This is a genomic window from Nocardiopsis sp. NPDC006938 (assembly GCF_042869555.1).
Lineage (GTDB): Bacteria > Actinomycetota > Actinomycetes > Streptosporangiales > Streptosporangiaceae > Nocardiopsis.
Genome location: NZ_JBIAGA010000016.1, coordinates 1 through 57,671, shown reverse-complemented (window position 1 = coordinate 57,671; position 57,671 = coordinate 1). Strand labels below are relative to the sequence as shown.

The window sequence follows — 57,671 nt, the reverse complement described above, 5'->3', positions numbered from 1 at the left end:
TTCGGCCAGGTTGCCGGTGCGCAGCCGGTCACGGCTGATGTCGTCCAGCCATACGGACTGTCCGGCCTCGGACAGGTCCTTCAGAGCGGTGCTCATGCGGGTCTCACGCCTTCCTGAATTCACACACGGAGTGCGGGCCGCCGGGGGTCGTCCCGGCGGCCCGCGTCGTCAGCTTCCGACCTTGGCCAGGCTGTCGCGGACCGCCGCGACGACGGCCTCGGAGGTGATGCCGAACTTCTCGTAGAGCGTCTCGTAGGGGGCGGAGGCGCCGAAGTGCTCCAGGCTCACCGAGACACCGGCGTCGCCCACGTAGGAGCGCCACCCCATGGCGATACCGGCCTCCACGGAGACGCGGGCACGCACCGAGGACGGCAGGACCGTCTCGCGGTACTCCTCGGGCTGGGCCTCGAACCACTCCACGCACGGCATGGAGACCACGCGGGTCGGCGTGCCGGCCGCCTCCAGCTCGGTGCGGGCGGCCAGCGCCAGCTGCACCTCGCTGCCGGTGGCGATGATGATCGCCTCGGGGCTGTCGCCGGTGGCCTCGGCCAGGACGTAGCCGCCCTGGGCCGCGCCTTCGGCGGAGGCGTACTCGTCGCGGTCCAGGGTGGGCACGTTCTGGCGGGTCAGCGCCAGGGCGGAGGGCCGGTCGGCGTTGGCCACGACCTCGCGCCAGACCACGACGGTCTCGTTGGCGTCGGCGGGGCGGATCACGTCCAGGCCCGGGATGGCGCGCAGTGCCCACAGGTGCTCGATCGGCTGGTGCGTGGGGCCGTCCTCGCCCAGGCCGATGGAGTCGTGCGTCCACACGTAGGTGACCGGCAGCTTCATGAGCGCGGCCAGGCGCACGGCCGGGCGCATGTAGTCGCTGAAGACCAGGAAGGTGCCGCCGTAGGGGCGGGTGGGGCCGTGCAGGGCGATGCCGTTGAGGATCGAGCCCATGCCGTGCTCGCGGATGCCGAAGTGCAGCACGCGCCCGTACGGGTTGCCCGGGAACATGGAGCTGGCCCGGTCGAAGGGCAGGAAGGACGGCTCGCCCTTGGGGGTGGTGTTGTTGGACCCGGCGAGGTCGGCCGAACCGCCCCACAGCTCCGGCAGGACCGGGGCGATGGCGCTGAGCACCTCGCCGCTGGCCTTGCGGGTGGCCACGCCCTTGGCGCTGGCCTCGAAGGACGGCAGGGCGTCCTCCCAGCCCTCGGGCAGCTTGCCCGCCTGGAGCCGGTCGAAGAGCTCGGCGTGCTCGCCGGCGCCCCGGTGCCAGGCGTCCAGGGCCTCGTCCCACGCGGCGTGCGCCTCGCGGCCGCGGTCCAGGGCCCCGCGGGTGTGCTCGATCACGGCGTCCTCGACCGCGAACGGGGCGTCGGGCAGGCCGAGGATCTCCTTGGTGGCGGAGATCTCGTCGGCGCCGATCGCCGCGCCGTGGATGGCGCCGGTGTTCTGCTTGTTGGGCGCGGGCCAGCCGATGACGGTGCGCAGGCGGATGAAGGTGGGCCGCTCGGTCTCGGCCTTGCCGCGCAGGATCGCCTGGTAGAGGGCGTCGACGTCCTCGACGTACTCGCCGGTGGCGGTCCAGTCGACCTCCTCCACGTGCCAGCCGTAGGCGGCGTAGCGGGCCACGACGTCCTCGCTGTGGGCGATGCGGGTGTCGTCCTCGATGGAGATCTGGTTGTCGTCCCAGATCATGATGAGGTTGCCCAGGTTCTGGGTTCCGGCCAGGGCGCTGGCCTCGTGGCTCACGCCCTCCTGGACGTCGCCGTCGGAGCAGAACGCGTACACGTGGTGGTCGAAGGGGCTGACGCCCGGACCGGCCTCGGGGTTGAACAGGCCGCGCTCGCGGCGGGCCGCCATGGCCATGCCGACCGCGTTGCCCACGCCCTGCCCGAGGGGGCCGGTGGTGGTCTCGACGCCGGCGGTGTGTCCGACCTCGGGGTGGCCGGGGGTGAGGCTGTCCCACTGGCGGAGTGAGCGCAGGTCGTCGAGGGTGAGGCCGTACCCGGCGAGGTACAGCTGGATGTACAGCGTGAGGCTGGAGTGACCGATCGACAACACGAAACGGTCCCGGCCCACCCACTCGGGCGCGGCCGGGTCGTGCCGCATCACCTTCTGGAAGAGGAGGTAGGCGGCGGGCGCGAGGCTCATCGCGGTGCCGGGGTGACCGTTACCCGACTTCTCTACCGCGTCCATGGCCAGTGCCCGAACCGTGTCGACGGCGCGGCGGTCGAGGTCCGACCACTCCAGGTTCTTCGGGGTGTGGGCGTTCACGGACTTGTCTGCTCCTTCTCGGCACCCGTGCACCCGGTTCCGGGGCGGGTGTGGGTTGTGTGTGCGTGCTGTACGCCGGGCACCCCTGCTGCGCGCCGCCGGGGTCGACGGGTCGCGGGGGAGGGCGGGATCGGCGTCGACGGCGGACGCGGCGCGGCCCCGTGGCGCGGGGCTCGGGCCGCGGTGCCGGTGCGACAACGTCTGGGTCGCGGTGTCCGGAGCTCGGCCCCCGCTGTGGCGGAGCCGAGAACGGGCCCACCGCCGAGCCTATCGTCCGTGGCCGGGGATGTCGTTGCCCGACACCTCCTGCTAACGGACGGTAGGGGCGGTTGTGCCGCTTCGTGTCTGGTGGGGGCCCGGTCGAGCCCCGGGGGTGCGTGGCACGTTGGAAGCTCGCACGGGCCTGTGCGACCCTTCTGTACACCCGAGCGGCGGTCCGGAGCCCGGGCGGTCGGCCGCCAGGGCCGGAGGTCACCCGAACGGAGGGGGCTGGTCACCGATCCGGACAGGTAAGTACTACACTTTGTCGTTGACGGGGTTTTCGCTGATCCTGCCGCTTTGTCGGTCCGATCGACCCCGCGTGGCGAGCAGTGTCGAATCCCTAAGAGTTGTCGAGGTATCCGCGTGTCTGAAACCGAGCCGGCCCCCCAGGGGACACGAGTGCCCGCGGGCGTGAGGACGCCGATCTGATGGCCCTCACCAACCACGCACCCCACACCGGTGAGTCCGACACCCCGGCATCCGTCCCCGAGGCCCCCCGCAAGGCCTCCTTCGGCGACCATGCCCGTGCCTACGTCGCCCTCTCCAAGCCCCGAGTCATCGAGCTCCTGCTCATCACCACCATCCCGGTGATGTTCGTCGCCGCCGGCGGAGTCCCCCCGCTGTGGACCGCCGTCGCCACCCTGGTGTTCGGCACCATGTCCGCCGCCAGCGCGAACGCGATGAACTGCTACATCGACCGCGACATCGACCGTGAGATGCGTCGCACCCGGCAGCGCCCCGGAGCGATGGACCTGGTCACCCCGCGCGGAGCACTCACCTACGGGCTGATCCTGGCGGTCGGCTCCACGGTCGGCTTCCTCGTGCTCGTGAACGTGCTGTCGGCCGTGCTGTCCGTCTTCGCGATCGCGTTCTACATCTTCGTCTACACGATGCTGCTCAAGCGGCGCACCGCGCAGAACGTCGTGTGGGGCGGTATCGCCGGCTGTATGCCGGTGCTGATCGGCTGGGCCGCCGTCACCAACAGCCTCGACTGGGCGCCGTTCGTCCTCTTCCTGGTGGTGTTCTTCTGGACGCCGCCGCACACCTGGACCCTGGCCATGCGCTACCGCGAGGACTACGCGGCCGCCCAGGTCCCCATGCTGCCCGTGGTCGCCAGCGACCGCCGTGTGCTGCTGGAGTCGGTGCTCTACACGTGGGCGACCGTGATCGTCTCCCTGATCTTCTGGCCGGTGGCCGGGACCACCTGGTTCTACGGCGTGGTCGCCCTGGTGCTGGGCGCCCTGCTGGTCGTCCAGGCCCACCGCCTGCTCGCCCGCTCGCGGGCGGGCGTGACGGGCGCGCAGCTCAAGACGATGAACTTCTTCCACCTCACCAACGCCTACCTGGCGCTGCTGTTCGTGGCGGTCACCGTCGACCCGCTGATCGCCCGCTTCCTCTCGTAGAGGCCCCCGACAACGTAAGGCGCCCACCCGGGCCGCTCCGGGGCGGGCGCCTTCGCGCGGGGGGCGCTCGAGGGGGACGGCGGACTCGCCCTGCCCCCGGTGCCGTGGGCCGCGAGCCGCTTCCCGCCCGCCGCTCCGCCCGCTCCCGGCGGTACTCCCGCCGCTCGTCGCCGCGGTGGTCCGTCCGCCCCCTCCGCTGCTCTGGCGATGGCCGAGACCCGTGCCCGCGCCGCCGTGGAAAGCCTCCTGCCCCACGCCCTCCACTCGCACAACAACCTCACCATCCTGATCACCGAACACCCGCGCACTCCCCGCCTCAGCCGACACCCCCGCCCGTCCGGGGTTCCCGACTCCTCCAGTCTCCCCGGGCGGACCCGGGCCGGGCGGGTTGTCCACAGGGCCGATTTCCTGGGCGACCGCTCTCAAGGCGGAGGGGAAGTGCTCCCGGTTCCGGGGAGGACCACTCCAGGCCGCCGGACCCGCGATCGGGTCACCTCGGGTCGGGGCGGCGCCACACGAGGACCACGGCCCACACGACCACGGCCACCAGCAGCAGCGCCATCGGTACGTGGGCCTGGAGCGGCCCGTTGCTGCCCAGGGCGGCCTGCGGGAACGCCAGCACGAACGCCAGCAGACTCACCAGTGCCACCCTCCGGTCGTGCGCGGGCCCCGAGGGCGACCCGGCTCCCGGCAGCCGCCACACCAGCAGCGCCGTGGCCAGCTGTGCTCCGGTGGCCACGTGTACCGCCACGGCCCCCCAGTAGTGCAGGGGCAGGGCGGCCGCGTTGAAGGTGATGAGCTGCCCCGCCGTGAGGAACTCCCACAGGAGCGCGGCCAGGCTGGCTCCCGTGGCGACGCGTAGCAGCGGGAGCCACAGCGGTCTCGCGCCGGGCTCGGTGGTCGTGTTCGGCTCCATGCCGTGGCCTCGTCTCCGTGTCGTGCGGACGCTCCGATCCTCTCCCATCCCGACGCCGCGCGGCACGTCGGCGCCCACTCCCGGCCGTGTCGCGGCCCGCCCCCGCGAGGGGGCCCGGAGCGGTACTCCGCCGACCCCGCCGAACGCCCGCTGACCCGCTACGATCTGTGCCCATGCCCCGACTCGACAGCAGGGCGATCCTGCAAGGACGCCGCTCCCGGTACTCGATGACCCTCATCCTGGGCACCACCGTCAGCGTGGTGTGCATGATCGGCATGCTCTCGTACCTGTGGTCGCTGGCGATCGCGGGAGGAGCGGCGGCGGGCATCGACGGCGCCACCGGTTTCGTCGTCAGCCTGGTCGCCGCGATCATCCCGGTGACCATCCTCGTGCCGCTCATCCTCATGCTCGACCGGCTCGAACCCGAGCCCGGCTGGGTGCTGTTCTTCGCGTTCGCGTGGGGCGCGGGGGTGGCGGTCGTGGCGTCGTTCCTGCTCAACAGCTGGGGGCTGACCTACCTCACCAAGCCGGTGTTCGGCGACGGTGTGGCCGAGTTCCTCAGCACGTCTCTGGTGGCGCCGGTCGTGGAGGAGAGCGCCAAGGGCATGGTCCTGCTCATCCTGCTGTGGCGGCGGCGCCACGAGATCGACACCTTCACCGACGGCGTGGTCTACGCGGGGATGGTGGCGACCGGGTTCGCCTTCACCGAGAACATCCTCTACTTCCTCAGCGCGTTCTTTGACGACACCCTCGTCGCGACCTTCGCCATCAGGGGCCTGATCGCGCCGTTCGGCCATCCCGTCTACACCGCGATGATCGGGCTGGGGGTGGCGTACGCGGCGATGCGCACCGGCTCGTGGCGCTTCCTGGCCCCGATCGGCGGTTGGGTGACGGCGGTGCTGTTGCACGGCATGTGGAACGGGTCGACGTACTTCGGGTGGACCGGTCTGGGCGTGGCCTACCTGGTGCTGTTCGTGTTCCTGCTCGGCATCCTCGTGATCGCCGCCCACGACCGGCGCGGCCAGGTCGCCGCGATCGACCGGTACCTGCCGCCCTACATCTCCACGGGCCTGGTCACCCCGGCCGATATCACGATGCTCAGTTCGATGACGGGGCGGCGCCGGGCCCGGGAGTGGGCCGCGCTCAACGCGGGGGCCAAGGGCCGCGCCGCGATGAAGGACTACCAGTTGGCCGCCACCGAGCTCGCGCTCCTGCACCAGAAGCTCGACGCGGGGCTGGGCCGGGACGACTGGAAGGTCAACCGGGACTCGTTCCTCGCGCTGATGCACGTGGCCCGGGACACCTTCCTCGGGAGGCTGCCCCAGCCGGTGACTCCCGGCTGGGCGGAGAACCCCACGGACTCCGGGTTCCTGCGCAGGGCCGACTTCGCGCACGTCATCGCACAGGCGCGGTCCCAGCAGCCGCCTACTCCGAGCGCACCGCGGCAGAACTACGTTCCCCGGCACGGGCAGCCTCCGCGGTGACGTCCCCGCCCGGCGGGACCAGGCGCGTGGTGGCGAAGTACAGGCGGGAGATCGCCACCCAGGTGAGCGCGGAGCCCAGCACGTGCAGGACCACGAGGCCCTCGGGCAGCTCCAGGGCGTACTGGGTGTAGCCCAGGACTCCCTGGAGCACGACGATCACCAGCAGGGCCACACTGCTCACCCGGGCGATGCGGGGGGCGCCTCCACGGAAGGCGACCACGGTGGCCAGGAGGCTCCCCGCCAGGGTCAGCCAGCCCAGCACCGAGTGCACCCGGGTCACGGCGGCCAGGTCGAGGTTCCAGCGCGGGGCGAGGGCGTCGCCGCCGTGCGGGCCGGTGCCGGTCACCACGGTCCCGGCGATCAGCAGCAGGAACCCGATCACGACCAGTCCGATGCTCACCGTGTGCAGCATCGGCCCCACGGACACCTGGGGCCTGCCCTCGGGCTCCTGGCAGCGTACGTAGAGCGCCACCGTGACGAAGACCATCACCATGGACAGCAGGAAGTGGGTGGCCACCGAGGCCGGGTGCAGGTCGGTCCAGACGGTGATGCCGCCGACCACGCCCTGGCCCAGGACGCCGAACGGGATGATCGCGGCCAGCCGGACCAGGTCGCGGCGCCGGGGGGACATGCGCAGCACGGCAACGAGGGTGATCACGGCGACCGCCAGCACCACGAAGGTCAGGGTGCGGTTGCCGAACTCGATGGCGGCGTTGAGGGCGGCGTGGCCGGTGTCGATCGGCACGAAGCTGTCGGGGGTGCACTTGGGCCACTCTGAGCATCCCAGGCCCGAGGAGGTGACCCGCACGGTCGCGCCGGTCACGGCGATCCCGGCGTTGACGGCGATGTTGCCGAGTGCCCAGGCGCGCAGGGACCCCGGGGTGGGGTTCCAGATGGTCCGGGCCAGCAGGACCAGGGCCAGGACGCCCGCGGCGGCCACGGCGATCTGCCATCCCCAGAGGGGGACTCCGAGGAGGACGATGTCCTCCAGTTCGTCCGCCGCGAGCGGGGTGATCGTGGTGAGGGCCGTCGTCGCGGAGGCCGGGGATGCGTACATACGACAGACTGTAGTACATCATCCGTGGGGCGGTGATGCGCCCTCCGCGACGGTGTTGGCCTGCGCGAACCCGGTGCTTCGGTGCCGCTCGGGCGCCTGCGCGCGGGGTGGTGCGCACGTGTGCGCTCGATCACTGGGCGGTGTGTTCCACGCCGGTGCGCGGCCGACGCGCGGCCGACGCGCGCCCGGCCCGCTCCCGGCGCGGTCGCGGCCGCCAGGGGCGGACACGACGAACGGGGGTCCGGAACACGCTCCGGACCCCCGTCGTCGGGATTCTGGGTCAGGCCTGGCGAACCACTACTTGTTGTGGCTGTTCTGCGCGATGCACTGGTTCAGCAGGTTCAGGTCGAGGTTCAGCAGACCGAGCTGCTGCTGCTCCTGGACACACTGGTGGTAGACCGAGGAAGACTCCGCGGAAGCGGCCCCGGCGCCCAGCCCGAGGAGGCTGGCGGAGAAGAACGCGGTCAGGGCGAGCTTGGCGGCGATACGCATGGGTGTCCCCTTTTGAGTGCGAGTGCTCAGGAATGGGTCGGCCGTCCCAGAGGCAAGGGTTACCGGTGGCGACCGGGCGGAAACACCGCCGGATCGAGGTTTGCCTGATCCGTGGCGGTGATCTCCCGTCCCATGGACGCGGGCGCGCGGCCTTGGTCTCTAGTTGTCCCCGCTCGTATTCGTGTTGGCCTGGTCACTCCGCGTGTGCTCGCGTTCCTCGCGTGCCGCGGCGCTGCGGGTCGCGCCGACACTCGCTGCGATCACGCAGCCCATGGCGAGCCACTGCCACACGGTCAGCAGTTCGCCCAGCAGGGCCAGGCCCACGAGGGCGGCGGCCGCGGGCTGGAGGCTCATCAACACTCCGAAGACCCGGGGTGGCATCCGGCGGAGCGCGTTCAGTTCCAACGTGTACGGCACCACGGAGGAGAGCACGCCCACGGCCAGGCCGAACAGCAGCAGACGCCAGTCCAGCAGCGCCGCACCGCCCTCGGCGATCCCGGCCGGCGCCATCACCACCACGCCCACCACGCTGGCGATGGCCAGTCCCGAAGCCCCGCTGAACCGCTGCCCCGTGGCGGCGCTCAACAGGATGTAGCCCGCCCAGGCGGTGGCGGCCAGCACGGCGAACAGCACGCCCACCGGGTCGAGCTCACGGAACTCGACGCCCAGCGCGACCACGCCCAGCCCGGCCAGGCCCGCCCACAACAGGTCCACGCGGCGGCGTGAACCCAGGATCGCGATGGCGAGCGGCCCCAGGTACTCGATGGTCACCGCGATACCCAGCGGGATGCGGGCGAAGGCCTGGTAGATGAAGTAGTTCATGGAGGCCAGGGCCACGCCGTATCCGACCACCACCATCCAGTCGGTGCGGCTGCGCGCCCTCAGCACCGGGCGCACCAACAGGGCCAGCAGCACCGCCGAGGTGAGCAGGCGCAGCCACACCACGGCCGCCGGGGGCAGGGACTCGAACAGGGACTTGGCCACTCCCGCGCCGGTCTGCACCGAGACGATGCTGACCATCACCAGCCACACCGGGGGCAGGGACCCCAGGACCGCGCTGGGGGAAAGGGGGCTCGTCGAGCCGCTCCGGGAACTCATGTTGAGTCATCCTACGTTTTCCGGTGCCCTCTCCATCGCACCGGACCCCGCGTTCGCCGTCGTCACAGCGGTGGACCCGGCCCGGGGCCGGGCCACCAGGGCCAGCAGGAGCAGCAGCCAGGCCACCACCACCGTGCCCGGTTGCAGCAGCGTCATGACGAGCCCGATCACCGTGAGGTCGCCCTGCCCGGTGAGGAGCTGAACCCCGATCCACAGGAACGGAAGCGCCGCGGCCAGGAGGTTCACCGCCAGCGCCGCCCAGACCAGACCGGCCCGCTCCGGGCGGCGCCACACCAGGAGCGCTCCGCCCACCACGAGCAGGAAGAGGGGCGGACCCAGGTAGCGGACCACGATGAACCAGGGGACTCCGATGGCTTCCATGGTCGGTCACCCTATCGAGCACCCGGGCGGACACCGCGATCCGGGACGACCGGTGATCAGTGGTGCGGAGCCGACCCGACGACCCGAACGTGCGCCGGTTCGACACGTGGTGTGGAATGGTCCGAGCCCGCGGAGACCGCGGGCGGCCCCGTCCCCGCAGGAGAGTCCCGCCATGTCGTCCCGACGCAGAGCGCCGAGAGCCGCTTCCCAGGAGCCTTACCCGCCCTGGTGGCCGATCGTGGCCGGTGCGCTGGCCCTGCTCCTGGTGGTCGGACTCGGCGGCTACGTCTCGGGGATGTTCGTCGCCGAGGGCGCGGCCGAGCCCGAGGAGATGTCCGTGGTCTCGGGCATCCTCGTCGAGCCGCCCGGCGGACCGGACGAGGAGCCCGAGCCAGAGGAGGAGCCCGAGGAGGAAGAGGTGACCCACCCGGCGGGCCTGGACCCCGAACAGGCCTACGTCCTCCAGAGTGTGCACGGGGACCGCGTCATGGACGTGGCGGGCGGCTCCGCCGAGAACGGCGCCCCCGTCCACCTGTGGGACCGCCACGACCAGCCCCATCAGCAGTGGCGGTTCACCCACGTGGAGGACGACTTCTACGAGATCGTCGGCGTGGGCAGCGGCAAGTTGCTGGAGATCCCCACCGACGAGGCGGCGCAGCCGGGCTCGGCCCTGCTCACGCGGACCGGCGACCCCCACCAGCAGTGGCGTGTGGTCGAGGTGGGCGACGGCGTGGTCCGGCTGCTCAACCGGGCCTCCGGCCAGGCCCTGGAGGGGCAGGGGGGCAGTCCCGACAACGGCACCGCTGTCGCCCAGGGCGAGGACGGCGGCCACCCCCACCAGCAGTGGCGCCTGCTCCCGATCGAGGGGTGACGGGGCCGGACACCGGGGGTTGACGACCGCCCCCGTTTGCTAGCCTCGAGGGCATGTTCTTCCCCTGTGCGTAGACCGGCGCCCCCGACCACGGCCGAGCCCCGTGGTCCCTCGGCGTCCACGCACCCTCGCGGCGCCCACGCGCGCCGCCCGTCGCTGACGGAGAACTTCCATGACCCCGCCCCACGCCGGTTCCTCCGTGGGCGCGGCGAGCATGGGCCTGTTCCTCACCGTGGCGCCGCCCGGAGCGGGCTATCCGCTGGTCGGCGCGGTGCTGGTCGTGGTGGCCGCCGCCGTGCTGCTCACCGCCGGGAGCGTCCTCGGCCCCGGTTCAGGGCGCCAGCAGCAGTGACCGGACCGTCCCCCACGACGCGGGGTCGGCGGCGTCGAGCAGGAGGCGCCCCGGCTCGTCGGGGCGGTACGGGGTGCCCTCGGGGCGTCGGCTGACCGCTCCGGCCTCGTCGAGCAGGAGCCCACCGGGCGTGTGGTCCCAGGGCATGGGATCGGCGAACAGCATGAAGTCCAGCTCCCCCGCGAGCAGACGCGGGTAGTCCACCCCCGCGCACCCGGAGCCCCGGTTCACGTCGGCGAACCTGGAAGCCCCCGCGTTCACGTGCTCGTGTTCCTCCGGGGACAGCCGTCTGCGCTGGACCATGCCCCGCAGCTCGGCCGGGTCGGTCGGCGCGGGCGCGCGGCGCAGCCGTACGCCGTCCCGCCAGGTGCCGGAACCGAGCTCGGCCACGTGTGCGGTGCCCTCGGTGGGGCGCAGAATCCAGGAGGCCACCGCCCGCCCCTCGCGGACCAGGGCCGCCATCACGGCGAACCTCGTGTCGCCGTTGGCGAAGTTGCGGGTGCCGTCCACGGGGTCGACGACCCAGGCGACCGGCTCCTTGCCCAGGAGCCCCACCAGGGCGGGGTCGGCGGCGGTGGCCTCCTCGCCCACGACCGGCGCGTCGACCAGCTCCCGGAGGCGGCGGCCGATCACCGCCTCCGCCTCGCGGTCGGCGACGGTGACGATCTCGCCGGGTGACTTCTCCGACACCTCGTGCTCGGACAGGGCACCGAAACGCGGCAGGATCGTCGATTCGGCGGTCTCGCGGAGCACGGTGGTCACCGCGTCGATGTCGATGGTCATGACCGACACCCTAGGGCGCGGACCCTCAGTGACGGAGACCGGACCGGAACGCCGTCGCTACTCCCAGCGGAACAGCCGGGAGGCCAGGAAACCGGCGACGACCGTCCACACGGTGAGCACCGCGAAGGCGCCCAGGCCGGGCAGGGACCCGTCGGTGAGCACGGCGCGGAGCCCCGAGCCGAGGGCGGTGATCGGCAGGACTGACACGGCCTGCTCCATCGGCCCCGGGAAACTGCTGGTGGGGAACAGGACCCCGCCCAGACCCAGCATGAGCACGTACACGAGGTTGGCCCCGGCCAGGGTGGCCTCCGCGCGCAGCGTTCCCGCCATCAGCAGGGCCAGGGAGCTGAACGCGGCCGTGGCCAGCAGTACCAGCGCGAGCAGGGCCAGCACTCCCGCGAGGTCGAGGGACGGCGCCCAGCCCAGGAACAGCGCCACCACGCAGAGCACGGTGATCTGGATGGCCTGCACGCCGAGCACGGCGATGGTCTTGGCGGCCAACAGCCCGAACCGGGAGAGCGGGGTGGCGCCGAGGCGTTTGAGCACCCCGTAGCGGCGCTCGAACCCGGTCCCGATGGCCAGACCGGTGAAGGAGGTGGACATGATCGCCAGCGCCAGCACTCCGGGGGTCAGCGCGTCCACGCGCGCCCCCTCGCCGACGTCGAGGACGTCGACCAGGCTGAACCCCACCAGCAGCAGGACGGGGATGACCATGGTCAGCAGGAACTGCTCGCCGTGGCGCAGCATGACCCGCAGTTCCATCCCGGCCTGGGCGGCGATCATCCGCCACATCGGGGCGGCGCCGGGGGCCGGGGTGAACAGGCGCGCGTCGAGGGCGGGCGTCGGGGCGTCGGTGACGGCGGACGCGGCCGTCCCTGAGGTGTTCTGGGTCATCAGTCGCGCAGTTCCCGGCCGGTGGTTTCGAGGAAGACGTCTTCGAGGGTACGTCGCCGTACGCGCAGGTCCTCCGCGAGGAGGCCGGAGGAGGCGCACCACGCGGTGACGGCGGCCAGGAACTCCGGGCCGAGGTCGTCGGGGTCGCGGGTGGAGACGGTGTACTCGTTGCGCCCCCCGGCGCCGACGCCGTCCACGCGCGCTCCGGAGGGCAGGGCCGCCTCCAGCGCCCCGGTGTCGACCGGGGTCGCGGTGGAGAAACGCACCTCGCGCCGCCCCTCGGTGAGTTCGGCCGGGGTGCCCTCGGTGACCACCGCGCCGCGGTCGATGATGACCACGTGGTCGGCCAGCCGCTCGGCCTCCTCCATGTGGTGCGTGGTGAGGATCACCGCCACCCCGGCCTCGCGAAGCGCCGAGACCAGGTCCCAGGTGGCCATGCGCGCCTGGGGGTCGAGTCCGGCGGTGGGCTCGTCGAGGAAGACCAGTTCGGGGCGGCCGACCACGGCGCAGGCCAGGGAGAGGCGCTGCTGTTGGCCGCCGGAGAGGCGGCGGAACGGGGTGGCGGAGACGGAGGTCAGGCCCAGTCGTTCCAGGAGCAGGTCGGGGTCGACCGGGCTGGCGTGGAAGGAGGCCATCAGGCGCAGCCACTCGGCGGCCCGGGCCCCGGTGGGCACTCCACCGGACTGTGGCATCACACCCACACGGGGCTTGAGCCGGGTCGCATCGGCCACCGGGTCGAGCCCCAGGACCCGCACCCTCCCGTCGTCGGCGTGGCGGAAGCCCTCGCAGATCTCGATGGTGCTGGTCTTGCCCGCGCCGTTGGGGCCGAGCAGTGCGGTCACCGTGCCGCGGCGGGCGGTGAACGTGAGGCCGGTGACGGCCGTGGTGGCGCCGTAGCGCTTGACCAGGTCGACGACCTCGACGGCGGGTGTGTCCATGGGGCCTGAGTTTACGTGCGCCGGGGCCGTCGGCTTCACCACCCCGCCCTTCCCGGGGTGGCCCTGTTCGGGAGCGGGCCGAACGTCCCACTTCGGACAGCCGGAAATCGAAGCTGCCGGTGGTGTGATGGAGGGAAGAATGGCGGGTGCTGTCTGGTTGTAGGGATCTGGCCGCCGTGTTCACTGGGACGGTGGAGGTGCGTGCGGCCCCTGGGTTCGCCCGGCTCCTCCGGGCCGTCCATCACGGGATCGCCCGCATGGTGGAACGCTGGTCTCGATGATTGGGAACATCGTGCGAATTCCGGCGGCGCGAAAGGGGCGTTCGGGCACGCCCCGCGAGCGAACTCCCAGATTAGGCAAGCCTGACCTTCGTGATGAAGCGCATCGAGGCGGGTTTGCCTAGGCGGACTTATTTAGGCCACACTGATGTTGTCTAAAGTCGAGAGCCGAAGGACGAGCGGGAGGGGATCACTGTGTCGGACCTGTCCGGTGCGCCCGGTGCGCCCCGGCCCCTGAACGGGCCCGACCACGGAACCCGCGCCCGCGTCGCACGGCTGATCCTGGAGAAGGGTCCGATCACCGCCTCCTCGCTGGGGGAGCGGCTCGGACTCACCCCGGCGGCCATCCGCCGCCACCTCGACAACCTGACCGTCGAGGGCATGGTCGAGGCCCGGGACGCCCGGCCCACGCACGGCCGACGCCGCAGGGGCCGCCCGGCGCGCGTCTTCGCCATCACCGAGGCCGGGCGCGACGCCTTCGTCCACGCCTACGACGACCTCGCCTCCAACGCCCTGCGCTTCCTGGCGCGGACCTCCGGTCCCGAGGCGGTGGGCGAGTTCGCCCGGAGCCAGGTCGCCGACCTGGAGCGGCGCTACCAGCCCCTGTTGGACGCCGTTCCCCAGGAACAACGGGTCCGGCTGCTGGCCGAGGCGCTCTCCAACGACGGCTACGCCGCCACCGCGGGCCAGGCGCCCGCGCCGGGTGGCGGCGACCAACTGTGCCAACACCACTGCCCCGTCGCGCACGTGGCCGCCGAGTTCCCGCAGCTCTGTGAGGCCGAGATCGAGGCCTTCGCGCGGCTCCTGGGCACCCCGGTGCGCCGGTTGGCCACCATCGCCCACGGCGATGGTGTGTGCACCACGCACGTCACCCCACGGGGAGACGGGGCGAGCGGGGAGGACGGCACCCCCGCGTCCAAGAAGGCCATCCGCCAGCGGGCGGGCGGCTCAGTTCACCAGAAGGACGTCTGAGTCCAGGAGGAGTCCGCGCATGACTTCCGTCGCGCACCCCGAGCTCGAAGGGCTCGGAACATATGAGTACGGCTGGGCCGACTCCGACGTGGCCGGAGCCTCGGCCCGTCGTGGCCTGAACGAAGAGGTCGTCCGGGACATCTCGGACAAGAAGAGCGAGCCGGAGTGGATGACCAAGCTCCGCCTCAAGTCGCTGAAGCTCTTCGACAAGAAGCCCATGCCCGACTGGGGCGCGGACCTGTCCAAGATCGACTTCGACAACATCAAGTACTTCGTGCGGTCCACGGAGAAGCAGGCCACCTCCTGGGAGGACCTGCCCGAGGACATCAAGAACACGTACGACAAGCTGGGCATCCCCGAGGCCGAGAAGCAGCGCCTGGTCGCCGGTGTCGCCGCCCAGTACGAGTCCGAGGTCGTCTACCACCAGATCCGCGAGGACCTGGAGGAGCAGGGCGTCATCTTCCTGGACACGGACACCGCCCTCAAGGAGCACCCGGAGATCTTCGAGGAGTACTTCGGCTCCGTCATCCCGGCCGGTGACAACAAGTTCGCCGCGCTGAACACCGCCGTGTGGAGCGGCGGGTCCTTCATCTACGTGCCCAAGAACGTGCACGTGGAGATCCCGCTCCAGGCCTACTTCCGGATCAACACCGAGAACATGGGCCAGTTCGAGCGGACGCTGATCATCGTCGACGAGGGCGCCTACGTCCACTACGTCGAGGGCTGCACCGCGCCGATCTACAAGTCGGACTCGTTGCACTCCGCGGTCGTCGAGATCATCGTCAAGAAGAACGCCCGCTGCCGTTACACGACCATCCAGAACTGGTCGAACAACGTCTTCAACCTGGTCACCAAGCGCGCCATCGCCGAAGAGGGCGCGACCATGGAGTGGGTCGACGGCAACATCGGCTCCCAGGTGACCATGAAGTACCCGGCCGTCTACCTGATGGGCGAGCACGCCAAGGGCGAGACCCTGTCGATCGCCTTCGCGGGCGAGGGCCAGCACCAGGACACCGGCGCCAAGATGGTGCACTGCGCGCCCAACACCTCTTCCAAGGTGGTCTCCAAGTCGGTGGCGCGCGGCGGCGGCCGCTCCTCCTACCGCGGCCTGATCCAGGTCCAGGAGGGCGCCCACCTCGCCAAGTCCTCGGTGGAGTGCGACGCGCTGCTGATCGACACCATCAGCCGTTCCGACACCTACCCCTACAACGACCTGCGCGAGGACGACACCGAGCTCGCGCACGAGGCCACCGTCTCCAAGGTCAGCGAGGACCAGCTCTTCTACCTGATGAGCCGCGGGATGGGCGAGGAAGAGGCCATGGCCATGGTCGTCCGAGGATTCGTGGAGCCCATCGCACGGGAGCTCCCGATGGAGTACGCACTGGAGCTCAACCGTCTGATCGAGCTCCAGATGGAAGGATCGGTGGGATAAGTTGACGACCGCGAACACAGAGCCCAAGGCGCACAGCCACGGGTTGGGACAGATCCCTGTCTCCAAGCTCGACACGCACGGCTCCCAGGACGTGGACGCCTTCCCCGTCCCGAACGGGCGTGAGGAGGAGTGGCGGTTCACCCCGCTGCGCCGCCTGAAGAAGCTGCACGACTGGAAGGGCGCCGCCGACGGCACCGACGAGGTCTCCGTGGACGCGCCCGAGGGCGTCACCGTGGAGACGGTCGGCCGTGACGACGAGCGGCTCGGCAAGGCGGGCCTGCCCGTCAACCGGGTGATCGCGCAGGCCTACACCTCCTTCGAGAAGGCCACCGTCGTGACCGTTCCGCAGTCGCTGGCCGCCGACAAGGCGATCACCATCGACCGCAAGGGTCTGGGCGGCACCGCGTTCGAGCAGCTGCTCATCGACGTCAAGCCGATGGCCGAGGCCACCGTCATCATCACGAACACCGGCACCGGTGTCCGCGCGGGCAGCCTCGACGTCCACGTCGGCGAGGGCGCCAAGCTCACGCTCGTCACGCTCCAGGAGTGGGACGACGACGCCGTCGAGGTCAGCCAGCACAACACGCGGGTCGGCAAGGACGCCAGCTTCCGGTCGATCGTCATCACCCTCGGCGGTGACGTGGTCCGTCTGTCGCCGCGCGTGTCCTACGACGACCGGGGCGGCAACGCCGAGCTCTACGGGCTCTACTTCTCCGGCGACGGCCAGCACCACGAGCACCGCTCGCTGATCGACCACAACGTGTCCAACACCCGCTCGCGGGTGGACTACAAGGGCGCGCTGAGCGGTAAGGACGCCCACGCGGTCTGGATCGGTGACGTGATCATCGGCGAGGGCACCACCGGTACCGACTCCTACGAGAACAACCGGAACCTCCAGCTCACCGACGACACCCGGGTGGACTCCGTCCCGAACCTGGAGATCTTCACCGGTGAGGTGGCGGGCGCCGGGCACGCCAGCGCCAGCGGGCGGCTCGACGACATCCACCTGTTCTACCTGCGTTCGCGCGGTATCCCGGAGGAGGAGGCGCGCCGCCTCATCATCCGCGGCTACTTCCTGGACATCGTCAACCGCATCGACGACCAGGACCTGCGCGACCACGTCATGGAGAAGGTCGAGCGGAAGCTCGCCGCGCATGAGTGAGCAGGGCGGTTGGGTCAAGGTCGCCGAACTCGACGAGATCCCCGAGGAAGGGGCGCTCGGCGTCGAGACCGACGACGAGACCCCCATCGCGCTGGTGCGCACCGAGGGGCAGGTCTACGCGCTGCGGGACGTGTGCTCGCACGCGGAGGTGCGCCTCTCGGAGGGCGAGGTCGAGGACGGCACCATCGAGTGCTGGCTCCACGGCTCGTGCTTCGACCTGCGCTCGGGGGCGCCGGTCAACCCGCCCGCGACCCAGCCGGTCCCCACCTACGACGTGAAGATCGACGGCGACGACGTGCTCGTGTCGCTGGATGACAAGAATTCCTGAGGCCTGAAATGACGAAGTTCGAAATCCGCGGTCTGCGCGCCGACGTCCTCATCAACGAGGACGAGCGGCAGGAGATCCTCAAGGGCGTTGACCTCACCATCAACTCCGGTGAGACCCACGCCATCATGGGCCCCAACGGCTCCGGCAAGTCCACCCTCGCCTACGCGATCGCGGGCCACCCGCGCTACGAGATCACCGAGGGCGAGGTCCTCCTCGACGGCGAGAACATCCTGGAGATGGAGGTGGACGAGCGGGCCCGCGCCGGCGTCTTCCTCGCCATGCAGTACCCGGTCGAGGTCCCGGGCGTGTCCATGTCCAACTTCCTGCGCAGCTCCGTCGGCGCGGTGCGCGGCGAGGCTCCCAAGCTCCGCCAGTTCTCCAAGGAGCTCCAGGGCGCGATGAAGGACCTGTCCATCGACCCGGCGTTCGCCGCCCGCGGCGTGAACGAGGGCTTCTCCGGCGGTGAGAAGAAGCGCCACGAGATCCTCCAGCTGGAGCTGCTCAAGCCCAAGGTCGCCATCCTGGACGAGACCGACTCCGGCCTGGACGTCGACGCGCTCAAGATCGTCTCCGAGGGCATCAACCGCGCCCAGGAGAGCAACGACCTCGGCGTCATGCTCATCACGCACTACACCCGCATCCTGAAGTACGTGCGTCCGGACTTCGTGCACGTCTTCTCGGGCGGCCGCATCGCCGAGTCGGGCGGCTCCGAGCTCGCCGACGTCCTTGAGTCCGAGGGCTACGAGCGGTTCGTGAAGGCGGGCGCGTAACCATGGCCCTCCGCGAGCCCGGTCAGCCCGACACGGCTCCGCTCGACACGCGGGCGATCCGGGAGGACTTCCCGATCCTCTCCCGGACCGTCCGCGACGAGCGCCCGCTGGTGTACCTCGACTCCGGGGCGACCTCGCAGAAACCGCGCCAGGTGCTGGACGCCGAGCGCGGGTTCTACGAACGCCACAACGCGGCGGTGCACCGTGGGGCGCACCAGCTCGCGGAGGAGGCCACCGACGCCTACGAGTCCGCCCGGGAGACCATCGCCCGGTTCGTCGGCGCCGACGCCGACGAGGTGGTGTTCACCAAGAACGCCACCGAGGCGGTCAACCTGGTCGCGTACGCGATGAGCAACGCGGCCACGGCCGACGAGGAGCTGCGCCGGTTCCAGGTCGGCCCCGGCGACGAGATCGTCGTGACCGAGATGGAGCACCACGCCAACCTGGTGCCCTGGCAGCAGCTGTGCCAGCGCACCGGGGCGACGCTGCGCTGGTTCCCGGTCACCGACGAGGGGCGTCTGGACCTGTCGGACCTGGGCGAACTGGTCAACGAGCGCACGAGGATGGTGGCTTTCACGCACCAGTCCAACGTGCTCGGCACGGTCAACCCGGTGGCCGCGATCACCGCGCGGGCCCGGGAGGTCGGCGCGCTGGTCCTGCTGGACGCCTGCCAGTCGGTGCCGCACATGCCGGTGGACGTGCGTGACCTCGACGTCGACTTCCTGGCCTTCTCGGGGCACAAGATGCTCGGTCCCAACGGGATCGGCGTGCTCTGGGGGCGCCGGGAGCTGCTCGCGGCCATGCCGCCCTTCATCAGCGGCGGTTCGATGATCGGCGTCGTGCACATGAGCCACTCGACCTGGGCGGACCCGCCGCAGCGCTTCGAGGCCGGTGTGCCGATGGCCCCGCAGGCCGTCGGTCTGGCCGCCGCCTGTGACTACCTCTCCGAGGTGGGCATGGACCGGGTCGCCGCGCACGAGCACGCGCTCACCGAGTACGCGCTCAAGCACGTCGGCGCGATCGAGGGCGTGCGCGTCGTCGGTCCGACCGAGGCCGTCGACCGGGGCGGCGCGGTGTCGTTCGTGGTGGACGACATCCACCCGCACGACCTGGGTCAGGTCCTGGACGACCGGGGCGTGGAGGTCAGGGTCGGGCACCACTGTGCCTGGCCCCTGCACCGCAAGCTCGGTATCGTCGCGACCACACGGGCGTCGTTCTACCTCTACAACACGTTGGAGGACGTGGACGCGCTGGTGGAGGCCATCCGGGCCGCCCAGAGGTTCTTCGGGACCCGGGACTAGTACGAGGATTCTGCCTGACCATGCAGTTGGACGCGATGTACCAGGAGATCATCCTGGACCACTATCGGAACCCGCACCACAAGGGGCTGCGCGATCCGTACAACGCCGAGGCGCACCACATCAACCCCACCTGCGGGGACGAGGTGACGCTCCGGGTGACCCTGGCTCCCGCCGCCGACGGCGGCGCGCTCGACGAGAGGGCGGTCGTCAGCGACGTCTCCTACGAGGGGATGGGCTGCTCGATCAGCCAGGCCAGCACTTCGGTGCTGACCGACCTGCTCATCGGCAGGACGGTGGCCGAGGGTATGACGACCCTGGACGCGTTCACCGAGCTGATGCAGTCCAAGGGCAAGGGTGAGCCGGACGAGGACGTGCTGGAGGACGCCGTGGCGTTCGTCGGCGTGTCCAAGTACCCGGCCCGGATCAAGTGCGCCCTGCTGGGGTGGATGGCCTGGAAGGACGCGGTGTCGCAGTCCTTGGAGAAGGAAGGCGCCTGAATGAGCGACAACGAGACCACGACGACCGAGACCGCCGAGAAGACCGAGGCCGCTCCGCGCTCCCCTGAGGAGGAGGCGCTGGCCGAGGAGATCGCGGAGGCGCTCAAGGACGTGATCGACCCCGAGCTCGGCGTGAACATCGTCGACCTGGGTCTGGTCTACGGGGTGAACCACGACGACGAGTCGATCACCCTGGACATGACCCTGACCAGCGCGGCCTGCCCGCTGACCGACGTGATCGAGGACCAGGCCAACAGCGCCCTGGACGAGTTCGAGCGCGACGTGAAGATCAACTGGGTCTGGATGCCGCCGTGGGGTCCGGACAAGATCACCGACGACGGACGGGACCAGCTGCGCATGCTGGGCTTCAACGTCTGATCCGACTCCGTCGGAGTGCGGGCCGGGTTCCCTCGGGGGGCCCGGCCCGTGGTGTGTCCGGGTGGCCCCCGTCGCGGCGCCGTCCGGCGGTGGTGCATGATGCGGCTATGGCATCCCCCTCCGTCTCCGGTTCCGATGCGGACCTTCCCGGTGTCCCCGTAGAGCCGCGCACCTCCGCCTGGTGGATTCCCGTGTGGGTGCTGTCCGCCTGTGTCTGCCTGGCCGCGGCTCTGACGACGCACGCGTCCCTGTTCCTGGTGGCGTTGCACTCCCTGACCTGGGGTCTGGCACCGCTGTTGTTCTGGCTGTGGCCGCTGGTGTGGCTGCTCGTGCTCCCGGTGGGCCTCACGCACTTCGTGCTGGTGTGTCTGCGCAGACCCGGTGCCATGCGCCGTGGTCTGCTGGTCGCGCAGGCCGTGATGATGGCGCTGTACCTCGCGACGACATGGGGCCTGGTCGCCGTCGTGGCGGCGAACGGAAACCTGTTCGTGGTCTGAGCCCTCCGCGCGGGTGCGCTGACGAGGTCTTCGGCGCCGGTGCCGGTCGGGTTCAGTGCCGGTGCCGGTCGAGCCCGGCCATGTCCCGTACCTGGCGGGCGACGTCGTGCGGGGTGCGGGCGGCCCTACGGAAGGGGATGCGGACGTCGTGGTCGCCGTCCGGCCCCTCCCACCGCAACCGAAGCCCGTGCCGGTCCACGCCGAGCGGGCGCGGGCGACCGGGCGGAAGCGGGGTGCCGCAACGGGCGGCCAGGGCCCAGAGCACGTCGGGGTGGTCGTCCTCCAGGTGGCGCAGCCAGGGGCCCTCCCACCGGCCGAAGGGGTCGGCCGCGGCGTCCGTGAACTCCTCCGGGTGCAGCAGGTGGCAGCCGTCGTGGTCGGAGTGGATGATCAGGTGCGGCTCCATGACGACCAGGGTGCGTCCGTGGCCGAGGTCGAGCAGGCGCTCGTCGGGGTCGTCGGCCAGGGCGGCCAGGGCGCGGTCGCGGGCCTCGCGGAGCGGGGGCACGCGCAGCGTGCCGCTGATCCACAGGAGCGAGCGCGTGGGGTCGCGCAGGTCGACCGGGGCGGTGTCGGTGAACTCGACGGTGGCCTCCAGGGCGCCGTCGCCGATCTCGGCGAGGACCCGGTGCTGGTCGGGGACGAGCAGGGTGACCTCGCCCTGGAACGTGGTGTGGCACGCTGCGCCGGTCAGGTGCAGGCAGACGTCGTCGCTGGTCACCGTGGCCGGGTTGGGTCGGGCCAGGACGGAGCGGGCCCGTTCGGCGGGGGAGGGGGCGAGGGACTTCGGGTACGGGAGCAGGAGGACCACCTCAACTCTATTAGGTAAGGCTAACCTACATCCTGTGGTCGCGTCGGGGAAGCCCCGGAACGGCCCGACCGCCCGTCGAACCCCGCACCGGCAGGGCGCCCGACGCGAGAAGGGGCCGCACCGGAACTCCGGTACGACCCCTCGACGAGGGCGAACGCCTCAGTGGGCGGCGAACATGGCGGTGCGCAGCTCCCCGGCGATGTCCTCGTCCCCACGCAGCGACAGCGCCTCCAACAGCGACTGCGGGTCCGCCAACGACTCGTCACCGTTGTCGGTGATCCGGCGCGAGAGGATTCTGAGTGCCTCCTCCGGCGCGGCCGGGGCCGTGTAGCCGATCAGGTGCAGGGCGCGCGCGGCGGGCGGGTGTCCGCTCAGGTCGCCGGCGGGAAGCTTGCGCGCGTCCAGTCGGTCGCCCGAGACCGTGATGAACATCCGGTCGCCCGGCTGGGCGGCCTGACGCCGCAGCAGCGGCCGCAACGAGTCGAAGGCGGGCTGGTCACGCCAGACCAGGACGAGCAGGTCCGCGCCGGGCGCCGTCAGGCACAGCAGGCGCCCGGGCTGAAGGCCCAGGTGGGTGGCGTAGCCGGTGGGAACCGCGACCGGGGCACCGTTGAGGTGGTCCGCGGTGATGTCGATGCGGTGCCACCAGCGTCCGTCCGGGGCCCGGAAACAGCGGGCCGACGCGGCCGGGTCGCTCGTCCCCGGTCGTACCGGGGACGGGTGGACCGGGTGGGCCAGCGGCGGGACCGGGGGCGCCATCGGCACCGGCGGCGCGACGGCCCCGAACCCGACCTGCTCGGGACCGGTTCTGACCTGGTGGGAGGGCTCGGCGGCGTGGGCTGCTGGCTCGACGGGGCCGGGCTGTCCGTCGGGTCGGCGCCGGATCGGCAGACCGTTCTCGGTGGTGGCGCCGGACCCCTCGGGGGTGTGGTTGTCGCCGGGGGCCTCCATGGGAACGGAGGAGTCCACATACACGTGGCCGTCGCGCAGACTCACCCCGGGCGTGCTCAGCAACCAGGCCCGGAGCTCCTGCTGGCGGATGCCGATCCGGCCCAGGCGGATGCCCGCCTCGGTCAGGTTGGGGGCGTCACCCAGCAGTTCGCGGGTCTGCCAGCGCAGCTTGTTCGGATCGTCGGCGATGAGCCAGCCGTTGTGCATGCGCCGGTCGGTGAACAGGGTGATGATCACGCGCCAGAGCGGGGTGTGCAGCGTGGGCACGTCCACCGGGTGGTCGGGGTGCGCGTTGATGAGCCGGTCGATGGTGGTCGCCGAACCGAGCTGTTCGGAGAGCTCGCGCAGGTGTTTGGTGATGGCGGCGCCCTCGGGCGAGCCCAGCCAGCGCAGCAGGCGCTCCTCCACCTTACGCTGGGCCCCGCGGATCTCGGTGACGTCCACCGAGATCTGCTCGGAGAGGACGCGGATGCTGATCGGGTCGGTGGCGAAGAGGCGTTCGGCGGCCACCGTCCGCTCCAGCTCGGGCCAGGAGCGGAACATCTCCTCGACCTGGTCCACCAGCGGGTGCTGGCCCAGGACCGGGGCCGGGGGCTCCTCCACGGGTTCGGGTGCGGGGGCCTTGGTCCGGCTGAAGCTGGGGCGGCGCAGGGTGCGGCCGGGGCCCAGCAGGGAGCTGCGGAACTGCGAGCGCAGGTCGCCGACACCGCTGCTCGCGGTGGCGGCGGCCTCGGTGGCGACGGCGTCGGCGCTCAGGACGGACCCCGGGATCATCGCCGCCGAGCTGACCATGCCGCCGACCGGGGCGGGGGTCTCCGGAACGGGGGTCTCCGGGGTCGGGGCCGCCCGCTCGGGCGCGGGTTCGGCGACGGGCGGGTCCTGGTCCCGTTGGGCGCGCAGCGCGCGCAGGGTGCGGATCGCACGGGTGGCGGGGGTCTGGGGCGGGCTCGCCGACCCCTCGGAGTCGTCGGCCCGGTCGGGTGCCCCGCCCGCGCCGGTCGCGCTCTCCAGGTAGTCCAGCGCGCTGCGCACGTGTTCGGGGGCGGCGTCGGGCAGCCAGTGCGCGATGGTGCGCACCGCCTCCGTCATCAGGGCGGGGGAGGGGGTGGGCCCGCCGGGGAGTTCGCAGCAGGGTTGGAGGGCCCGCCAGGCGATCGTGCTCACGACGTCCAGTACTCCGCAGCCAGGCAGACGCCACTCGCGCATCTCCTGGGGGCAGGCCGCGATGAGGCGGTCCCAGTCACCCGCGGTGGCGACCACCGCGCCCCGGACCGGTTCGGCCAGGTCGGAGCAGTCCACGGGTTGTGCGCGCAGGCTCGGCAGGAACTCCGACAGGGCGATGTGCCCCCAGTGTTCGACCGCGAGGCGCGCCAGCCCGTTCGCCAGCCAGGGCGGACCGGCGATGTCCAGGACCCGGGTGAGGGGCAGCGAGTGCCACCAGCCGTCGATGAGACGGTCGTGGTGGAGCAGTGGTGCCACGTCCGGCGACCTCGACCACCGCAGGGCGGGCGCGAGGTCGACGAGGCAGATCGGAGAGACGGCGTTCATCCGCTGGGGACCTCGACCTCCTGGTGTCTGCACGTGAATTGGGGAGGAACCGCACGGGCCTTCGGTTCGATGCACCACAGTACGCGCCCTTGACCCGGACGAGGACGGATCTTGGCCCGACTCGATCGCTGCCGCGTGGGGGCACGGCGGACCGAGGGGCAGGGGTGCCGTGAGCACTTCCCCGAGATCGTACGTGCCCCGGGGCCACATGGGTAGTCCCGGGAGCGACGGACCGCCGATACCCGGGGGTGACCTCCGCGTGTGATCACCGTGACCAAGGAGATTCGCCCACAGAGGTCGCCAGGGGCTGTGAGCTACCTCATAAGGGACTTCTGGCTCTTCTCGGGCGCACCGGGCGTTGTCCCCTCGGGGCTCCGACGGCGTGGGCGGGACCGGCGCGCTGACGTTGGTCGCGGGTATGCTGGACGGGCACTGTCCTCGCCCGAGCGTCCCTCGGCCGGGTGTCCGCGACGCGGTTCACCCCGGGTCCGACGGTGCTCGGGCATTCGGGCCAGCGGCAGACCGCGACCCGCCAAGACTTCCGTCCCGCGCACCCCGGCGCATGGCAGGCGAGGGACGGTCGATCCGGATGATTGGTTGACGTGACAGACCTTGAGATGAATCCCCCCGCTGCTGCGCCCGCGAACAGACCGGAACTCATCCGGTCCTACGTGGCGATCGGTGACAGCATCACAGAGGGGATGGAGGACGACAGCGGGCCCGGCGGCGAGTACCGGGGCTTCGCGGACCGCCTCGCGGAACACCTGGGCACGCTCTCCCCGGACTTCCGCTACGCCAACCTCGGCGTCCGAGGACGTCGGATGAAACACATCTTCGGCGAACAGCTGGAGCAGACCCTCGCCTGGAAGCCCGACCTGGTCACCGTGCTCGCGGGCGGCAACGACGTCCTGCGCCCCGGCGGGGACCTCGACGCGCTGGCCGAGAAGTTCGAGTGGGGCGTGCGCCAACTGCGCGACGCGGGCATCCGCGTGGTGATCCTCGCGGGCCACGACACCGGCTGGATTCCGGTCCTGCGCCTGTACCGGGGCCGGATCGCGGTGTTCAGCATGCACATGCGGGCCGTGGCCGAACGCACCGGGACCGAGATCGTCGACCTGTGGGCGCTCAACGCCCTCAACGACCCCCGGGCCTGGAGCGACGACCGCCTGCACCCCAACGGCGCCGGGCACCAGATCGTCGCGGCGCGCGTCGCCGACCTGCTGGGCCACCCGATGGGACCACCCGAGTCCTGGACCGACCCGTGGGCCACCCCGCCCCAGCAGCTGCCGCGTATCCTGCGCCGCCGTGAGGGCCGCCGCTGGGCCCGCCAGTACCTCGTCCCGTGGCTGCGCCGCCGGGCGATGGGGCGCTCCTCCGGCGACGGCCTGCTGCCGCGCCGACCCGAGCTGGACTACCTGCACGACGAGAAGACCCGTGAGGAACTCCGCGAGCGGTTGAGCCAGGCCGGCGCCGACACGCACTTCAACGACTACGCGGCGGATGACACCCCGCCGACCAGCAGCCCCTCGGGCACCAAGGGCCCCGAACCCCTGCGCTGACCCGACCGGTCTCCCACGGTGGCCGCGCTCCCCGCACCCGCGGGGACGCGGCCACCGTCGCGTTCACACCCCCCACGCGCGCGGGCCGGGTGGACGGGCGGGGACCGAGCCGCGCTCAGCGCGCCCCGGCCCCGGTCACTGCCGGGCCAGGGACTGGATGAGGTCGCTGACGTGCACGACCCCCACACACTGGCCGTACGGGTTGGTGACGATCAGGTCGTCGTACACGCGCTCGCGGTCCTGCCCGGCCACCCGCAGCGCCGAGATCGCCGACATCCACGCGGGCACGGTCCGGGGCGACTCCGCCAACCGCAGCGCGGGGCGCTTGGCGTGCAGGGCGTGCCCGTACCGCCCGGTCACCGACAACAGGAACCGGGTCCGGTCGATGACCCCGGTCGGCCGCTCCCGGTGATCGATCAACACCACGCTGTTGAGCGCGGTGTCCTGGGTGAAGGCCTCCATGACGTGCTCGCCCGTGGACTCGGAGTCGAAGTCCAGCGGAGGCACCATGAACTCGGTGACCCTCGGGCCCGCGTCCGAGTCGTCCAGCGCGGTGGCCGCGGGCTCCGGCACGGGGTTCACCCGCTCGCCGGGCCGCCACCCCGGCCCGGCGAAGAACGCGCCGCAGCCCAACCGCACCCCGCACTCCCGCAGACGCACGATCTCCTCGCCCCGGTCCACCCCGGTCGCCATCGCGTACACGCCGCTGCTGCGCCCGATCCGGGCCAGGCCGTCCACGATCCCCCCGTTGCGCTGGTCGCCGTCGATCCCCGACACCAGGACCGGGTCCAACCGGATCAGGAACGGCGTGGCCTCCACCACCAGGTCCGGCCGGGCCATCGCGGTGCCGAAACCGCACCGGAACCCCAGGGAGCGCAACCCCGCCACGGCGGTCAGCACGGTGGCCCGGGGCAGCTCCACCAGATCCGGGGTGAGCATCAGGGTGACGTCGCGCGGTCGGCGGCCGGCCCGTCGCAGGGCGCTCTCGACCAGCCCCGCGAGCCCGGTGCCGTCGGCGAGTGCCACCGAGGGCAGCGGCAGGACCAGCGGCACCAGGCTCTCGACACCGTCACCCGCGCGGACCAGCGAGGCCAGCCACTCGGCGACCAGGGCGGGGCCGCCGCCCCGGCCGTCCGGACGGCCCAGACCGGCGGGAACGTTCGCGACGACCTCGACCGCCACCACGGCGCCGGAGTCCAGGTCCACGACGGGACGGAAGGCCGGACCACGGGGACGGGGCGCCGACCGCTCGTCGGCACCGGGAACCGGCCGGGTCTGTGTGCGAGGCAGGGTGGACACGTCGTCCATGGTCGCGCGCGGGGCGCGCCGACCTGAAGACCCGCGCGGCGGAGTTCAACCGTTCTTGGGACGCGGGCCGCCGGGCGTTCACGCGGGGTTGACGGCCGCCACGGACACGACAGGGGGCGTCACCCTGCGGTGACGCCCCCTGGGGACCTGAGCCCGTAGGTCGCGCACGGGCCCGCTCGATCAGGCGCGGCGGAAGGCCACCGCGATGTTGTGGCCGCCGAACCCGAAGGACTCGTTGATGGCGGCGACGTCCCCGGCCGGCATCTCCCGGGGCTTGTCGCGGACGATGTCCACGGCCACCTCCGGGTCGAGCTCGGCGATGTTGATGGTCGGCGGGATCTGGCCCTCGTGCAGCGCCAGGATCGTCGCGATCGACTCCACCGCGCCCGCGCCGCCCAACAGGTGGCCGGTCATGGACTTGGTGGAGGTCACCGCCACCCGGTCGGCGGCGGCCTCGCCCAACGCCGAGCGGATCGCCCGGGTCTCCCCGACGTCCCCGGCCGGGGTCGACGTGGCGTGCGCGTTGACGTGCACGATGTCGCTCGGGCTGAGGTCCGCGTCGGCCAGGGCCTGGGTGATGGCGCGGGCCTGACCGGCGCCCTCCGGGTCGGGCATGACGATGTCGTGGGCGTCGTCGGTGTAGCCGACCCCGGCCGCGTGGGCGTACACGTGCGCGCCGCGCCTGGCCGCGTGCTCGGCCGACTCCAGGACGAGGATGCCCGCGCCCTCACCCATGACGAAGCCGTCGCGGTCCTTGTCCCAGGGGCGGGAGGCGGTCTGCGGGTCCTCGTTGCGGGTGGACAGCGCGCGCATCGACGCGAAGGAGGCGATGTTCAGGGGGTGGATCGCGGCCTCGGTGCCACCGGCGATCACGACGTCCGCGCGGCCCGCGCGGATCATGTCGACACCGTTGGCGATCGCCTCTGCGCTGGAGGCGCAGGCGCTGACCGGGGCGTGGGCGCCCGCGCGCGCGGTGAACTCCAGGGCCACGGCGGCCGCGGGGCTGTTGGGCATGAGCATGGGCACGGTGAACGGCGAGACCCGCTTCCAGCCCTTCTCACGGAAGGTGTCGTACTGCTCCAGGATGGTGAGGATGCCACCGATCCCGCTGGAGACGACCACACCGAGGCGGAGGGGGTCGACGTCGGGGGCTCCGGCGTGGTCCCACGCCTCCTGGGCGGCGATCAACGCGAACTGCTGGGTCCGGTCGAGGCGGCGCAGCCGGGGGCGCGGCAGCTTCTCGGAGGGCTCCTGCGCGATCTGCCCGGCGAAGTGCACCGGAAGCTTCTCGTGCCAGTCCTCCGGCAGCATGCTGATCCCGGAGCGGCCGTCGAGGAGCGCGGACCATGTGGTCGCGACGTCACCCCCGAGGGGGGTGGTGGCGCCGAGGCCGGTGACGACGACATCGGTCTTGGACATGATCCGATCGCCCTTCTCGTGGGTCGATCCCCCGGCGCTGTCCGCCGGGAGGCGTGGCGAATGAGTGGGTCTGGGGTGTCCTCGGTGGGGACGGGGCGGGCCGCCGGTCCGGGGTGGGGACCGGCGGCCCGGACACGCTACTTCTGGATGAAGTTGATGACGTCCTGGACCGTCTTGAGGTCCTTGAGCTGGTCGTCGGGGATCTCCACGCCGAACTTGTCCTGCGCGGCGACGGCGATCTCGACCATGGACAGCGAGTCGATGTCCAGGTCGTCCACGAACGACTTCTCCGGGGTCACCTCGGCGGGCTCGGTGCCGACGATCTCCTCGACGATCTCGCCGAGGCCCTTGAGGATGTCCTTCTCGCTGTGGTCGGCCATGTTCTTCTCCTTGCTTGACGAATGTGGTGTCGGGTGGCGTTCCCGGGCGGGGCGGGCGGACCCTCCCCGGTGGGACCGGACGGATCAGGGGATGCGGATGACCTGGGCGGCGTAGACCAGGCCCGCGCCGAACCCCAGGGTGAGCACAGTGCTCCCCGACGGCAGTTCCCCGCGTTCGACCATGCGCGAGAGCGCGAGAGGGATCGACGCTGAGGAGGTGTTGCCCGCGGTGACGATATCGCGGGCCACGAGCGCCTGCGGCGCCCCCAGCTTGCGCGCGATGGACTCGACGATCCGCAGGTTGGCCTGGTGCGGCACGAAGGCGGTGAGCTCGGTGGGCTCCACACCCGCGCGTTCCAGGGCCTCCAGGGCCACCTTGTACAGCTCGGTGGTGGTCCACCGGAAGACGGCCTGGCCCTCCTGGTAGAGGTACTTGCCCTCGCGCAGGTGGATCGTGTCGGCCCGCTCCCCGGAGGAGCCCCAGACGACCGGACCGACGCCGTGGTCCTCGGAGGCCGAGACCACGGCGGCACCGGCTCCGTCGGCGAAGATCACACAGGTGGACCGGTCCTGCCAGTCCACCCAGTCGCTGAGCTTCTCCGAGCCGATCACCAGGACGTTGCGGGAGCTCCCGGCCCGAACGGAGTCCGAGGCCAGCCCGAGCGCGTAGACGAACCCCGCACACGCGGCGTTGACGTCGAAGGCGCCGGGAGCGTCGATGCCGAGCCGGGCGGCCACGGTCGCGGCGGTGTTGGGGATCTGGTCCTGCGCGGTGCAGGTGGCCACGATCACCAGGTCGATCTCCTCGGGGGAGATCCCGCCCGCGGCCAGGGCCTTGCCCCCGGCCGCCACGGCCATGCTCGCCACGGTGTCCTCGGGGCCCGCGACGCGACGCTCCCTGATGCCCACGCGGCTCTGAATCCACTCGTCGGTGGTGTCAACGCGGGACTCCAGGTCGGCGTTGGTCACGACCCGCGACGGCTGGTACCCGCCGAGGGAGCGGATCGCGGCGCCGCCGGGCGCGCTCGGGACGTTGAACATGCTCAGCCTTCCTGCTGGCCCGCGGGGGAGGCGGTCCCCGCGTGCTCCTTGATGAGGGCGCCGGCGCGTTCGAGGTCGTCGGGGGTCTTCACCGCGAGGATCTCGATGCCGCGCAGGGCGCGCTTGGCGAGCCCGGCGAGCGTGCCCGCCGGAGTCAGCTCGATGAACGCGGTCACCCCGAGGTCGGCGAGCGTGTCCGTGCACGCGTCCCAGCGGACGGGGGAGGAGATCTGCGAGACCAGGCGGTCCAGGTAGTCGGCGCCGTCGGCGACCACGGCGCCGTCGGCGTTGGACAGCAGCCGCACGGTTGGGTCCGCGGGGGTCAGGCCCCGGGCGGCCTCGCGCACCCGCTCGACCGCCGGGGCCATGTGCGAGGTGTGGAAGGCGCCCGCCACGGACAGGGGGCGCAGCCGGGCCCGCTCGGGCGGGTTCTCGGCGAAGGCGGCCAGCTGGGCGGTGGTGCCCGCCGCCACGATCTGACCGGAGCCGTTGTCGTTGGCCGGGGTCAGACCGGCGGCCTCGATCGCGGCCAGGACGTCCTCGCGCCGCCCGCCCAGGACGGCCGTCATCCCGGTCTCGGTGCGGGCGGCGGCGTCGGCCATCCCGCGACCGCGTTCGGCGACCAGGGCCAGGGCGTCCTCGGGGGAGAGCACACCGGCCAGCGCCGCGGCGGTGAACTCGCCCACGCTGTGCCCGGCCGTGGCGTCCACGAGGGAGGACGGGGCGGGCAGCGGGGCGCCGGGGGCGGCGTGCGGGGCCAGGAGCGCGCTGGCAGTGGCCAGACCGGCGCTGACCAGCAGCGGCTGGGCGACGGCGGTGTCGCGGATCTCGTCCGCGTCGGCCGTGGTGCCGTAGCGCACGAGGTCGAGCCCGGTCACCTCGGACCACGCGGAGAACGTCTCGGCCATGCCGGGGAGTTCGAGCCACGGGGAGAGGAAACCGGGAACCTGGGCGCCTTGGCCTGGAGCAACGATTACAAGCACGACATCAACCTTGCCCTGTAGGAGATCACCAGTTGGATAGGGAGAGACACGAAGTTCACCGAAGTCGGTTTGTAGGTAATCCACAAATCGTCGCCGGTCATGTGTCCACAAGCCCGAAACGGGTGGAGGGGATCACTTTCCGACGGTACGCGGAGCCCCCGGAGCGCCGGTCCCGGGCCCGGTCGGCACCGGCGTGACGGCCGACACGGGACATAACCCGGGACCGGGTGCGGAGGGGATGCGAACCTAGACGGGTGAACACCGAACCCCGACCGACCGAGGACGGCGCGAGCGCGCCGACCGGGAACGGCGCCCCACAGGAACAGATCCGCGCCGAGACCGTACGCCGACTGGAACGCTCCATGGGGGTGCTGGGCACCGCCGCCGTCAGCCGTATGGAGGAGCGGCTCGCCTGGTTCCGACGCATGTCGGCCCAGGACAGGTCGTGGATCGGCCTCGTGGCGCAGTCCGGTGTCGCCGCCTTCGTGGACTGGTTCCGCGACCCGGAGCGTGGTCGGCCCGCCATCACGGTGGAGGTGTTCGGCACCGCCCCGCGCGAACTCACCCGTTCGGTCTCCCTCCAGCAGACCGTCGACATGATCCGTGTGGTCATCGAGGTCGTGGAGGGCCAGGTGGACGACCTGGCCGCGCCCGGCGGCGAGCAGCAGCTGCGCGAGGCCATGCTCCGCTACACCCGGGAGGTCGCCTTCAGCTCCGCCAAGGTGTACGCCCGGGCGGCCGAGGCCCGCGGGGCCTGGGACGCCCGGTTGGAGGCGCTGATCGTCGACGCCCTCCTGCACGGCGACCAGGTGGAGGGCCTCCAGACCTGGGGGTCGGCGCTGGGCTGGTCGCACACGCCGGTGATCGCGGTGGCGGGGGACATCGGCGACGAGGACGGCGGCAAGGTCATGGACGACCTGCGCTCGGCCGCGCGCCGACTGGGCTACGACGTCCTCGCGGGGATGCAGGGGCGCCGAGTGGTCCTCGTGGTCGGGGTGGGCGACCGCCACCCGGTCGACGAACTCCCGGCGGCGCCGGTGGAGCCGCTGGCGGGGCTGTTCGGGGACGGCCCGGTCGTGGTGGGTCCGGCCGTGCCCGACCTGCACGCGGCGGGGGCCTCGGTGCGCTCGGCGGTGAACGGCCTGCGCGCCGCCGTCGCCTGGCCTGACGCCCCCCGGCCCGTGCTCGCCGACGACCTGCTGCCCGAGCGGGCGCTGGAGGGCGACGCGGAGGCGCGCCAGCAGCTGGTGACGGAGGTGTTCCTGCCGCTCCGGGGCGCGGGCTCGCCCCTCCTGGACACGCTGTCGGTGTACCTCGAACACGCCTCGTCACTGGAGGCCACGGCGCGGATGCTCTTCGTGCACCCGAACACGGTGCGCTACCGGTTGAGCCGGATCTCCGAGCTCACCGGGCACATCCCCTCCGACGGCAGGGGCTCCTTCGTGCTGCGGGTGGCGGTGGCCCTGGGGCGCCTGTCCGAAACCCGCGACGGGGCGTCCTGACGGCGGTCTCCTGAGGGGGTGGCCAGGGTGACCTCCGTCACGCCGTCATCCGATCGTTACCTCCCTTTTCTGCTGATTTATGGAAGTTTCACCAGCGTCGGGTATGTGTGTAACTGACCGTGTGCGCCCGGGGACAACGCGAAAAGGGATAGCTTTGATACGGGCAGGTTGCGGGTGGAGCCAGAGGCGACGAAACCCTCGGGCGTCGCTCCCCGCACCGCTCCGTCACGACGTTAATGGGGGGTCCAGCGCTGTGGTCGAGCGACCGAGGAAGAGGTTCCGGATACTACGCCCGGTGATCGATTTCGTACTCCAGCCCACGCAGGAGGGCGAGCTGCGCCGGCGGGTGCTGTTCTGGCTCCCCGCGCCGCTGCCCGTCCTGGGGCTGGTCTACCTGCTGGTGGGCGGTGCGATGTCCGCCTCCGGCTGGACGATCCTGCTGGCCGCCAGCGTGGGAGTGGGCACGCTGCTGCTCGCGATGATCGTGCAGCCCACACCGCTCCCCGAAGGGTTGGCGCCGCCGGTCTCGGCCCGCCGGTCCCTGCACCGCTTCCGGCAGTTCACCCAGCTGAGAGTGGCCCTGGCCCTGGTCCCCGTGGCCATCGGCGCCGCCGCCGCGATCGCTGGCGGCGGTATGTACCCGCTGTTCGCCGCACTCGCCCTGGCCTGGCCGCAGCTCCTGCTCGCCATGCCGACCTTCTTCACCATCACCAAGGCCCGGCGCGCCATGGAGGCCTGGGGCACCACCGCCTACCTGTGGCACGCGCTCTCCCGCCCCGCCAAGGTCACCTGGCCGGTCGTCACCCCGCTGGCGCGCTCCTACCGCGCCTGGCGCACCGACCGCGCCCGCCGTCTGGCCCGCCAGAAGCAGGAGGACCAGCAGCAGGACCAGGCCTGGAAGGAGGCCGTGGACGAGGAGAAGCGCAACCCCACCGAGGCTGCGGCCCCCGTGGAGCGGCGGCCGGAGAACGGGGGCCCCGGGCTCCAGCGCACCCGCAAGCTGCACGCGCTCCCGGAGGAACTCGACGACCACGACAACGAACCCACGGCCCTGCTGGCCCAGCCGGACCTGAAGGCGGACGAGGGCGCCCACCCGTCGGCCTCCGGGCCGCGCGGCACCGTCAACCGGGCCGCCCGCCAGCTCCTGGAACAGGGCGGCGCGCTCAGCCTCAGCGTGCGCAACCGGCGGCGCGGGCACGCCAGCCGCCGCCCGCCCACGCACAAGCCCTAGCCGCGAGCTCCCGGGCGGTTCGATCGTCACGGCGTCCCCGAGCCCGCCCTCCCGGGTCGTGGACGCCCCGTGCCGCAGCCCTGGGCACGGGCCCCTCCGGCGGCGCCCCACACGGGCGCCGCCGGAGCCGCTCCCCGAGGACGCGGCCGTTCGGGCGGAAGGGGCCTCACACGCGCACGCGCCGCCGGACCTCGGGCAGGGCGTCGTCCCCGCCCTGCGGACAGTGGTACCAGCGGGCCTCGGCCTCACGGCCGTCGAAGACGACCTCGCCGATGGTGTTACCGAAGTACGGCCGCTCGTCCAGCGCCCACGAGAGCGGAGAGCGGCGCACCCCCGCCAGCCGGGTCAGGACCCGGCCCGCCAGGTGCAGCGGCCAGCTCGCGGACAGCGTCGCGGCGCGGCGCAGGTTCGGGGAGAGCTGGTTGCACAGCGCCGAGGAGACCAGCTGCGCGACCCGCGCACCCGTCTCGCCCGCCCGGGCCCGGGCCCGGGCCAGGTAGGAGAAGTGCACGTCCCCGCCGAGCAGGAGCACCGTGGCGGGCGCCGGTCCGCGACCGCCGCGGGCCACGTCCAGGACGGCGTTCGCGAGGCGGTGGAACGAGTACTGGAACGCGCCCCAGTGCTCCAGGTCCAGAGCCTGCCGAAGACGTTCGGCGGGTCCGCGCGCAGCGGAGCCCCAGGCTCCGGCGCACACCGCCTCGCTCCAGGCCTCCAGGTGGTGCACCGAGGGCGGCAGCAGCACGGGGACGGTCGAGGCCACCACCAGGTGGTCGGGGCCGCCGGTGAGGTGCCGGTCCAGCCATTCGTGCCCGTCCGGGCCCAGGATGGAGCGAGAGCCCCCGGGGAGGTCGTCCTCGCCCAGGGACCTGCCGCAGCGGGTGTCGGCCACCAGGACGCGCACGCCGCCCACGTCGTGCCGGTGGCTCCAACGGTAGGCGGAGGGCTCCTCGTGCGCCCGCCAGGCGAACGCGTCCACGGTGTCCCGGGCGTCGGTGCCGCGCTCGCGGTGGTCGCGCACCGCGGCCCACAGCGGGTCCTTGGCACGGGCGTCCGGTGAGAGGTTGCCCACGTGCTGGTACACCCAGTAGGCGCCGATACCGCTGGTCACGCGGGTGCGCCACCACGGGTGTCCGTCCATCCGCGCGCGCCACGCGGCGGAGGTGTTCCAGTCGTCGCGGATGTCGTGGTCGTCGAAGACCATCAGCGTCGGGACCGTCGACAGCAGCCAGCGCACCTGGGGGTCGGACCACGCCTGGCGGTACAGCTCGGCGTACTCGTCGAAGCGCACCACCTCGTCCTCGGGCGCGCCGTCCGGGTCGCTCCCGCCCCGGGACTCCCGCAGGTACGCCCGCATGGGTTCCTGGACCTCGTCGGCGTACACCTGGTCGCCGACGAGCAGCAGGACCAGGTTGTCGGAGGTCGGGTCCTCGCGGGACAGCCGACGGGCCGTCGCACGGAGCATGTCGGGGCCGTAGCGCACCAGGCCCTCGGGGGTGTCACCGGTGGGCGTGTGGCAGGAACCGTACAGCAGGCGCGTCGGCGCGTCCGGCGACAGCGTGCGCAGGACACTGGGCGGCAGCGGGCTGTCGGGCTCGGGCCACACCCGGTCCTCACCGAGGAAGACCTCGTACGGGAGGACGGAACCCGGAGCCAGGCCCTCGATTTCGCACACGGCGTAGTGGTGGCCGTGGACCGTGAAGGTACGGGCGGCCCAGACCTGAGCGCCGTCCACACGGACCCGGACGTCGCAGGGGGCGTCCGTCTCCACCCACACCGTCGCCGTGGCGGGGCCCACGTGGCGTAGCACGGGCCCCAAAAGTAACGAGACAGTCACCCTTATCCCTTCTTTCGTCCAGTTTCACACACGTCAAGCAGGAGTATGGCCTCTTCAGGACGCTTCGTTCACCCGCGGATTCCCGGGTGATGGTTGCACCGGGGGCCAGCCTGCGCGAAGGTGTCGCTATGCGGACACAGATCCTTGAGCTGCACACCGGTGGGACGGAGGGCATCACCGACATCACCGCGCGGTGCGCCGACTTCGTCGCCGGGAGCGGCGACGGCCTGCTCAACGTCTTCGTCCCGCACGCGACCGCGGGCGTGGCGATCATCGAGCTGGGCGCGGGGTCCGACGACGACCTCCTGGCCACCCTCGACGACCTCCTGCCCGCCGACGACCGGTGGCGCCACCGCCACGGCTCCCGGGGGCACGGACGCTCGCACGTGATGCCGGCCCTCGTCGCGCCGCAGACCACGGTGCCAGTACTATCCGGCAGACTCGAACTGGGAACGTGGCAGTCCATCGCCATCGTGGACCTGAACGTGGACAACCCGGACCGGCAGGTCCGGCTGTCCCTCCTGGAGTCCGGATGAGCGGATTCGACGCGGGCCGGGTTCGGCAGCGCGTTGACGGGATATGCCACTAGCGTGTGAACTAGGCCATCAGCGATGGTTACGGACCCACGTGACGGGCGATGAAGAAGCCCGGCATCGTTGTGACAACTGCTTCGTGCAGGCAAGATTGAGAAAAACCATCTGTGGAGGAGAACTTTCGTGAGCGCGACCGCGGGCCAGGCACAAAGCGAACGCGGCTTGGCTGACCGACTCGGATTCAAGCCGGGTCAGGTGGTGCAGGAATTCGGGTTCGACGACGACGTCGACGAGGGACTGCGCGCATCCATCGCCGAACTCACGGGCGAGGCGCTGGTCGACGAGGACTACGACGGTGACGTCGACGCGGCACTGCTGTGGTGGCGTTCCGACGAGGAAGGCGACCTCACCGACGCTCTGATGGACACGGTGACGACCATCGCCGACGGCGGGACCATCCTGGTCCTGACCCCGAAGGCCGGTCGTGAACTGCACGTGTCCCCGAACGACGTGGCCGAGGCCGCCACCACCTCGGGCCTGTCGCAGACCAGCGCGGTCAGCATCGGCGCCGACTGGTCGGGCACCCGCCTGGTCGTTCCCAAGCGGTGACGGACACCACCCGCACAGGGTGAGAGGTCCGGCGTCGCGCGTCCCGGCAGACACGGACGCGCGGCGCTGAGGGGCGCCCGCCGACCGGCGGGCGCCGGACCCGGCCCGCACGGGCCGGACGACACGGACACGAGCATGACCGACACCGTCACCGCGGGCGCACGCGCGCCCGAGTTCAGCCTTCGCGACCAGTACGGGCAGGACACCGCCCTGGGTTCCCTGCGGGGAGGCCCCGTGCTCGTGGTCTTCTACCCGTTGGCCTTCTCCGGAGTGTGCTCCGGGGAACTCGCGGACCTGCGCGAGCGCCACGGCGACCTCGCGGCACTGGGCGTGACGGTCCTGGCGGTCTCCGTCGACTCGACCTTCGCGCTGCGCACCTGGTCGGACGCCGAGGGGTTCCCCTTCGCGCTGCTGTCCGACTTCTGGCCGCACGGCGCCACGGCCCGGGCCTACGGGGTCTTCGACGACGAGCGGGGCGTGGCCCGCCGGGGTACCTTCCTGATCGACGCCGAGGGCGTCGTCCGCTGGTCCGTGCGCACACCCGTGGACCGTCCACGGGACGTCGACGAGTACGTGGCCCGTGCCCGGGACCTGGCGGGATAATACGGGCGCGGACACCACCGCGAAGCGGTATGATCTCTCGCGACGCATCGGGCGCGTAGCTCAGTTGGTTAGAGCAATTGCCTTACAAGCAATAGGCCAGGGGTTCGAGTCCCTTCGCGCCCACCCGACCCGGAACGACCCGCGGTTCGCCCGCCGGGTCGTTCCGTCGTTTCGGGGTGACCTCGCCCCGGGACCCCGGGGATGCTCCCAGCGGCCCTGCAGGCGCGATCGGGGCCGGTGAGGCCCCCGGTTCGCACGGAAGGGCCGCACGCCGTCTCCAAGCCATCAAAGGGCCGGAGAGGCGTGGTCGTCTCCGGCCCGCCCAGTGGTGACCGCGCCCCGTCTTTCGCACGTGGAAGCGTGCTCGCCCCACGGTCCGCCGTTGCGCATCCGCAGGGCGATCCCGACCGCAGACGGGCAGGGGCCCGTCAGCGCTCGAAGCCGTCGTCAACGCCTCGGCCCGGTGTGCTGCCTCTGGGGGAACTCCCGGTGCCCCGCGACAGGGGGCCGTACGGGAGGCTTCCTCGCTGGACCGGGCCCTGGGCCGCACCGGAGGCGCCGGACGAGGACCGTCCGCTCCGCGCCAGGTCCCTGAGTCGGGAGGCGCTGGAACGAGGCGGAGCGTTCCGCGCGAGACCGGAGCGAGCGGCCGCCTCGGCGGTCCTGGCCGTTTCCGCCCCCTCGGGAGTGCCGCGCATCTGCTCCCGGAGGGCCGCGTCGATGGGTCGGCGAGGAGCGGTCGTCTCCGCCACCCGCCCCGAGCGGCGCAGGTTCCGCTGATCCGTCTCCGCGTAGTCGACGGCCTTTTTGACCATGCCGTCGAGGGGCTCGGTGCGCACCTCGGGGTCGGTGCTGCGCATGTAGGAGACGATCTTGTCGAAACGCTCGGTCTCCTCGGGGGTGGGAACCCTCTCGCGTTCACGGACGATCGCCTCGCGGGCCCCGAGTGGATCGCGCATGGCACCGTCCGGACCACGGTGGTTCTCGTAAAGCACCCCACCGTCACGGTTGACCACGTAGATGTGGGCCACCTTGCCCGTGGACTCGAGTTCGTGGGCGATGCGGGGGCCTTTGGCGTAGGACGAATCGTGTGCTGCGGCTTCGACCCATCGACCGTATCCCCGCGACGGGTCGTCGCGTCGCCGCTGGTAGCGGTGGGCGACGCCCACCAGGCTGTTCGACTCATGGGTGGCGACAAAGACCGCGGTCGACTCGTATCCCCGCTCGTGGAACCCGTCGAACCAGATGTCGGCGTGCTCGTTCGCCCAGAAGGGATGACTGGTGACCACGTCGTACGTCGGTCCCCCCTCGTCGCCACGGAGATGCCCCAGCAATTCGTCGTCGAGTCCGTGAGGCAATCTGCTCTCGACCGAGGCCTGTCCCTGGAGACCGTTGTCACGCATGATTTCCGTGAACCGGGGGTGGATTCTGGCGTTGTCGTCGCCGTCGTAGGAGGCGACCGACGGTCCCAGCGCGTTGGCCACCCTTTCCTGGATCGTCGACTTGCCGGAGCCCGGTTGGCCCACGATGATGATGAACCGGGGTGCCTTCTCGGGTGGTCGGTCGGGGAGATTCCTCGGCACGAGGGCACGGATGCGCTGCTGCTTGTTGGCCTCGAGCGCGGCTATTTCTTCGGAGACATCTGATTCGCTCATGGGTGGTTGCGACCATTCATCTCGCGGAGGCGTTCGATGAGGGCGGGATATTTCGCCGCAATCGGCCGCGCCACGTCCACGTCCATCCACGTCTTGGATCTCAGTAGATCGGCATGCCTGTTGCTTTCCTTCTGGAGTTTCTCCTTCCTCTCGGAGTCAACTTCCTTGAAAGCCAGGTTCGAGTACAAATACATCGCCGTCTCGATGTAGTCCTTCGCGTCCTCTTTCATCTGAAGGTAGTCCATCAGTTCCATTCCCTCGGGTGGGTAAGGGAGAGGCTTGTTGGTGGGTTCGTTTTGGTTGTCCTTATTGTTGTTCACGGTGCCTTCCTCGTTGGATGTTGGTGACGTGTCCATATTACCAGTTTCTGGTTCGACCATGGCTGGGCTCCGTGGTCCCGTTTCCTCATTTGGTCGGGCTTGGAGAGCTCATGGTGGGGCGGGGTGGCCGACCGGGAATCGTCGTGACCGACGTGGATCTATCTCATGGCCCGTTCATATCGTTCGATTTCTGCTCTCCCGGGTCCATGGTGCCTCGCGCCCGTCGCACGAAACCGTTCGCGTTCGGGGAGGGCTGCTCTTTTCGGGCCATGTGCGAGAGCTTCGCCGCCGTGGTCGACCTTTCCGAACCGGGTGCCCGCCGCAGTTGTTCTTCCAGTGCCGCGCCGAGCGGCTTGCGGGGATCGGAGGAGCGCTCCGCCCTTCTCTTTCCTCTGCGCCGCAGATCCAGGTGGTCCATCTCCGCCAAGTAGACGGCCCTTGTGACCACGGCCTCGAGGGGTAGGGGGCGCACCTCGGAGTCGGTGTCGCGCATGTCGGCGACAGCGGAGTCGAAGTCCTTGATCTCCTGGGGGGTGGGGGCTCTGATGCGCTCCTGGACGATCGCCTTTGCTGCCCCGAGAGGCTCCGACATCGTCCCGTCCGCGCCACGGTGGTTCTCGTAGAGCACCTCGGCGTCGCGGTTGACCACGTAGATGTGGTCCACCCGGCCCGTGGATTCGAGTGCGTGGGCCAGGGGTGGGCTCTTCCTGTAGAACACATCGTGCAGCGTGGGCTCCACCCACCGCCCGTATCCCTTCAGAGCGTCATCACGGTCCTTCTGATAGCGGTGGGCGATACCGAGCAGGCTGTTCGACTCGTGGGTCGCGGTGAACACGACTGTTGTCCCATACTCTCGGGTGCTGAACGCGCGGAGCCAGGATGTGACCCCCTCAGGTCGGGCGAAGGGGAAGCTCGCGACCACGTCGTACTTCGGTCCGCCTGAGACGCCGCAGAGGTGGCCGAGCAGCTCTCCATGGAGGGAACCGGGCAGCTCGCGCTCCACGGCGGTCTGGCCCTGGAGGCCGTACTCGCGCATGATCTCCGTGTAGCGCGGATGGATCTCGGCGTTGTCGTCCGAGTCGTACGAGGCCGCCGAAGGCCCGAGGGCGCACACCACCTTTTTCTGGATCGTCGACTTCCCCGCACCCGGTTGGCCCGTGACGAGGACGAGCTGTGGTCGCTCGCCCGCCCGGCGGTTGGGTGCGTCTGTGGGAACCAGGTTCTCGATCCGGGTTCGCTTGCGCGCATGGAAGATCTCGGCTTCCGTGAGCTTCTGGTCGGACATCAGACGTTGCTCTCACTGAGTCGCGTACGAAGTGCCTGGATGAGTCCCGGGTATTTCGCCACAACGGTCTTGGCCGTGCTCGTTTCCATCCAGTCCATGGATTTCAGTAGTCCGGAGTGCCGCTTGCTCTCGACGTCGTATTCCTTCTTCTTCTCCGGGTCCTTTTCGGTGAGGGCGAGATCGGAGTACAGGTATCCGACCATCCTGATGTAGGATTCGGCTTTCTCCGTCAGGTGGAGGTATTCCATGAGTTCCATCCCCACTGGCGGGGAAGGGCGGGCGCGTCTGGGGGAGGGATCGCTCGCGCGTCCCTCTCCTGTGTTGTTCACGGGGGGCAGGCTCCTCGCCGGTCGAAAGACGTGTTGATAATAGCAACGGTCTTTCCTCCTGATGGGGACGCCCTGGTGTCGATGGTGGTTCGGTGAATCGGGGACGATCGCGAAATGTGAGCCGTCGTCTCACTCTTCACTTTTCCGGCGCGGAACTCCTCTCCGGGAGAGCGGGGACCCGCCGACGCGCGGGGCCGGTCGTGGCGGGTTGGCGCCGTGCCCACCGGGGACACGTCCCGGCCGGACCGGTGAGCCCCGGGGGCGACACTAAAGAAGAGAGGGCGGCGGAAGGCCTCTGCCGGGTGCGGACGCCGGGCTGGGGCCCTGGCGTGGCTCTTCACCCATGCCGACGGCGGCGGAGGGGGCCTTCGGCGACCCACTCCGCCCCGGCGCCCCTGCTAGAGCCCCCAGCGCCGCCTCAGGGCCGCCGTCCGCTCGCGGCACTCCACAGCCGTCCACACCAGCGCCGTGACCCCCGCGACGAGCGGGTCGGCGGTGATGCCGGGCAGGTGGGCGCGGACGAGGGCGTCGAGTTCCGCGACGCACTGCGGCCGGTCGGGTGTGCGGGAGTCTCTCGGCTCGCCTGCGTCGGTGGCCGCGACGATCCGCCTTCCCAGGTCCTGCGGTACGGACGCCAGCAGCCGTGCGGCCAGATCGGTGTCCACGGCGCGGAGCACAGCCGACCCCTTCTCGTCCCGCACGCTCATGCTCCGCCACCAGCCCGGGGGCGGTACCAGCCCCGTCCCGGCCGCGTAGCGGTGACAGTACGCCTCGACGCCCATGCTGCCGCCGGAGGCGCTGCGACCGATCCGGAAGGCGGCCAGCACCCGGCCTCGGTCGTCCACCACCTCCTGGTGGACCAGGCCCGCCCGGCGGACCGTGATCTCTTCGGAACCCGGGAAGCGAAACCGCTCCTCGGAGGACTCCCCGGGGCCCTCACCCCGCTCGTGCGTGCACCTCTCGTACGTCGTGTCCCCGGCGAACAGGGCCGGGAGGCACACCGAACACCACCGGCGTTCCAGATAGGTCGACGAGTAGGTCGCCAGGACCGGCCCGAGGCGATCGGTCCGGACCTGCCTCATGGTGTACCCGGCGCCGAAGGCGTCGCCCTTGTTGACCAGGTACAGGTCGGGCCCGCCCTCCTCCAGGCGGCACGAGTGCGCGGGTTCGGGCAGCTCCTCCAGCGCGGGCAGGTACAGTTCGTCGGCCACCCCGCCCCGCAGGGTCGCGGCCAGGGAATCCGCCGGGCGGACACCGGCCAGGATCGGCGCGGCCCGCTCCACGACCCAGTCCGGGGGGTCCACTTCCAGGAACCGCTCCGCTGCGTGGACGGCCGCGTACACCGTGGGGAGCCCGGGAGTGCCGGGTTCGGACATCCCTCCCCCATGGTCCTGGAGGATGTCGTCGACGACGTCCGACACCCCGGGAGTCCGAACGAGTGCCCCCGCGTACCGCGCGTACCGATCCCGGAACTGGAGTTCGTGGGGGCGCGCGTCCTCGGGGATGAGGGAGCCCTTCGAACGCCCGAAACCGGCGGTGTGGGCGAACCGGGCGGTCCCTTCCACCGCGCACCTCAGGTGCTGACGCCACTCGGGGTCGGCCGCGAGCGCGTCGAGCCCCAGGGGCCCGGTCCCCAGGGGGAGCCAGCTGTACAGGAACACCGGGTTCAGTCCCAGCTGCTCGTGTGTCTCGGAGAAGCCGTGGCCGCTGAGCGGAAGCCCACAGGACACGACGAAGTCCAGGCTGCGCAGAGGTTGGACCTCGTGCCAGCTGACCGGAGACAGCAGCGGAGCTGCGTCCGCTGTCAGGCCCGCCGCACGCAGCGCCTTCCCGGCCCGCCGGAGCGGTTCCCGGACCCCCGCGTCCGGTTCCGCCATCCCCGCGTACGTGCCGAGGAACGCGTTTGCCCAGGCCCGCACCTCGCCCCCGGTGATCCCCGACCTGTCCCCGAAGGGCTCGGTCACCCCCGTCTCCCGCAGGACGCGGGCCCACAGCGCGGCGGCGGTCGCCTTCGCCCGGGCCGAACCCCCGGAAGGGGCCGGGACCTGGAGGGTGAGGTCCCTGCCCACCCGGGGGTCCTCGGCGACCATCGTGCGCAGCAGCGGCAGCAGCGTCGTCCAGGTCCTGGCCGGTGCCAACGCCAGGGAGCCGTTGGCGAGCAGGGCCCGGACCGCGCGCCGGTCGGCCTCGGGATCGTCGCTTCCGGTGCTTCCCGGGACGATGCCCGCCGCCTGGGCCAGGGCCGTCCACCCCGTGGCCAGCTCCTTGGAGGCCCGGTCGTGGTTCTCGCACCACGCGATCACCAGCTCTCGGTGGCGGCGGTAGGCCTGAGCCGGGTCCAGCCGCTCGCCCAGGGCCTTGGCGTGGGAGGCCAGCGTCCGGGGGAGTGCCCCGGGGACGGGGAACCGGGCGTAGGCGAGGACGACCGCGTCCTCGTCCACGTCGCCGAGGTCCCGTTCCGCCGTCCTGGCCTGGTCGTGGAACCCGGTCGCGTAGACGGCGTTCCCGGCTTCGGCGAGGAGCCGGGCGCACTCGTCGAGGAAGAGGGGGCGCAGAGCGGGAGCGGTGGCCGCCAGGTCGTCGGAGGCCGCGGTGAGGGCCTTGCGGGCCCGGCCCGGCTTGGAGTTGGCGATCTCCGTCTGGGCGCGCAGCAGTGGCAGGAGCGCGACCGCCCGGTCGACGAGGTCGGGGTGATGGGCGGCCACGGCCGCGAGGAACTCCGGTGCGCGGCTCCGTGCGGCGCCGACCTCGGTCTCGAACCGTCGGACCAGCCCCATGGTGCCTCCGGCGGCGAGTCTTCCCGACACCGAGTGCTCGGGGACGAGCGCGACGACCTGGTGGTCCAGCGCCGGGTGCGACTGTCCGAGCGCCACCAGCCGATCCTCCCCGTGCAGAGTGGGGGCGGGTGCCACCCCCTCGGCGCGGAGCAGCTCGGCCCGGTCACCCAGCGCGGCGCCGGACGCCACGGGGACGCGGTCGCGGGTGCGGTGCGGCTGGCCCGCGACTTGCCGGGGCGCCCCACCGGGGTGGTTCTCCCGGGCGGTCGAACTCTCCCGGTACAGCTCCATGAGGAGGTTCACCCCCTCGGACCAGGCGACGTCGTCCACGGGCCCCGCCTCGATGTGCCAGGCGAGGTCGTACACGCTCACCAGGGCCTCCGGGCCCTGCCAGCGCAGGTCGAGGGTCAACGGGATCGGGCCGTCCCGGTGATCGGCCCCGTACAGCCGGAAGTGCGCCCTCTCGTCGCGGACGCGTCCCCGGAGCCGGTTGACGCGTCGTTCGAAGGTGGCGCCGTAGTCGTAGGAGAACGAGGTGCTCAGACCGACATCGCGTGCGTCGGGGGACAGGTCGTCCGGGCGCCGCCACACGGCGCGGCCGAGCTGGAGGGAGGCGTCCGCCGAGCCGTCCCGGTCGGCCAGCGCACGCCACCCGGTGAGGTCGGTACCGAGCCGTACCGGGTGCGGCAGGGAGACGGTCACCGCCGAGGAGCGGAAGGGGACGCCGTCCAGATCCAGGAGTTCGATCGAGCCCGCGTCCCCGGCGTCACGGAGCAGGCCGGGGGTTCCGCGGCCGGAACCGTCCTCGTCGGGGACGACCACCACGTCGCGCAGTGCCCGACGCCAGACCGGGTCGGGCCAGACGGCGGCCAGGAGGGCCGTGGGCACCGGCAGCGAGCGCAGCACCCACGTCCGGACCAGGTCGAGGACCTCCTCCTCGTGGCCCACCAGGTGCGTGCGCAGGTCACGCAGGGCCACGACGCCGGGGTCCGCGCGCAGGGAGGTGGGCACACGGGCCAGCTCCCGCCCCTTGGGGTTGCGGCAGACCACCGTGGAACCGGAGCCCTCACCCCGTACGCACGCCGTGTATCCGTCGCCGACGGTGATCCAGCCCATGCCGCTCCCTGTGTTCGTGATTACGTATGCCTGTGACCTGTGCGTCCGTGGGACCGTGACCCGTGGGGCCTGTGACCCGTGCCGTGCGTCCGTGCGCCCCAGGTGTGCGTGTGCCCGGCGTGGCGCCCGCGCGAGCCGACGGGTCGCATGGTGGCAGAACGGTGTGACACATCGTGATCCGGGCCACCGCGGCTGGTTCGGGGTCGTTCCCTGTTGCTCCTGCGGGGCGGGGCGGCACCCCCTAGAGTCGGTTCCGTCGGCCCCGCGACGGCGCTCCCGTAAGGGATCGCGGCCTTCCGGCCCGGCGCACCCCCCAATGGAAGACGGACCCAGGGACACGCATGGTGGCATGGGAGACGGCCGCGCTGAAGGCGGCGGGAACGGTCGGCAGCAGGGCCGGGAGGGCCTGGCTGGCCCAGAGGTCGGCGGCCGCGGATCGGGACAAGGACCTCACGGAGCTCATGCGGATCACCTTCCGCGACGTGCTCGCGCGGCGGAAGGTCGAACACCAGCTGGACGGGATCACCCTCGCCGTGATGGAACGGCTCCAACCCCTCTGCGAACAGGAGTTCCGGGGGTTGGACGACGCCGACCGCGCCGCCGTCCTGGCCGAGCTCTCCGACACGCTGGAACGCGCCGACCTGTCCGACGAGGCGGTGCTCGGCGCCGACGCCGACCCGGCCGAGCTGGTCCGCCGCATCCGCTCCCGCATACCGCGTGGACACCTGGTGCGGGAGTTGGGCGAGGCCGGTGCGCGGATGTTCGACGTGCTCCTGGAGGAGTGCTGCGACGACCTGCTCCAGATCGTCGTGACCCTGCCGCAGTTCACCCCGCGCGCCACCGCCGAGACGCTGTCGCGGCTGACCGGCCTCTCCGAGCAGGTCGCCGCCGCCCTGGCCCGGATACCCCGGCGCACCCTGGACGCCCCCGAGGGCGAGGACGACGACGCGGAGTTCGACCGCCGCTACACCCGGCACGTCAGCCAGGTGCTCGACACCGTGGAGCTGTTCGGTGTCCAGGTCAAGCGGTACCGGCCCCGCACCTCCCTGAGCGTGGCCTACATCAGCCTGTCGGTGTCCGCCCGGGCACGGCGCCGGGGCCATGACGCGGACGGCCGGGGGCACCTGTCGCTGTCCGGAGAGGAGGACGCCGGTGCCGAGGAGCCCGGGACCGCCACCATGCGGGTGGAGAGCGCCCTGGGCGACGCCCGGCGCACACTGGTCCGGGGTGAGGCGGGTTCCGGTAAGAGCACCCTGCTGCGCTGGTTGGCGATCACCGCCGTGCGCGAGGGGTTCGACGGCGAGCTGGCGGAGTGGAACGGGTGCACGCCCTTCCTCGTCAAGCTGCGCAGCCACGCGCGGGGGGACCTGCCCGGGCCGGAGCGGTTCCTGGAGGGCACCGCCGACCCCCTGGCGGGCCTCATGCCCCGGGGGTGGGTGCACCGGCGGCTGCTGTCTGGGCGGGCGCTGCTGCTGGTGGACGGGGTCGACGAACTCTCCACCGCGCAGCGCAGGAAGGTGCCGAACTGGTTGCGCGACCTGCTGGCCGCCTATCCCGGAGTGCGGGTGGTCGTCACCAGCCGCCCGGCCGCGGCCAGCGCCCGCTGGTTGGCGGCGGAGGGGTTCACGACCGCGCACCTGGAACCCATGGGCCCCTCCGACCTGCGCGAACTCGTCCGCCAGTGGCACCGGGCCATGGCGGAGGTGCCCCAGCTGCCGTGCGCGGTGGAGGACCTGCCCGGCTACGAGTCGTCGCTCCTCGCGAGGTTGGAGGGGGCGCCCCACCTGCGTTCCCTGGCTGCGACCCCGCTGCTGGCGGCGATGCTGTGCGCGCTGAACCTGGACCACCGGACACGGCTGCCCCGGGACCGGATGGGTCTGTACGCGGCCACCCTGGAGATGCTGCTCGACCGGCGCGACGACGAGCGCGACATCCCGTCCTTCCGCGACGTCGAACTGGACTACGGGCAGAAGCTGCGGCTGCTCCAGGACCTGGCGTGGCGGCTGTCGCTGTCGCAGCGCTCCGAGCTGCCCACGGCCGTGGTGCTCCGGCAGGTGGAGGAGCGCCTGTCCACCATGCCGGGGGTGCGGGGCGAGCCGGGGGCGGTTACGGAGTTCCTGCTACAACGCACCGGGACGCTCCGCGAACCGGTGGAGGGCCGGGTGGACTTCGTGCACCGGACCGTGCAGGAGTACCTGACCGCCAAGCAGGCGGTCTACGACCACGACGTCGAACTGTTGGTGCGCAAGGCCCACCTGCCGAGCTGGCGGGAGACGGTCGTCATGGCCGCCGGGCACGCCAACCGGCCGCAGTTGGAGGAGCTGCTCGGCGGGGTGTTGGCGAGGATCGACGCGGAACCGCAGCACGCGCGCACACTCAAGCTGCTGGTGGCGGCGTGCCTGGAGACCGCCCCCACGGTGCCGGTGGGGCTGCGGGAGGCGATCGACGGGTGCGTGGACGACCTGCTCCCGCCCCGGGACCTGGCGACGGCCCGGTCTCTGTCCACGGCGGGGGAGCGGGTGCTCGACCGGTTGCCGGAGAGCCTGGCGGGGCTGACGGACGCCCAGGCGAAGGCGACGGTGCACGCGGTGGCGCTGGTCAACGGCGACCGGGCGTTGGAGGTCCTGGCGCGGGAGGGGTACCGGAAGGACGGGCGTGAGGTGGTCCAGCGTGCGTTGCAGGACGTATGGGGCTACTTCGAACCGGACGCGTACGCCCGCAGGGTGCTGGCCGACGCGCCTCTGGAGCACGGCAGCCTGCGTGTGGGAAGCGACGCCCAGCTGGCGTCCCTGCGGCACTTCCCGGGGTTGAGATCGCTCAGAGTGGACGGCCTCGTCCTGAAGGACGTGTCGTTCCTGGCCGGGCTCTCCCAGTTGGAGGAGCTTCAACTGTCGCTATCGCGGCTTGTCGACGCCGGCGACCTCGGCCGACACAGCGCGACCCTGTCCCGTCTCCAGCGGTTGTACCTGGGATCGGGGGCGGTGCGGGGACTCGACGCCTTGGCGGCGCTGCCCGGCCTTCGCGACGTTCACCTGTCCTTCGGGGGAGTGCGGGACGACCTGGGCCTGGTCGCCAGGCTGCCCCCTCTGGACAGGCTGAACATCACGGGCCTGGACGCGGTCACGGACTACTCGCCGCTGCTGTCCCAGGACCGGCTCAAGGACCTGTGGTTGTACGGGAGCCACCGGCTGGAAAGGGTGGACCACCTCCCCCTGACCGGACGGATGAAGTGCCTGTCCCTGGCCCATTCGAACCTGGACTGCCGCCTGGGCGACATCGTCGACCGGGCCGGTCAGGTCGACGATCTCAGTCTGGTCGAGTGCTCGTGGGTGGACGATCTCGGCCCGCTCTCCCGACTGGATCTGAGGACGCTGTTCCTCGACGGCCTGAACGTGGTCGACGACCTCGGGTTCCTGGAGGGCCAGAACGGCCTGGTCCAGCTCAACGTGAAGGACACCCCGGTCTCGTGTCTGCGTGAGTTGGAGGGCATGGAGAAGCTCGCCCACCTCCATCTGGAGGGGTGTGTGAACATCACCGATCTGACACCACTGGCGGCGGCGACGTCTCTGCGGACCCTGGCACTTCGGGATGCTCGCCCGGGGCTCGACATCGCTCCCCTGGCAGGGTTGAAGGGCCTGACGATCGGTATTCGTACCGGCCAGGAGGTCAAGAACAGAGAGGCGTTCACCGGGAGGATCATCGAGCGCGAGTAGCGGGTGCCTCCGACTCGTGTGCCGGACGCGACACGTGTCCGTGGCTGCCGAGCCGATCCCCGGCGGACGACGGCCACCGTCCACGAAGCGGGGCCGGGTGCGACGGGCCGGAAGGGGGCACGGCCGACCCTGCGTTCGTCTCACCCCTGCGGCCCTCCCACCACTCCCGCACCCACCCCTCCCAACCACCCCCACACCCCCCTCCTGCGGAGATTCGGTCACCACTCGCCCGCACCCTCCGACAGCACGTCAGAACCGTCCGGTTGTGGCAAACCTCGCGTCTGAGCACTCCCAGCGGGCCCAGGGCGCACACATTTTGTGGAGATCCCACAAAGCCTCGGCTCCGGCGTGAGCAATTCGGGACATTGGTGTCCCCCAAGGTGATCCACCAAGCTAGAGGGCAGGTGCAGGCGGCGCTCCGAGATCCGGACGTCGCCTTCTGCGTTGCAGTACTTGGGAGGGGCATTCGGTGTTCAGTCGTGTCGCCATCGTCAACCGTGGAGAGGCCGCGATGCGGCTCATCCACGCCGTCCGGGACCTCTCGGCGGAAACCGGGGCCCGGATCGAGACGGTCGCCCTCTACACCGACGCCGACCGCAACTCGACCTTCGTCCGCGAAGCCGACGTCGCCTACGACCTGGGACCGGCCTCGGCCCGCCCCTACCTCGACCTCGCCGTCCTCGAACGCGCCCTGCTGGAGACCCGGGCCGACGCCGCCTGGGTCGGCTGGGGCTTCGTCGCCGAGGACCCCGCCTTCGCCGAACTGTGCGAACGGATCGGCGTCACCTTCGTCGGCCCCAGCCCCGAGGCGATGCGCCAGCTCGGTGACAAGATCGGCTCGAAGCTGATCGCCGAGGAGGTCGGTGTCCCCGTCGCCCCCTGGAGCCGGGGCGAGGTCGCCACCCTGGAGGAGGCCCTGCGCGCGGGCGACGAGATCGGCTACCCGCTGATGCTCAAGGCCACGGCGGGCGGCGGCGGTCGCGGCATCCGCATGGTCGCCTCCGCCGAGGACCTCACCGACGCCTACGAGCGCACCAGCCAGGAGGCGCTGCGCGCCTTCGGCTCCGGCGTGGTCTTCCTGGAGCGCCTGGTCACCGGCGCCCGCCACGTCGAGGTGCAGGTCATCTCGGACGGCCAGGGCACCGCCTGGGCGCTGGGCGTGCGCGACTGCTCCGTGCAGCGCCGCAACCAGAAGATCATCGAGGAGTCCGCCTCCCCGGTCCTGGAACCCGAGCAGGCCGCCGAGCTCAAGGCCTCCGCCGAACGCCTCGCCGTGGCCGTCGGCTACCGGGGCGCCTGCACCGTCGAGTTCCTGTACCACCCCGGTGAGCGGCTCTTCGCGTTCCTGGAGGTCAACACGCGCCTCCAGGTCGAGCACCCCATCACCGAGATCACCACCGGCACCGACCTGGTCCGGATGCAGCTGTACGTGGCCTCCGGCGGCAAGCTGGAGGGCACGCAGCCCGAGGAGGTCGGGCACGCCGTCGAGGCCCGGCTCAACGCGGAGGACCCCGACCGCGACTTCGCGCCCTCCCCGGGGCGCATCTCCCGCCTGGACATGCCCTCCGGCCCGGGCATCCGCGTCGACACCGGCGTCCGCGAGGGCGACAGCATCCCCGCCGACTTCGACTCGATGATCGCGAAGATCATCGCCTACGGCCGCGACCGCGACCAGGCCCTGGGCCGCCTGCGCCGCGCCATGGCCGAGACCACCGTCATCATCGAGGGCGGCGCGACCAACAAGAGCTTCGTCCTCGACCTGCTCGACCAGCCCGAGGTGATCGACGGCAGCGCCGACACCGGCTGGATCGACCGCGTGCGCGCCGAGGGCCGCCTGGTCGCCCACCGGCACTCGGCCATCGCCCTGGCCGCCGCCGCCATCGAGGCCTACCGCGACGAGGAGGAGGCCAGCCGCCAGCAGCTGCTCTCCACCGCGCACGGCGGCCGCCCCCAGGTGCAGCACGACACCGGCCGCCCCCTGGACCTCAAGCTCCGCGGGATCGGCTACCAGGTGAGCGTCGCCCGGATCGGGCACAACCGCTTCCGTGTCGGCGTGTCCGGCGGCGGCGACGTCCACCCCGCCGACGTCGAGGTGGAGCGCTTCGACGCCAACAGCGGCCACATCACCGTCAACGGACGCCGGTTCCGGCTCGTGTCAGCCACGCACGGCCCGGTCCACCTGGTCGAGATCGACGGTGTCACCCACCGGGTGAGCCGCGACGAGGGCGGCGTGGTCCGCTCGCCCGCCCCCGCGCTGGTGGTCGCCACCCCGCTCGCCGTCGGCGACGAGGTCGAGTCGGGCGCCCCCATCCTCGTCCTCGAGAGCATGAAGATGGAGACGGTGCTGCGCGCGCCGTTCCGCGCCCGGGTGCGCGAGTGCCCGGTGGCGGTGGGCGGCCAGGTCGAGACCGGGGCCCCGCTGATGCGCCTGGAACCGCTCGGCGACGACGACGCCGAGGACAGCGGAGACCAGGCGGAGAGCGTCGAGGTCGACCTGCCCGAGCCCGTTCCGGCCGCCTCCGCCGCCGAACGCGCCCAGCGGGGCCTGAGCGACCTGCGCGGTCTGCTGCTGGGCTTCGACTTCTCCCCGGAGGAGCGCACCCGTGTGCTCGCCGACTACCTCACCGCCCGCGACGGACTCGACTCCGTGCTCGTCGAGGGCGAGCTCGACCTCCTCACCGTGTTCGCGGACCTGTCCGAGCTGAGCCGCAACAAACCCGGCGGCGCCGTCGACGCCGAACAGGACCACCGGGTGCACAGCCCCCGCGAGTACTTCCACAGCTACCTCCAGAGCCTGGACGTCGAGCGCGCCGGGGTCATCGAGGGCTACCAGACCAGACTCACCCGGGTCCTGGCCCACTACGGGGTCACCGACCTGGACCGCACCCCGGAGCTGGAGGACGCGGTCTTCCGGATCTTCCTGGCCCAGCAGCGCATGGGCGGCTACGTCGCGATCGTGTCGGACCTGCTGCGCCGCTGGCTGGCCGACGCCCCGCCCCAGGAGCCGCTCGCCGAGCGCGCCGGGCTCTCCCTGGAGCACCTGATCGAGGCCACCCAGGTCCGCTTCCCGGCCGTGTCCGACCTGGCCCGGGGCGTGGTGTTCCGCTGGTTCACCCAGCCCCTGCTGCGCCGCAACCGCGCCAAGGTGTACGCGGCCGTCCGCGACGAGCTGCGCCACCTGGACCGCGAGCCCACCTCCCCGGACCGCGCCGAACGCATCCAGACCATGGTCGCCAGCTCCGAGCCGCTGGTGCGCCTGATCGGCCAGCGGATCGGCCGCCCCGGCAAGGACCACGCCGCCCTGCTGGAGGTGCTGACCCGCCGCTACTACGGCAACCGGGGCCTGTCCGAGGTCACCGCGAGCCACAGCGGCGGCTGCCAGCTGGTCACCACCGAGCACACCAACGCCCAGGGCGTGACCCGGGTGGTCGCCACCGCCGTGGACCTCGCCGACCTGCCCGACGCCCTCGGCGCCGTCGCCCGGCTCGCCGCCGACGCCCCTGATCACGGCCTGGTCGCCGACCTGTACGTGACCTGGGAGGACCAGCCCGACGCCGACGCCATGGCGGTGCGCCTGAGCCAGATCCTGGCCGAGCACACCCTGCCCAAGGGCGTGCGGCGCGTCACCGCCACCGTCGCGGGGACCAGCGGCGCGGTCATGCACCACCACTTCACCTTCCGCCCCGAGGACGGGGACCTCGTCGAGGACCGTCTGATCCGTGGCCTGCACCCGCAGATCGCGCAGCGGCTCCAGCTCCAGCGGCTGCGGGAGTTCGACCTCACCCGCCTGCCGTCCGCCGACGAGGAGGTCTACCTCTTCAAGGCCGTGGCGCGCAGCAACCCGTCCGACGAACGGCTGATCGCCCTCGGGCAGGTCCGCGACCTGACGGCGCTGCGCGACGCGGACGGGCGCCTGGTGGCGCTGCCCGCCGTCGAGGGCACGCTCGCCGCCTGCCTGGACGCCATCCGCAACATCCAGGCGCAGCGCCCGCACAACAAGCGCTTCGACACCAACCGCATCCTCATGTACGTGTGGCCGCCCACCGAGCTCGGTATCGACGAACTCAACTCGCTGGTCGAGCGCATCCTGCCGACCACCGACGGCGCCGGGCTGGAGGAGGTCCAGTTCGTGGCCCGCCAGCGCACCGAGGCGGGCGAGCTCACCGAACTGGCCGTGCGGGTCGCCCTCGAACCGGGCAGCGACGCCCGGGTGCACGTCGGCGAGCCGTCCACCGAGCCGGTGCTGCCCCTGGACGACTACCGCCAGAAGGTCCTGCGCGCGGCCCGGCGCGGCACCGTCTACCCCTACGAGCTGACCGACATGCTCACCGGGGCGGAGGGGACGTTCGTCGAGCACGACCTCGACGAGAACGGCGTGCTCGCGCCCGTCGACCGGCCCCGGGGGCACAACTCGGCGGCGATCGTGGCCGGCGTGGTCACCACGCCCACCGAACGCCACCCCGAGGGCGTCACCCGCGTGGTGCTGCTCGGCGACCCGACCAAGGCGCTCGGCGCGCTGTCCGAGCCGGAGTGTTCGCGCGTCATCGCCGCGATCGACCTCGCCGAGAGCATGCGGGTACCGCTGGAGTGGTTCGCGCTCTCCGCCGGTGCGCGGATCTCGATGACCTCCGGCACCGAGAACATGGACTGGGTCGCGGCCGCCCTCAAGCGGATCGTGGAGTTCACCCAGGACGGCGGCGAGATCAACATCGTGGTCGCGGGGATCACCGTCGGCGCGCAGCCGTACTGGAACGCCGAGGCGACCATGCTCATGCACACCAAGGGCATCCTGGTGATGACGCCGGACTCGGCGATGGTGCTCACCGGCAAGCAGTCGCTGGACTTCTCCGGCGGTGTCTCCGCCGAGGACAACTTCGGTATCGGCGGCTACGACCGGGTGATGGGCCCGAACGGCCAGGCGCAGTACTGGGCGCCGAACCTGCCCGCCGCCCGCGACGTGCTGATGGCGCACTACGACCACACCTATGTGCTGCCCGGTGAGGAGGGCCCGCGCCGCGCGGCCACGACCGACCCGGACGACCGGGACGTCTCCGGCTTCCCGCACGCGGTGGAGGGCAGCGACTTCACGACGGTGGGGGAGATCTTCTCCGCCGAGCACAACCCGGACCGCAAGAAGCCGTTCGACATCCGCACGGTGATGCGTGCCCTCGCCGACCAGGACCACCCGGTGCTGGAGCGCTGGGCGGGGATGGCCGACGCCGACACCTCGGCCGTGCAGGACGCGCACATCGGCGGGTGGCCGGTCTGCCTCGTGGGTATCGAGTCGCGCTCGGTGGCGCGGCGCGGGTTCCCGCCCACCGACGGGCCGGACACCTACACGGCGGGAACGCTGTTCCCGAGGTCGTCCAAGAAGACCGCGCGGGCCATCAACGCCGCCTCGGGCAACCGCCCGCTGGTGGTGCTGGCCAACCTGTCCGGGTTCGACGGGTCGCCGGAGTCCATGCGCAAGCTCCAGCTGGAGTACGGCGCGGAGATCGGCCGGGCCATCGTCAACTTCGACGGGCCGATCGTGTTCTGCGTGATCTCCCGGTACCACGGGGGAGCGTTCGTGGTGTTCTCCAAGGCGCTGAACCCGAACATGACGGTGCTGGCCCTGGAGGGTTCGTTCGCGTCGGTGCTGGGCGGCGCGCCCGCCGCCGCGGTGGTGTTCTCCGGTGAGGTGAACAAGCGCACCGCGACCGACCCGAGGGTGACCGAGCTCCAGACCCGGGTGTCCGAGGCGGGGGCGGCCGAGCGGGCCGAGCTGAACGCGGAACTGTCGGAGGTGCAGGCCTCGGTGCGGGCGGAGAAGCTGAGCGAGGTCGCCACCGAGTTCGACGGTGTGCACAGTATTCAGCGTGCTGTCGAGGTGGGGTCGGTCGACGCCATCATCAGCGCTGCCGAGCTGCGGCCGAGCATCATCGAGGCCATCGCGAAGGGCATGAAGCGCTAGAGGACGGTTTGATGTGAGGACGGCCAGCTCCGCGAGGGGCTGGCCGTTCGCGTGTCCAGGGGGTGGGGGAGTTCCGGTTGGTTGGGTGAGTGGCAACTTTCTGATGAGTCCGGACCGGTACGCCCCCGAGGCCGGAAACCCAGAGCATCGAGGGGGCGCCGGTGCGCGAGATCGAGGTGAAGTACCGGGTGGGGTTGGGGAGGTGTGGGTTCGAGAGGGGCCTGGTGTGCGCGGCCGTAGAGTGGGGCGCGGCCGCGTCAGAGCTGAGGTCTATCGTGGTGGGGACAGCGGTTTGGGGTCTGGTGGAGGATGTGTTCGATCAGGTTCGGCCCGGGCCGTGAATTCGAAGGTCAAGCGGAGATAACGGTCCGCGTTGTCGCAGGTCGTTAAGCGTGAGCCCCACGCACGTGGGGATGGACCGGTCGTCGTGATGCCAGGGGGTGCCAATCATGAGTGAGCCCCACGCACGTGGGGATGGACCGGTGCGTTCCCACCCCGCGAACACCGGCATCGAGTGAGCCCCACGCACGTGGGGATGGACCGGCGGGGGCTGAGGCCTCGGAGCTGATTCTGTCGTGAGCCCCACGCACGTGGGGATGGACCGAACAGCCAGATGAGGGCCCGCCCGGCGTAGACGTGAGCCCCACGCACGTGGGGATGGACCGCGTGTCGGCCGACACCTCACCGGGCCACGGGTGTGAGCCCCACGCACGTGGGGATGGACCGCGGCCGTAGCGGGCGATCTGGTCTTCGGAGAGGTGAGCCCCACGCACGTGGGGATGGACCGACAGCGTGTAGGGGTGAGTCCTGGTCGTGGCAGTGAGCCCCACGCACGTGGGGATGGACCGCCCCGCCTCACCGCTGATCGCAGCGGACCGAAGTGAGCCCCACGCACGTGGGGATGGACCGGACTACCTGCGGCCCTGGGCCGCTATCCCCGTCGTGAGCCCCACGCACGTGGGGATGGACCGGCCTGGTACTCCTGCCCTGAGGACGACCACGAGTGAGCCCCACGCACGTGGGGATGGACCGGCTGAACACCCCGGGCGCCCTCCCCCTGCGCTGTGAGCCCCACGCACGTGGGGATGGACCGGCGGCCAGCCCGTAGGCGGCCAGTTCGGCGGCGTGAGCCCCACGCACGTGGGGATGGACCGGAGCTGCGTCCGGTGATCACAGAGGGGGCTGAGGTGAGCCCCACGCACGTGGGGATGGACCGCGCTGGTGTCGACGCCTGGGTCGCCGACACCCGTGAGCCCCACGCACGTGGGGATGGACCGCGGATCATGCGGCGACGCTCCTGTTCTCGGTGGTGAGCCCCACGCACGTGGGGATGGACCGGATCCGAGATGGCCCACGTCCTCGACGACGCCGTGAGCCCCACGCACGTGGGGATGGACCGTCCTGGGCCGCGCTATGGGCGAACGCCCACCAGTGAGCCCCACGCACGTGGGGATGGACCGCGCATGACCGAACGCTCGGTGTCGCTGTAGGGGTGAGCCCCACGCACGTGGGGATGGACCGACGTCCTCAAGGTTTTCGGGCACGGGCGCGTCGTGAGCCCCACGCACGTGGGGATGGACCGTAGTAGCTGGGGAGTGCGTTGGGGTTGGTCCAGTGAGCCCCACGCACGTGGGGATGGACCGGGGTTGGCGTGGTCGCCTCGTACCATGGTGTCGTGAGCCCCACGCACGTGGGGATGGACCGCGCCATGCGTCCACCAGGAGCACGCTCCCGCCGTGAGCCCCACGCACGTGGGGATGGACCGAGATCGACTTCCTCGGCGTCGCCGGACCTGAGTGAGCCCCACGCACGTGGGGATGGACCGCGTGTCGGTGACACCCAGGAGTCCTACGACGAGTGAGCCCCACGCACGTGGGGATGGACCGACCCCAGCTGCACCACACCCTGACCCGACAGCGTGAGCCCCACGCACGTGGGGATGGACCGGAGCCGTGATGGACCTGGACGCGATCGGGCAGGTGAGCCCCACGCACGTGGGGATGGACCGCCAGTTGGCGGCCCATCTGACCAGCGGCGACGGTGAGCCCCACGCACGTGGGGATGGACCGCTGTCGTCCTTGAGCCCGGCTTGGCGCTCCCGGTGAGCCCCACGCACGTGGGGATGGACCGCTCTCCAGCTCGATGATCGTTGGAGTCTTCTCGTGAGCCCCACGCACGTGGGGATGGACCGCTTGGCGAGTCCCTCGCTCCGTGGGGCGCGGAGTGAGCCCCACGCACGTGGGGATGGACCTCCCTTGCTCACGGCGCGGCCCCCTGGACCTGGGTGAGCCCCACGCACGTGGGGATGGACCGTTGGTGACGTCAAGGGACAGCTCCGCGTCCGAGTGAGCCCCACGCACGTGGGGATGGACCGAAGCGGCTGGCGAAGTTCAAGAGGGACATGGCGTGAGCCCCACGCACGTGGGGATGGACCGCCCCCACTCCCCGCAACGGCGTTGCGGGGAGTGTGAGCCCCACGCACGTGGGGATGGACCGGCGACCGGCCCGGAGTAGACCAGGTGCCGAAGGTGAGCCCCACGCACGTGGGGATGGACCGGAGCGGCCCCGATGCCCGAGATCCAGCAGCCGGTGAGCCCCACGCACGTGGGGATGGACCGGTGACTATCACCGGCAAGGCCCTGAACTCCTCGTGAGCCCCACGCACGTGGGGATGGACCGTCGCGGGCGGCCTTGGCCTGCTCCTCGGTGAGGTGAGCCCCACGCACGTGGGGATGGACCGCACACACCCGAGAGGCCTCGCGCCATGGACGAGTGAGCCCCACGCACGTGGGGATGGACCGACCTGGACGGCACGCACGCTCTCGTCGCAGACGTGAGCCCCACGCACGTGGGGATGGACCGGCGGCGTCCAGCTGAGCGGCCGACCGCAAGAAGTGAGCCCCACGCACGTGGGGATGGACCGTGGGTCGAGCGCGCCCTGAACGCCGACGTCGAGTGAGCCCCACGCACGTGGGGATGGACCGTGGACCGACTGCACCTTCCCCGACCGGTACATGTGAGCCCCACGCACGTGGGGATGGACCTGGCGTCCACGCTGCGTTTGCGCTGGGTGGTCGTGAGCCCCACGCACGTGGGGACCCCTTGGACGTTCCGTGATGGACCTGTTATGGCCTGAGGCGAACAGTACCGTGAACGGTCCGTGTTCATGGTTGGCTTCGTCGGGGCACTGATCTGTGGAAAGCACTAGGGTCCACAAGATCGCGATTGTCCAGTCTCAATGGAGGTCAACATTTGGCCGGGCAGTGTATTTATAATTAAGAGATCATCTCAAAAGCCCTGCGAGATGCCCCTGAGCCTGGCATGATCACGTCCTGTGAGCGATGTGTTGCCCGATGGGCTCTGGGAGATCGTCCAGCCGCTCCTGCCTCCCGCGCCGCGGACCG

Annotated in this window: 45 protein-coding genes, 1 tRNA gene and 1 CRISPR repeat array (1 of these 47 running past the window's edge); of the genes, 23 read left to right on the top strand and 23 right to left on the bottom strand. The window is 71.4% G+C overall.

Annotated elements, in window-relative coordinates; all coding sequences use genetic code 11:
- On the bottom strand, positions 1-96 hold the beginning of the coding sequence (gene tal, locus ACFYL4_RS21760; protein ID WP_357764184.1) for a transaldolase. 1,011 nt of this gene lie to the left of the window's left edge; 96 of the gene's 1,107 nt are visible here — the first part of the coding sequence; its start codon is at positions 94-96; the stop codon falls past the left edge of the window.
- Positions 97-168: 72 nt separating this feature from the next.
- On the bottom strand, positions 169-2,262 hold the full coding sequence (gene tkt / locus ACFYL4_RS21755) for a transketolase (RefSeq protein WP_387520431.1): 2,094 nt from the start codon (positions 2,260-2,262) through the stop codon (positions 169-171).
- Between the two features lie 689 nt (positions 2,263-2,951).
- On the opposite strand from tkt, the gene ACFYL4_RS21750 reads away from it, so the two are divergent.
- Positions 2,952-3,926 carry a heme o synthase gene (locus ACFYL4_RS21750; protein WP_357764189.1) on the top strand — a complete coding sequence of 325 codons (975 nt, stop codon included), beginning with the start codon at positions 2,952-2,954 and terminating at the stop codon, positions 3,924-3,926.
- Between the two features lie 490 nt (positions 3,927-4,416).
- Here ACFYL4_RS21750 and ACFYL4_RS21745 read toward each other — a convergent pair whose 3' ends face one another.
- Positions 4,417-4,842: a hypothetical protein gene (locus ACFYL4_RS21745; RefSeq protein WP_387520428.1), complete on the bottom strand. Its 426-nt coding sequence runs from the start codon at positions 4,840-4,842 to the stop codon at positions 4,417-4,419.
- A 173-nt stretch (positions 4,843-5,015) separates the two neighbouring features.
- Here ACFYL4_RS21745 and ACFYL4_RS21740 point away from each other — a divergent pair, with 173 nt between their 5' ends.
- Positions 5,016-6,326, top strand: a complete 1,311-nt coding sequence (locus ACFYL4_RS21740; protein WP_387520426.1) for a PrsW family intramembrane metalloprotease — start codon at positions 5,016-5,018, stop codon at positions 6,324-6,326.
- Here the strand turns inward: ACFYL4_RS21740 and ACFYL4_RS21735 are convergent.
- The 4 genes from ACFYL4_RS21735 to ACFYL4_RS21720 form a co-directional block, all read right to left on the bottom strand.
- A complete protein-coding gene (locus tag ACFYL4_RS21735; RefSeq protein WP_387520423.1) occupies positions 6,268-7,383 on the bottom strand; it encodes a heme A synthase in 1,116 nt (371 codons plus the stop codon). The genes ACFYL4_RS21740 and ACFYL4_RS21735 overlap by 59 nt on opposite strands.
- Positions 7,384-7,680: 297 nt before the next feature.
- Entirely contained in the window at positions 7,681-7,875 is a 195-nt protein-coding gene (locus ACFYL4_RS21730; RefSeq protein WP_357764198.1) for a hypothetical protein, read from the bottom strand.
- A 159-nt stretch (positions 7,876-8,034) separates the two neighbouring features.
- Entirely contained in the window at positions 8,035-8,973 is a 939-nt protein-coding gene (locus tag ACFYL4_RS21725) for a DMT family transporter (RefSeq protein ID WP_387520420.1), read from the bottom strand.
- A gap of 6 nt (positions 8,974-8,979) precedes the next feature.
- Entirely contained in the window at positions 8,980-9,354 is a 375-nt protein-coding gene (locus ACFYL4_RS21720; protein ID WP_387520417.1) for a hypothetical protein, read from the bottom strand.
- A 172-nt stretch (positions 9,355-9,526) separates the two neighbouring features.
- Between ACFYL4_RS21720 and ACFYL4_RS21715 the strand changes: the two genes are divergently transcribed.
- Together ACFYL4_RS21715 and ACFYL4_RS21710 are read left to right on the top strand one after the other, a co-directional pair.
- Positions 9,527-10,225, top strand: a complete 699-nt coding sequence (locus ACFYL4_RS21715) for an RICIN domain-containing protein (protein WP_387520415.1) — start codon at positions 9,527-9,529, stop codon at positions 10,223-10,225.
- 172 nt (positions 10,226-10,397) lie between these two features.
- Complete coding sequence (locus tag ACFYL4_RS21710) at positions 10,398-10,577, top strand: hypothetical protein (protein WP_387520412.1); 180 nt, start codon at positions 10,398-10,400, stop codon at positions 10,575-10,577.
- Here ACFYL4_RS21710 and ACFYL4_RS21705 read toward each other — a convergent pair.
- From ACFYL4_RS21705 to ACFYL4_RS21695, 3 genes are read right to left on the bottom strand one after another with little or no spacing between them, the layout of a single operon-like run.
- Positions 10,557-11,360: an inositol monophosphatase gene (locus ACFYL4_RS21705; RefSeq protein ID WP_357764208.1), complete on the bottom strand. Its 804-nt coding sequence runs from the start codon at positions 11,358-11,360 to the stop codon at positions 10,557-10,559. The two genes, ACFYL4_RS21710 and ACFYL4_RS21705, sit on opposite strands and share 21 nt — an antisense overlap.
- Before the next feature lie 57 nt (positions 11,361-11,417).
- The gene (locus tag ACFYL4_RS21700; RefSeq protein ID WP_387520409.1) at positions 11,418-12,254 is read right to left on the bottom strand and encodes an ABC transporter permease; all 837 of its coding nucleotides are present in this window, start codon (positions 12,252-12,254) and stop codon (positions 11,418-11,420) included.
- Positions 12,254-13,192 (bottom strand): ABC transporter ATP-binding protein, encoded by a 939-nt coding sequence (locus tag ACFYL4_RS21695; protein ID WP_387520407.1) that lies wholly within the window; start codon positions 13,190-13,192, stop codon positions 12,254-12,256. Before ACFYL4_RS21695 ends, ACFYL4_RS21700 begins: the two co-directional genes overlap by 1 nt.
- Before the next feature lie 482 nt (positions 13,193-13,674).
- Here ACFYL4_RS21695 and ACFYL4_RS21690 point away from each other — a divergent pair, with 482 nt between their 5' ends.
- The 9 genes from ACFYL4_RS21690 to ACFYL4_RS21650 all read left to right on the top strand — a co-directional run bounded on the left by ACFYL4_RS21690 (position 13,675) and on the right by ACFYL4_RS21650 (position 20,807).
- Positions 13,675-14,442: a helix-turn-helix transcriptional regulator gene (locus ACFYL4_RS21690; protein ID WP_387520543.1), complete on the top strand. Its 768-nt coding sequence runs from the start codon at positions 13,675-13,677 to the stop codon at positions 14,440-14,442.
- A 19-nt stretch (positions 14,443-14,461) separates the two neighbouring features.
- Positions 14,462-15,874 carry a Fe-S cluster assembly protein SufB gene (gene sufB / locus ACFYL4_RS21685; protein ID WP_357764217.1) on the top strand — a complete coding sequence of 471 codons (1,413 nt, stop codon included), beginning with the start codon at positions 14,462-14,464 and terminating at the stop codon, positions 15,872-15,874.
- A 1-nt stretch (position 15,875) separates the two neighbouring features.
- Positions 15,876-17,036: a Fe-S cluster assembly protein SufD gene (gene sufD, locus ACFYL4_RS21680; protein ID WP_387520404.1), complete on the top strand. Its 1,161-nt coding sequence runs from the start codon at positions 15,876-15,878 to the stop codon at positions 17,034-17,036.
- Positions 17,029-17,364: a non-heme iron oxygenase ferredoxin subunit gene (locus tag ACFYL4_RS21675; protein WP_357764223.1), complete on the top strand. Its 336-nt coding sequence runs from the start codon at positions 17,029-17,031 to the stop codon at positions 17,362-17,364. Before sufD ends, ACFYL4_RS21675 begins: the two co-directional genes overlap by 8 nt.
- An 8-nt stretch (positions 17,365-17,372) precedes the next feature.
- The gene (gene sufC / locus ACFYL4_RS21670) at positions 17,373-18,134 is read left to right on the top strand and encodes a Fe-S cluster assembly ATPase SufC (RefSeq protein ID WP_357764226.1); all 762 of its coding nucleotides are present in this window, start codon (positions 17,373-17,375) and stop codon (positions 18,132-18,134) included.
- A gap of 2 nt (positions 18,135-18,136) precedes the next feature.
- Positions 18,137-19,435: a cysteine desulfurase gene (locus ACFYL4_RS21665; protein ID WP_357764228.1), complete on the top strand. Its 1,299-nt coding sequence runs from the start codon at positions 18,137-18,139 to the stop codon at positions 19,433-19,435.
- Between the two features lie 20 nt (positions 19,436-19,455).
- Positions 19,456-19,932 carry a Fe-S cluster assembly sulfur transfer protein SufU gene (gene sufU / locus ACFYL4_RS21660; protein WP_357764231.1) on the top strand — a complete coding sequence of 159 codons (477 nt, stop codon included), beginning with the start codon at positions 19,456-19,458 and terminating at the stop codon, positions 19,930-19,932.
- Positions 19,933-20,310, top strand: coding sequence for a metal-sulfur cluster assembly factor (locus tag ACFYL4_RS21655; protein WP_357764233.1), 378 nt, complete (start codon positions 19,933-19,935; stop codon positions 20,308-20,310).
- A gap of 107 nt (positions 20,311-20,417) precedes the next feature.
- Positions 20,418-20,807 (top strand): hypothetical protein, encoded by a 390-nt coding sequence (locus tag ACFYL4_RS21650; RefSeq protein WP_357764236.1) that lies wholly within the window; start codon positions 20,418-20,420, stop codon positions 20,805-20,807.
- A 52-nt stretch (positions 20,808-20,859) separates the two neighbouring features.
- Here the strand turns inward: ACFYL4_RS21650 and ACFYL4_RS21645 are convergent, their stop codons facing one another.
- Together ACFYL4_RS21645 and ACFYL4_RS21640 are read right to left on the bottom strand one after the other, a co-directional pair.
- Positions 20,860-21,618 carry a DUF2470 domain-containing protein gene (locus tag ACFYL4_RS21645; RefSeq protein ID WP_357764238.1) on the bottom strand — a complete coding sequence of 253 codons (759 nt, stop codon included), beginning with the start codon at positions 21,616-21,618 and terminating at the stop codon, positions 20,860-20,862.
- A 159-nt stretch (positions 21,619-21,777) separates the two neighbouring features.
- Positions 21,778-24,117 (bottom strand): hypothetical protein, encoded by a 2,340-nt coding sequence (locus tag ACFYL4_RS21640; protein ID WP_387520399.1) that lies wholly within the window; start codon positions 24,115-24,117, stop codon positions 21,778-21,780.
- Between the two features lie 617 nt (positions 24,118-24,734).
- Here ACFYL4_RS21640 and ACFYL4_RS21635 point away from each other — a divergent pair.
- A complete protein-coding gene (locus ACFYL4_RS21635; RefSeq protein WP_357764244.1) occupies positions 24,735-25,676 on the top strand; it encodes an SGNH/GDSL hydrolase family protein in 942 nt (313 codons plus the stop codon).
- Positions 25,677-25,811: 135 nt separating this feature from the next.
- Here ACFYL4_RS21635 and ACFYL4_RS21630 read toward each other — a convergent pair whose 3' ends face one another.
- The 5 genes from ACFYL4_RS21630 to ACFYL4_RS21610 form a co-directional block, all read right to left on the bottom strand.
- Positions 25,812-26,984, bottom strand: a complete 1,173-nt coding sequence (locus ACFYL4_RS21630) for an EAL domain-containing protein (protein ID WP_387520396.1) — start codon at positions 26,982-26,984, stop codon at positions 25,812-25,814.
- 180 nt (positions 26,985-27,164) lie between these two features.
- Positions 27,165-28,403, bottom strand: a complete 1,239-nt coding sequence (fabF, locus tag ACFYL4_RS21625) for a beta-ketoacyl-ACP synthase II (RefSeq protein WP_387520394.1) — start codon at positions 28,401-28,403, stop codon at positions 27,165-27,167.
- Between the two features lie 137 nt (positions 28,404-28,540).
- On the bottom strand, positions 28,541-28,783 hold the full coding sequence (locus tag ACFYL4_RS21620) for an acyl carrier protein (protein ID WP_387520391.1): 243 nt from the start codon (positions 28,781-28,783) through the stop codon (positions 28,541-28,543).
- Between the two features lie 84 nt (positions 28,784-28,867).
- A complete protein-coding gene (locus tag ACFYL4_RS21615) occupies positions 28,868-29,824 on the bottom strand; it encodes a beta-ketoacyl-ACP synthase III (RefSeq protein WP_357764254.1) in 957 nt (318 codons plus the stop codon).
- Positions 29,825-29,826: 2 nt separating this feature from the next.
- Positions 29,827-30,807 (bottom strand): ACP S-malonyltransferase, encoded by a 981-nt coding sequence (locus ACFYL4_RS21610; protein WP_387520388.1) that lies wholly within the window; start codon positions 30,805-30,807, stop codon positions 29,827-29,829.
- A gap of 254 nt (positions 30,808-31,061) precedes the next feature.
- Here ACFYL4_RS21610 and ACFYL4_RS21605 point away from each other — a divergent pair, with 254 nt between their 5' ends.
- Together ACFYL4_RS21605 and ACFYL4_RS21600 are read left to right on the top strand one after the other, a co-directional pair.
- Positions 31,062-32,309, top strand: a complete 1,248-nt coding sequence (locus tag ACFYL4_RS21605) for a helix-turn-helix domain-containing protein (protein ID WP_357764260.1) — start codon at positions 31,062-31,064, stop codon at positions 32,307-32,309.
- Between the two features lie 295 nt (positions 32,310-32,604).
- Positions 32,605-33,540, top strand: a complete 936-nt coding sequence (locus tag ACFYL4_RS21600; protein ID WP_357764263.1) for a hypothetical protein — start codon at positions 32,605-32,607, stop codon at positions 33,538-33,540.
- 166 nt (positions 33,541-33,706) lie between these two features.
- On the opposite strand, the gene ACFYL4_RS21595 is transcribed toward ACFYL4_RS21600, so the two are convergent.
- Entirely contained in the window at positions 33,707-35,374 is a 1,668-nt protein-coding gene (locus ACFYL4_RS21595) for an alkaline phosphatase D family protein (protein ID WP_387520384.1), read from the bottom strand.
- A gap of 128 nt (positions 35,375-35,502) precedes the next feature.
- On the opposite strand from ACFYL4_RS21595, the gene ACFYL4_RS21590 reads away from it, so the two are divergent.
- From ACFYL4_RS21590 to ACFYL4_RS21575, 4 genes are all read left to right on the top strand, one after another.
- Positions 35,503-35,910, top strand: coding sequence for a secondary thiamine-phosphate synthase enzyme YjbQ (locus ACFYL4_RS21590; RefSeq protein ID WP_357761800.1), 408 nt, complete (start codon positions 35,503-35,505; stop codon positions 35,908-35,910).
- A gap of 180 nt (positions 35,911-36,090) precedes the next feature.
- Complete coding sequence (locus ACFYL4_RS21585) at positions 36,091-36,516, top strand: DUF3052 domain-containing protein (RefSeq protein ID WP_357761797.1); 426 nt, start codon at positions 36,091-36,093, stop codon at positions 36,514-36,516.
- 135 nt (positions 36,517-36,651) lie between these two features.
- Complete coding sequence (locus ACFYL4_RS21580) at positions 36,652-37,119, top strand: peroxiredoxin (RefSeq protein WP_387520380.1); 468 nt, start codon at positions 36,652-36,654, stop codon at positions 37,117-37,119.
- 49 nt (positions 37,120-37,168) lie between these two features.
- A tRNA-Val gene (locus ACFYL4_RS21575) sits at positions 37,169-37,242 on the top strand.
- A gap of 305 nt (positions 37,243-37,547) precedes the next feature.
- On the opposite strand, the gene ACFYL4_RS21570 is transcribed toward ACFYL4_RS21575, so the two are convergent.
- From ACFYL4_RS21570 to ACFYL4_RS21550, 5 genes are all read right to left on the bottom strand, one after another.
- Positions 37,548-38,774: a zeta toxin family protein gene (locus tag ACFYL4_RS21570; protein ID WP_387520378.1), complete on the bottom strand. Its 1,227-nt coding sequence runs from the start codon at positions 38,772-38,774 to the stop codon at positions 37,548-37,550.
- Positions 38,771-39,154 carry a hypothetical protein gene (locus ACFYL4_RS21565; protein WP_387520376.1) on the bottom strand — a complete coding sequence of 128 codons (384 nt, stop codon included), beginning with the start codon at positions 39,152-39,154 and terminating at the stop codon, positions 38,771-38,773. Before ACFYL4_RS21565 ends, ACFYL4_RS21570 begins: the two co-directional genes overlap by 4 nt.
- A 103-nt stretch (positions 39,155-39,257) precedes the next feature.
- The gene (locus ACFYL4_RS21560) at positions 39,258-40,379 is read right to left on the bottom strand and encodes a zeta toxin family protein (protein WP_387520374.1); all 1,122 of its coding nucleotides are present in this window, start codon (positions 40,377-40,379) and stop codon (positions 39,258-39,260) included.
- Positions 40,379-40,708 (bottom strand): hypothetical protein, encoded by a 330-nt coding sequence (locus tag ACFYL4_RS21555; protein WP_387520371.1) that lies wholly within the window; start codon positions 40,706-40,708, stop codon positions 40,379-40,381. Before ACFYL4_RS21555 ends, ACFYL4_RS21560 begins: the two co-directional genes overlap by 1 nt.
- 398 nt (positions 40,709-41,106) lie before the next feature.
- Positions 41,107-44,601, bottom strand: coding sequence for a hypothetical protein (locus ACFYL4_RS21550; protein WP_387520368.1), 3,495 nt, complete (start codon positions 44,599-44,601; stop codon positions 41,107-41,109).
- 344 nt (positions 44,602-44,945) lie between these two features.
- Here ACFYL4_RS21550 and ACFYL4_RS21545 point away from each other — a divergent pair, with 344 nt between their 5' ends.
- The 3 genes from ACFYL4_RS21545 (at position 44,946) to ACFYL4_RS21535 (ending at position 54,608) form a co-directional block, all read left to right on the top strand.
- Positions 44,946-48,314, top strand: a complete 3,369-nt coding sequence (locus ACFYL4_RS21545) for an NACHT domain-containing protein (RefSeq protein ID WP_387520366.1) — start codon at positions 44,946-44,948, stop codon at positions 48,312-48,314.
- Between the two features lie 469 nt (positions 48,315-48,783).
- On the top strand, positions 48,784-54,267 hold the full coding sequence (locus ACFYL4_RS21540; RefSeq protein ID WP_387520364.1) for a biotin carboxylase N-terminal domain-containing protein: 5,484 nt from the start codon (positions 48,784-48,786) through the stop codon (positions 54,265-54,267).
- 161 nt (positions 54,268-54,428) lie between these two features.
- On the top strand, positions 54,429-54,608 hold the full coding sequence (locus ACFYL4_RS21535) for a hypothetical protein (protein WP_387520362.1): 180 nt from the start codon (positions 54,429-54,431) through the stop codon (positions 54,606-54,608).
- Between the two features lie 51 nt (positions 54,609-54,659).
- A CRISPR array of direct repeats spans positions 54,660-57,372; the repeat unit is 29 nt; unit sequence GTGAGCCCCACGCACGTGGGGATGGACCG.
- Between the last annotated feature and the right edge of the window lie 299 nt (positions 57,373-57,671).

Bases quoted from the DNA above. Each gene is read 5' to 3' on its own strand.
- ACFYL4_RS21700 (WP_387520409.1), bottom strand. From the start codon at position 12,254: ATGACCCAGAACACCTCAGGGACGGCCGCGTCCGCCGTCACCGACGCC.
- ACFYL4_RS21740 (WP_387520426.1), top strand. From the start codon at position 5,016: ATGCCCCGACTCGACAGCAGGGCGATCCTGCAAGGACGCCGCTCCCGG.
- ACFYL4_RS21715 (WP_387520415.1), top strand. From the start codon at position 9,527: ATGTCGTCCCGACGCAGAGCGCCGAGAGCCGCTTCCCAGGAGCCTTAC.
- ACFYL4_RS21710 (WP_387520412.1), top strand. From the start codon at position 10,398: ATGACCCCGCCCCACGCCGGTTCCTCCGTGGGCGCGGCGAGCATGGGC.
- ACFYL4_RS21565 (WP_387520376.1), bottom strand. From the start codon at position 39,154: ATGGTCGAACCAGAAACTGGTAATATGGACACGTCACCAACATCCAAC.
- sufC (WP_357764226.1), top strand. From the start codon at position 17,373: ATGACGAAGTTCGAAATCCGCGGTCTGCGCGCCGACGTCCTCATCAAC.
- ACFYL4_RS21560 (WP_387520374.1), bottom strand. From the start codon at position 40,379: ATGTCCGACCAGAAGCTCACGGAAGCCGAGATCTTCCATGCGCGCAAG.
- ACFYL4_RS21655 (WP_357764233.1), top strand. From the start codon at position 19,933: ATGAGCGACAACGAGACCACGACGACCGAGACCGCCGAGAAGACCGAG.
- ACFYL4_RS21580 (WP_387520380.1), top strand. From the start codon at position 36,652: ATGACCGACACCGTCACCGCGGGCGCACGCGCGCCCGAGTTCAGCCTT.
- sufU (WP_357764231.1), top strand. From the start codon at position 19,456: ATGCAGTTGGACGCGATGTACCAGGAGATCATCCTGGACCACTATCGG.
- ACFYL4_RS21720 (WP_387520417.1), bottom strand. From the start codon at position 9,354: ATGGAAGCCATCGGAGTCCCCTGGTTCATCGTGGTCCGCTACCTGGGT.
- ACFYL4_RS21650 (WP_357764236.1), top strand. From the start codon at position 20,418: ATGGCATCCCCCTCCGTCTCCGGTTCCGATGCGGACCTTCCCGGTGTC.
- ACFYL4_RS21735 (WP_387520423.1), bottom strand. From the start codon at position 7,383: ATGTACGCATCCCCGGCCTCCGCGACGACGGCCCTCACCACGATCACC.
- ACFYL4_RS21630 (WP_387520396.1), bottom strand. From the start codon at position 26,984: ATGGACGACGTGTCCACCCTGCCTCGCACACAGACCCGGCCGGTTCCC.
- ACFYL4_RS21635 (WP_357764244.1), top strand. From the start codon at position 24,735: ATGAATCCCCCCGCTGCTGCGCCCGCGAACAGACCGGAACTCATCCGG.
- ACFYL4_RS21615 (WP_357764254.1), bottom strand. From the start codon at position 29,824: ATGTTCAACGTCCCGAGCGCGCCCGGCGGCGCCGCGATCCGCTCCCTC.
- ACFYL4_RS21725 (WP_387520420.1), bottom strand. From the start codon at position 8,973: ATGAGTTCCCGGAGCGGCTCGACGAGCCCCCTTTCCCCCAGCGCGGTC.
- fabF (WP_387520394.1), bottom strand. From the start codon at position 28,403: ATGTCCAAGACCGATGTCGTCGTCACCGGCCTCGGCGCCACCACCCCC.
- ACFYL4_RS21675 (WP_357764223.1), top strand. From the start codon at position 17,029: ATGAGTGAGCAGGGCGGTTGGGTCAAGGTCGCCGAACTCGACGAGATC.
- ACFYL4_RS21730 (WP_357764198.1), bottom strand. From the start codon at position 7,875: ATGCGTATCGCCGCCAAGCTCGCCCTGACCGCGTTCTTCTCCGCCAGC.
- ACFYL4_RS21590 (WP_357761800.1), top strand. From the start codon at position 35,503: ATGCGGACACAGATCCTTGAGCTGCACACCGGTGGGACGGAGGGCATC.
- ACFYL4_RS21570 (WP_387520378.1), bottom strand. From the start codon at position 38,774: ATGAGCGAATCAGATGTCTCCGAAGAAATAGCCGCGCTCGAGGCCAAC.
- ACFYL4_RS21550 (WP_387520368.1), bottom strand. From the start codon at position 44,601: ATGGGCTGGATCACCGTCGGCGACGGATACACGGCGTGCGTACGGGGT.
- ACFYL4_RS21620 (WP_387520391.1), bottom strand. From the start codon at position 28,783: ATGGCCGACCACAGCGAGAAGGACATCCTCAAGGGCCTCGGCGAGATC.
- sufB (WP_357764217.1), top strand. From the start codon at position 14,462: ATGACTTCCGTCGCGCACCCCGAGCTCGAAGGGCTCGGAACATATGAG.
- ACFYL4_RS21750 (WP_357764189.1), top strand. From the start codon at position 2,952: ATGGCCCTCACCAACCACGCACCCCACACCGGTGAGTCCGACACCCCG.
- ACFYL4_RS21695 (WP_387520407.1), bottom strand. From the start codon at position 13,192: ATGGACACACCCGCCGTCGAGGTCGTCGACCTGGTCAAGCGCTACGGC.
- ACFYL4_RS21705 (WP_357764208.1), bottom strand. From the start codon at position 11,360: ATGACCATCGACATCGACGCGGTGACCACCGTGCTCCGCGAGACCGCC.
- ACFYL4_RS21745 (WP_387520428.1), bottom strand. From the start codon at position 4,842: ATGGAGCCGAACACGACCACCGAGCCCGGCGCGAGACCGCTGTGGCTC.
- ACFYL4_RS21665 (WP_357764228.1), top strand. From the start codon at position 18,137: ATGGCCCTCCGCGAGCCCGGTCAGCCCGACACGGCTCCGCTCGACACG.
- ACFYL4_RS21640 (WP_387520399.1), bottom strand. From the start codon at position 24,117: ATGAACGCCGTCTCTCCGATCTGCCTCGTCGACCTCGCGCCCGCCCTG.